Source organism: Sorangium sp. So ce296, assembly GCF_051529605.1.
GTDB classification, from domain to species: Bacteria; Myxococcota_A; Polyangia; order Polyangiales; family Polyangiaceae; genus Sorangium; species Sorangium cellulosum_D.
On record NZ_CP150325.1, the window covers coordinates 57005 to 114675 of the forward strand.

General features: G+C 73.1%; 44 protein-coding genes and 1 pseudogene (2 of these 45 running past the window's edge). 19 read left to right on the forward strand and 26 right to left on the reverse strand.

Annotated elements, in window-relative coordinates; all coding sequences use genetic code 11:
• Positions 1-555 carry the 3' portion of a hypothetical protein gene (locus WME98_RS00230; RefSeq protein WP_437949365.1) on the forward strand. 300 nt of this gene lie to the left of the window's left edge, so 555 of the gene's 855 nt are visible here — the last part of the coding sequence; the start codon falls outside the window, past its left edge; its stop codon occupies positions 553-555.
• A 109-nt stretch (positions 556-664) separates the two neighbouring features.
• Here WME98_RS00230 and WME98_RS00235 read toward each other — a convergent pair whose 3' ends face one another.
• Positions 665-1198: a response regulator gene (locus tag WME98_RS00235; protein WP_061625635.1), complete on the reverse strand. Its 534-nt coding sequence runs from the start codon at positions 1196-1198 to the stop codon at positions 665-667.
• 58 nt (positions 1199-1256) lie between these two features.
• Here WME98_RS00235 and WME98_RS00240 point away from each other — a divergent pair, with 58 nt between their 5' ends.
• Both WME98_RS00240 and WME98_RS00245 read left to right on the forward strand, forming a co-directional pair.
• Complete coding sequence (locus tag WME98_RS00240) at positions 1257-2564, forward strand: sensor histidine kinase (RefSeq protein WP_437949366.1); 1308 nt, start codon at positions 1257-1259, stop codon at positions 2562-2564.
• A 149-nt stretch (positions 2565-2713) separates the two neighbouring features.
• Positions 2714-4756: a membrane dipeptidase gene (locus WME98_RS00245; protein ID WP_437949367.1), complete on the forward strand. Its 2043-nt coding sequence runs from the start codon at positions 2714-2716 to the stop codon at positions 4754-4756.
• A 117-nt stretch (positions 4757-4873) separates the two neighbouring features.
• On the opposite strand, the gene WME98_RS00250 is transcribed toward WME98_RS00245, so the two are convergent.
• Positions 4874-5272 carry a hypothetical protein gene (locus tag WME98_RS00250; RefSeq protein ID WP_437949368.1) on the reverse strand — a complete coding sequence of 133 codons (399 nt, stop codon included), beginning with the start codon at positions 5270-5272 and terminating at the stop codon, positions 4874-4876.
• 695 nt (positions 5273-5967) lie between these two features.
• Here WME98_RS00250 and WME98_RS00255 point away from each other — a divergent pair.
• On the forward strand, positions 5968-6249 hold the full coding sequence (locus WME98_RS00255; RefSeq protein WP_061625631.1) for a pyrimidine/purine nucleoside phosphorylase: 282 nt from the start codon (positions 5968-5970) through the stop codon (positions 6247-6249).
• A gap of 398 nt (positions 6250-6647) precedes the next feature.
• Here WME98_RS00255 and WME98_RS00260 read toward each other — a convergent pair.
• From WME98_RS00260 to WME98_RS00270, 3 genes and pseudogenes are all read right to left on the reverse strand, one after another.
• Positions 6648-6746: pseudogene (locus WME98_RS00260) on the reverse strand (hypothetical protein); the annotation flags it as partial.
• Between the two features lie 32 nt (positions 6747-6778).
• Positions 6779-10642, reverse strand: coding sequence for a serine/threonine-protein kinase (locus WME98_RS00265; protein ID WP_437949369.1), 3864 nt, complete (start codon positions 10640-10642; stop codon positions 6779-6781).
• A gap of 45 nt (positions 10643-10687) precedes the next feature.
• Positions 10688-10831 carry a hypothetical protein gene (locus WME98_RS00270; protein ID WP_437331610.1) on the reverse strand — a complete coding sequence of 48 codons (144 nt, stop codon included), beginning with the start codon at positions 10829-10831 and terminating at the stop codon, positions 10688-10690.
• 367 nt (positions 10832-11198) lie between these two features.
• Here WME98_RS00270 and WME98_RS00275 point away from each other — a divergent pair, with 367 nt between their 5' ends.
• The 5 genes from WME98_RS00275 (at position 11199) to WME98_RS00295 (ending at position 18846) form a co-directional block, all read left to right on the forward strand.
• Complete coding sequence (locus WME98_RS00275) at positions 11199-12089, forward strand: serine/threonine-protein kinase (protein ID WP_437954151.1); 891 nt, start codon at positions 11199-11201, stop codon at positions 12087-12089.
• Positions 12090-13037: 948 nt separating this feature from the next.
• Entirely contained in the window at positions 13038-14186 is a 1149-nt protein-coding gene (locus tag WME98_RS00280) for a CgeB family protein (RefSeq protein WP_061622236.1), read from the forward strand.
• 82 nt (positions 14187-14268) lie between these two features.
• Positions 14269-15432: a 23S rRNA (adenine(2503)-C(2))-methyltransferase RlmN gene (rlmN, locus tag WME98_RS00285; RefSeq protein WP_437949370.1), complete on the forward strand. Its 1164-nt coding sequence runs from the start codon at positions 14269-14271 to the stop codon at positions 15430-15432.
• 109 nt (positions 15433-15541) lie between these two features.
• Positions 15542-16942 (forward strand): acetyl-CoA carboxylase biotin carboxylase subunit, encoded by a 1401-nt coding sequence (locus WME98_RS00290; protein WP_437949371.1) that lies wholly within the window; start codon positions 15542-15544, stop codon positions 16940-16942.
• Positions 16943-17058: 116 nt separating this feature from the next.
• Positions 17059-18846, forward strand: a complete 1788-nt coding sequence (locus WME98_RS00295; RefSeq protein WP_437949372.1) for a phospho-sugar mutase — start codon at positions 17059-17061, stop codon at positions 18844-18846.
• Positions 18847-19025: 179 nt separating this feature from the next.
• Here the strand turns inward: WME98_RS00295 and WME98_RS00300 are convergent, their stop codons facing one another.
• Complete coding sequence (locus WME98_RS00300) at positions 19026-19802, reverse strand: chlorite dismutase family protein (protein ID WP_437331616.1); 777 nt, start codon at positions 19800-19802, stop codon at positions 19026-19028.
• Between the two features lie 551 nt (positions 19803-20353).
• Here WME98_RS00300 and WME98_RS00305 point away from each other — a divergent pair.
• Together WME98_RS00305 and WME98_RS00310 are read left to right on the forward strand one after the other, a co-directional pair.
• Positions 20354-20959, forward strand: a complete 606-nt coding sequence (locus WME98_RS00305; protein ID WP_437331617.1) for a hypothetical protein — start codon at positions 20354-20356, stop codon at positions 20957-20959.
• 304 nt (positions 20960-21263) lie between these two features.
• Complete coding sequence (locus WME98_RS00310) at positions 21264-22010, forward strand: TenA family transcriptional regulator (RefSeq protein ID WP_061621432.1); 747 nt, start codon at positions 21264-21266, stop codon at positions 22008-22010.
• A 557-nt stretch (positions 22011-22567) separates the two neighbouring features.
• Here the strand turns inward: WME98_RS00310 and WME98_RS00315 are convergent.
• The 5 genes from WME98_RS00315 to WME98_RS00335 all read right to left on the reverse strand — a co-directional run bounded on the left by WME98_RS00315 (position 22568) and on the right by WME98_RS00335 (position 28375).
• On the reverse strand, positions 22568-22921 hold the full coding sequence (locus tag WME98_RS00315) for a response regulator transcription factor (RefSeq protein ID WP_020737686.1): 354 nt from the start codon (positions 22919-22921) through the stop codon (positions 22568-22570).
• 274 nt (positions 22922-23195) lie between these two features.
• Positions 23196-24806, reverse strand: coding sequence for a 3-dehydroquinate synthase (gene aroB, locus WME98_RS00320; protein WP_437949373.1), 1611 nt, complete (start codon positions 24804-24806; stop codon positions 23196-23198).
• 5 nt (positions 24807-24811) lie between these two features.
• The gene (aroC, locus tag WME98_RS00325; RefSeq protein WP_020737688.1) at positions 24812-25996 is read right to left on the reverse strand and encodes a chorismate synthase; all 1185 of its coding nucleotides are present in this window, start codon (positions 25994-25996) and stop codon (positions 24812-24814) included.
• A gap of 52 nt (positions 25997-26048) precedes the next feature.
• The gene (gene murI / locus WME98_RS00330; RefSeq protein ID WP_437949374.1) at positions 26049-26981 is read right to left on the reverse strand and encodes a glutamate racemase; all 933 of its coding nucleotides are present in this window, start codon (positions 26979-26981) and stop codon (positions 26049-26051) included.
• Positions 26978-28375 carry a homoserine dehydrogenase gene (locus WME98_RS00335; RefSeq protein WP_020737690.1) on the reverse strand — a complete coding sequence of 466 codons (1398 nt, stop codon included), beginning with the start codon at positions 28373-28375 and terminating at the stop codon, positions 26978-26980. Before WME98_RS00335 ends, murI begins: the two co-directional genes overlap by 4 nt.
• 56 nt (positions 28376-28431) lie before the next feature.
• On the opposite strand from WME98_RS00335, the gene WME98_RS00340 reads away from it, so the two are divergent.
• The 3 genes from WME98_RS00340 (at position 28432) to ribA (ending at position 33552) form a co-directional block, all read left to right on the forward strand.
• The gene (locus tag WME98_RS00340) at positions 28432-30351 is read left to right on the forward strand and encodes a type VI secretion system contractile sheath domain-containing protein (RefSeq protein ID WP_437949375.1); all 1920 of its coding nucleotides are present in this window, start codon (positions 28432-28434) and stop codon (positions 30349-30351) included.
• Positions 30352-31055: 704 nt separating this feature from the next.
• Entirely contained in the window at positions 31056-32504 is a 1449-nt protein-coding gene (locus WME98_RS00345) for an FAD-dependent oxidoreductase (RefSeq protein ID WP_437949376.1), read from the forward strand.
• A gap of 289 nt (positions 32505-32793) precedes the next feature.
• Positions 32794-33552, forward strand: coding sequence for a GTP cyclohydrolase II (ribA, locus tag WME98_RS00350; RefSeq protein ID WP_437949377.1), 759 nt, complete (start codon positions 32794-32796; stop codon positions 33550-33552).
• A gap of 182 nt (positions 33553-33734) precedes the next feature.
• Here the strand turns inward: ribA and WME98_RS00355 are convergent, their stop codons facing one another.
• The 3 genes from WME98_RS00355 to WME98_RS00365 all read right to left on the reverse strand — a co-directional run bounded on the left by WME98_RS00355 (position 33735) and on the right by WME98_RS00365 (position 36127).
• Complete coding sequence (locus WME98_RS00355) at positions 33735-34229, reverse strand: hypothetical protein (RefSeq protein WP_437949378.1); 495 nt, start codon at positions 34227-34229, stop codon at positions 33735-33737.
• Between the two features lie 326 nt (positions 34230-34555).
• Positions 34556-35416 (reverse strand): phosphatase PAP2 family protein, encoded by an 861-nt coding sequence (locus tag WME98_RS00360; RefSeq protein ID WP_437949379.1) that lies wholly within the window; start codon positions 35414-35416, stop codon positions 34556-34558.
• Between the two features lie 27 nt (positions 35417-35443).
• The gene (locus WME98_RS00365; protein WP_236644008.1) at positions 35444-36127 is read right to left on the reverse strand and encodes a TetR/AcrR family transcriptional regulator; all 684 of its coding nucleotides are present in this window, start codon (positions 36125-36127) and stop codon (positions 35444-35446) included.
• A 185-nt stretch (positions 36128-36312) separates the two neighbouring features.
• Between WME98_RS00365 and WME98_RS00370 the strand changes: the two genes are divergently transcribed.
• Entirely contained in the window at positions 36313-37533 is a 1221-nt protein-coding gene (locus tag WME98_RS00370) for an acyl-CoA dehydrogenase family protein (RefSeq protein WP_437949380.1), read from the forward strand.
• Between the two features lie 42 nt (positions 37534-37575).
• On the opposite strand, the gene WME98_RS00375 is transcribed toward WME98_RS00370, so the two are convergent.
• Both WME98_RS00375 and WME98_RS00380 read right to left on the reverse strand, forming a co-directional pair.
• Positions 37576-37995, reverse strand: coding sequence for a phosphotransferase (locus WME98_RS00375; RefSeq protein WP_437949381.1), 420 nt, complete (start codon positions 37993-37995; stop codon positions 37576-37578).
• A gap of 25 nt (positions 37996-38020) precedes the next feature.
• A complete protein-coding gene (locus WME98_RS00380; protein WP_437949382.1) occupies positions 38021-38491 on the reverse strand; it encodes a hypothetical protein in 471 nt (156 codons plus the stop codon).
• A gap of 253 nt (positions 38492-38744) precedes the next feature.
• Between WME98_RS00380 and WME98_RS00385 the strand changes: the two genes are divergently transcribed.
• A complete protein-coding gene (locus tag WME98_RS00385) occupies positions 38745-40298 on the forward strand; it encodes an ATP-binding protein (RefSeq protein WP_437949383.1) in 1554 nt (517 codons plus the stop codon).
• Between the two features lie 51 nt (positions 40299-40349).
• Here the strand turns inward: WME98_RS00385 and WME98_RS00390 are convergent, their stop codons facing one another.
• The 3 genes from WME98_RS00390 to WME98_RS00400 form a co-directional block, all read right to left on the reverse strand.
• The gene (locus tag WME98_RS00390; RefSeq protein ID WP_437949384.1) at positions 40350-40922 is read right to left on the reverse strand and encodes a glutathione S-transferase family protein; all 573 of its coding nucleotides are present in this window, start codon (positions 40920-40922) and stop codon (positions 40350-40352) included.
• 185 nt (positions 40923-41107) lie between these two features.
• Complete coding sequence (locus tag WME98_RS00395) at positions 41108-41779, reverse strand: class I SAM-dependent methyltransferase (protein ID WP_437949385.1); 672 nt, start codon at positions 41777-41779, stop codon at positions 41108-41110.
• 12 nt (positions 41780-41791) lie between these two features.
• Positions 41792-42274, reverse strand: coding sequence for a DUF1348 family protein (locus WME98_RS00400; RefSeq protein WP_437331630.1), 483 nt, complete (start codon positions 42272-42274; stop codon positions 41792-41794).
• A gap of 385 nt (positions 42275-42659) precedes the next feature.
• Between WME98_RS00400 and WME98_RS00405 the strand changes: the two genes are divergently transcribed.
• A complete protein-coding gene (locus WME98_RS00405; RefSeq protein WP_061623078.1) occupies positions 42660-43049 on the forward strand; it encodes a hypothetical protein in 390 nt (129 codons plus the stop codon).
• A 143-nt stretch (positions 43050-43192) separates the two neighbouring features.
• On the opposite strand, the gene ltrA is transcribed toward WME98_RS00405, so the two are convergent.
• The 4 genes from ltrA to WME98_RS00425 form a co-directional block, all read right to left on the reverse strand.
• Positions 43193-44704, reverse strand: coding sequence for a group II intron reverse transcriptase/maturase (gene ltrA / locus WME98_RS00410; protein ID WP_437949386.1), 1512 nt, complete (start codon positions 44702-44704; stop codon positions 43193-43195).
• A 512-nt stretch (positions 44705-45216) separates the two neighbouring features.
• Positions 45217-46743: a dipeptidase gene (locus WME98_RS00415; RefSeq protein ID WP_437949387.1), complete on the reverse strand. Its 1527-nt coding sequence runs from the start codon at positions 46741-46743 to the stop codon at positions 45217-45219.
• 106 nt (positions 46744-46849) lie between these two features.
• The gene (locus WME98_RS00420; RefSeq protein WP_437949388.1) at positions 46850-47920 is read right to left on the reverse strand and encodes an MBL fold metallo-hydrolase; all 1071 of its coding nucleotides are present in this window, start codon (positions 47918-47920) and stop codon (positions 46850-46852) included.
• Entirely contained in the window at positions 47917-48492 is a 576-nt protein-coding gene (locus WME98_RS00425; RefSeq protein ID WP_437949389.1) for a TetR/AcrR family transcriptional regulator, read from the reverse strand. The genes WME98_RS00420 and WME98_RS00425 overlap by 4 nt, the downstream gene beginning before the upstream one ends.
• Before the next feature lie 479 nt (positions 48493-48971).
• On the opposite strand from WME98_RS00425, the gene WME98_RS00430 reads away from it, so the two are divergent.
• Positions 48972-50393 carry a protein kinase domain-containing protein gene (locus WME98_RS00430; RefSeq protein WP_437949390.1) on the forward strand — a complete coding sequence of 474 codons (1422 nt, stop codon included), beginning with the start codon at positions 48972-48974 and terminating at the stop codon, positions 50391-50393.
• A gap of 54 nt (positions 50394-50447) precedes the next feature.
• Here the strand turns inward: WME98_RS00430 and WME98_RS00435 are convergent, their stop codons facing one another.
• The 3 genes from WME98_RS00435 to WME98_RS00445 all read right to left on the reverse strand — a co-directional run bounded on the left by WME98_RS00435 (position 50448) and on the right by WME98_RS00445 (position 57486).
• Entirely contained in the window at positions 50448-51986 is a 1539-nt protein-coding gene (locus WME98_RS00435) for a dockerin (RefSeq protein ID WP_437949391.1), read from the reverse strand.
• Between the two features lie 345 nt (positions 51987-52331).
• Positions 52332-53345, reverse strand: coding sequence for a hypothetical protein (locus WME98_RS00440; RefSeq protein ID WP_437949392.1), 1014 nt, complete (start codon positions 53343-53345; stop codon positions 52332-52334).
• Positions 53346-53415: 70 nt separating this feature from the next.
• Positions 53416-57486: a PAAR-like domain-containing protein gene (locus tag WME98_RS00445; RefSeq protein WP_437949393.1), complete on the reverse strand. Its 4071-nt coding sequence runs from the start codon at positions 57484-57486 to the stop codon at positions 53416-53418.
• A gap of 129 nt (positions 57487-57615) precedes the next feature.
• Between WME98_RS00445 and WME98_RS00450 the strand changes: the two genes are divergently transcribed.
• Positions 57616-57671, forward strand: partial view of a ribbon-helix-helix protein, CopG family gene (locus tag WME98_RS00450; protein WP_437949394.1) — the 5' portion only. It continues 139 nt past the right edge of the window; 56 of the gene's 195 nt are visible here — the first part of the coding sequence; the start codon lies at positions 57616-57618; its stop codon lies beyond the right edge, outside the window.

Below are 57671 nucleotides of genomic sequence, written 5' to 3' on the forward strand. Positions count from 1 at the left end.
GACGCCGCCCGCGCCGCGCAGTGCGATGCCGTCCAGAAGAAGCTCTTTCCCAACGGCCTCGCCATCCTCAACGCCTCGCCGCTCGCCGAGGCGGGCAACACCACCCGCATCGCCCGCCTCCTCGAAGAAGAGCCCGAGATCGCCGACTTCCTGAGGTCGATCCCCGCCCGCGGCAAGGCGTCGCTGCTCGACGTCGTGAAGCGCTGGCTCGCCAAGGGCCGGGAGCTCCAGGCGCTCGAGCGCGCCCGCACGGAGCTCGACGCGACCCAGGCCACCACGCCCATCACCAAGACCACCATCCAGGCTGCCCGCAGCCAGTGGTTCAAGGTCGTGTCGCTCGTGCTCTCCAACCTCGAGGTGTCCCGCGCCCCGGCGCGAGACATCGAGATCATCCGCGGGCCCGTGCTCCGGGCCTCGGATCGCGCCGGCAAGCGCTACCCGAGCGCTACGCCCGAGGGAGCGCCGCCGGAGGACGGGGCGCAAGACCCCGCCGCCGGGCCGAGCGAGGCCGAGCCGGGCGAGGCCGAGATCGGCGGCGCGAGCGAGCTGCGCTGATCGATCGACCTCGGGTCGGATCCCGTCGCGCCGCCCAGCACGAGCGGATGCGCCCCTCCGATCCCGCCGCCCTGAGCCGCATTCGCAGCCCTGAGCCCAGCGCGGCCGGCTACGACCGACGCCGGAGGATGTGCTGGAGGAGCTGGCGGGAAATGCTCAAGAGCTGCGCCGCCTTTCGCCGGCTCCCGCCAGCGCGCGCGAGCGCCTCGTCGACCATGATCTCGCGGACCTGCCCCTCGATCTCCTGGATCGATGCCCGGCCCACCGCCGCGCGCACCTGGGGGCGGAGATCCGGGGGCCGGGTGAGCGCGTCGTCGATGGAGCGCTCCAGCGCCTCCAGGCACAGCGGCTTGGCGAGGAACGAGCGCACGCCCATCTGCGCGAGGCGGAACGACACCGCCGGGCTCGCCGATCCGCTGATGGCCACGATCGTCGGCGCGACCGGGTAGGCCATCGCCCGCTCCACGACGTCGACGGCATTGCCGTCGGGGAGCATCACGTCGGCGATGATCCCTTGAAACTCCCGGCCCGCGAGCGCGGCGTGGGCCTCGGCCACCGACGCGCAGGCGACGACCTCGACGCCGCGCGCCTCGAGGGCGTCGCACAGCGCGCGCCTGAGCCTCACGTCATCCTCGACCACCATCCAGCGGGACATCGTGTGCTAGCGTGCCATCCCGTCGATGGGGGCGCATAGCGCGAAAATGGCGGAGCAGGCGAGCCCCCCGGCGGCGCTGACCAGCGTCCAGCTCGACGCCCTCATCACGCGCGAAGCGCTGCGGGGCGAGCGCACCGCCTCGATCGCGCGGAGCGTCTTCTGCGCGGCCCTCCTCGCGCGGTTCGTCGCCCTCGGCGGCCTGACGCAGCCCGACTTTTACCCGCGCTCCGTCGTCGAGGTGCCGCTGCTCCTCGGCGCGGTGGTCGCCTCGATGTACGTGTGGCGGACGAGCCGGCGAATCGACGCGCCCTCCCACCTGCTCCTCGTCTCGGTCGGCCTCGACGCGCTGCTGTGCTTCGTGGCCCTCCTGCCGAACGTGATCTGGCCGTGGGAGGGCTATCCGGGGATCTTGCAGACCCCCGACATCGCCGCGGTGTTGCTCACGGTGGTCGCGAGCGCATTCCGGCTCGTCCGCCGGGCCGTGCTCCTCGCGGCGGCGGCGAACGCGCTCTCCGCGCTCGCGCTCATCGCGCTCGATTTCGCGCTGAACGGCGACCACCACGGGTACTGGACGACGCCCTCGCTGTTCCTGCTCCTGCTCCTCGCCGCCGTGTGCGCGGCGCTCCTCGTCACGACGCGCACGCTCAGGGTCGTCGAGGCGGGGGCGAGCGCCGCGCTGCGCGCGGAGCGGGCGCAGCGGAACCTGAGCTTCGTCCTGCACGAGCACCACGACGTGAAGACCTCGCTCTCCGCCGCCCTCATCGACACGGATCTCCTGCGGCGCGAGATCGCGCGGGGCGAAGCCGCGAGCGCCGAGCGCATGCTGCGGAAGCTGGAGCAGCTCCGCGACAGCATCGAGGAGGTCGCCTCGGCCATGGGGCACATCCGCGAGCGGACGACGCGCGAGCTCGACGCGCTGCGGGCGACGGCTCCCGCCGAGATCGGCGAGGCGGCGCACGGCGCGCTCCGCGCCGTCCAGCGGCGCTACCAGGCGGTGAAGATCGACGTCACGGGTCGCGCGGAGCGCACCGCGGTCCTGTTCGCGGGGGGGCACGACGCGCTGGAGCGAGTGCTCCTGAACCTCCTCGTCAACGCGTGCGAGGGGACCGGCGAGCGCGGCGCGTCCAGCGTGACGCTGGACGCGCGCCCGCTCGGCGGCGGACGGGTGGCCGTCGAGGTGAAGGACGACGGCCCGGGGTTCCACGACACGCCGAGCCCGAAGCCGGGCGGGTCAGGACAGGGGCTCGGCTTCGTGGTCGGCATGGTGGAGTCGAGCGGTGGGCTCGTCCTGCGCGCCAACCTGCCGCAAGGCGGCGCCAAGGTCACGCTCGAGCTGCTCGAAGCGCCGGTGTGAACGCGAGCGCCGCTCCGGCGCACGGTGCGTATCCAGGGCGGCAAGAAAATTTGCCCTTATCGTGCCGCTGGCCCTCCGGTACTTGCTGGCGCCGAAGTGGATCCTCGCCTGGGCTCCGCCGCTCGCACCCCTCTGGAGGATGATTCGGTATGAAGAGAACCGGCCCGATGACAGGCCCTGCATGGGCGACACCCTGGAGCGCGCTCGCCGCGGTCGCGCTGACGCTCGCGGCCCCCGGCCCGGCGAGCGCGCAGGCGCGGCGCTCGCCGATCTTCGAGTCCGCGCTGAGCGCTCCCGGCCGACCGCTGCGCGGGTTCGTCGATCTCCACACCCACCCGATGGCGCACCTCGGCTTCGGGGGGCACGTGCTCCACGGCGCTCCCGACGTCGGCGTGCTCATGGCGCCGGGGACGATCTACGACCCCAGCGGCCAAGGCATGTCGGGCGCCACGTGCAACGGGTCGATGCGGCGCGCCGCCAGCGTCGCGGAGGCGCTGGGGACCAGCTACAGCACGCACCGAGGCCACGATTTCTTGAAGAACAAGTGCGGGAATCACGTCCGCCAGATCGTGCTCGGGGAGATGGCGAAATCCCACGGCATCCGCTCGTTCCAGGTCGAGCGCCCCCTGGGTTATCCGACGTTCGCGCACTTCCCGGCGCATAACGATATCCTGCACCAGCAGATGTGGGTCGACTGGATCCGGCGCGCGAAGGAGGGTGGCCTCCGGGTGATGGTCGCGCTGGCCGTCAACAGCCGCACGCTCGCCCACGGCGTCGAAGCAAACCCGCCCATCGACGACAGGGAGTCGGGCAATCTCCAGATCGCCGAGCTCGTCCGCTTCGTGGGCAAGCACGACACGTGGATGGAGATCGCGCGTTCATCCAGCGATCTCCGGCGCATCGTGGAGAAGAACAAGCTCGCGGTGATCGTCGGCGTCGAGCTGGACGACATCGGCAACTTCGTGTGGAACAAGGCGGCGCCGACGGAGGCCCAGATCCGCGCGGAGATCAGGCGCCTGCACGGCCTCGGCGTGCGCTACGTGTTCCCGGTCCACCTCACCGACAACCTCTTCGGCGGCACCGCCGCCTACGAGGACGAGGTGGCGCGCGCCAACCGCTTCCAGACGGGGAAATGGTGGGACCTCGAGTGCTCCCGCGGAGAGGGCATCACGAAGCGCATCCAGTCGGAGAACGATCTGTTCAAGCTGATGAAGCTCGGCGACGCCGGCGGTCACATCCCGCTCCCGAGCTGCAAGCCGGCCGAAGGCCACAAGAACCGGCTGGGGCTCTTGCCCATGGGCCGCGTCGCCATCAACGAGATGATGAAGCTCGGGATGGTCATCGACATCGATCACATGTCCCAGCGGGCGGTGGGCGACGTGCTCGAGTTCACCCGCTCGACGCCCGGCGGCGCGTATCCGCTCGTCTCGGGGCACAACGGGCTCCGCGGCTCGAGCGGCAACGAGAACGGCCGGACCGACGCCCAGTACATGGAGATCGCCGCGCGCGGCGGGCTCGCGGGTGTCGGGTTCGGCGACTCCGACGCCCGGAGCTTCCTGCGGAACGCAGCCGCCGTGGCGGCGATCGCGTCGGGCGGCAAGCCGCTCCAGATCACCCTCGGCTCGGACATCAACGGGATGGTCGTCATGCCGCGCTCTCCCGAGTGCCAGGCGCCCCGGGACCAGGTGGTGACGGTGCCGGGCGACGCCTGGAGCCGCCCGCCCGCGCAGCTCCGGTGCACGGGGGACGAGGAGATCGACGTGCGCTCCGCGCGCATCGGCTGCCTCGACATCCAGACCAGCGGCAACCTCACGGACCTCGTCGGCCGCGCCTGCAACGCCAGGACGTCCTGCTCTTACAAGGCGCCGTCTCCCGACGAATACGGCCGCGCCGGCGTCCGGGCCGCGACGCGCATGTTCTGCACGCAGGCCATGGAGGTCGTGTACCGATGCGCCGCTCCGGCCGCCAAGGCGTGCGTCGACTACTCCAGGTTCCCCAGGGCCCGGATGGGGAGCCGCTCGTGGGATTACAACGAGGAGGGGGTCGTCCACATCGGGCTCTTCCCGGACTTCCTCAAGCACGTCGAGGCGCTCCCGGGCGGAGAGCAGCTCATCGACCGGCTCTACAACGGCGCCGAAGGCTTCGCGCAGATGTGGGCCAAGGCCGAGACGGTCGGCCGCTCCGTCCCCTGAGCCGTTCGCGCCCGTCCCGGAGCTCCAGCGACCCGACCGGGGTTGGCCTGTGGGGCGCCCCCGGGTCGGGTCGGATCCCGTTTCGCCGCCAACCCGGGTCGGATCCGGGCCGCGCCGCTACTGGCGCAGCCACGCCACGATGAACTTCGTCGTGTTCGACTCCGGGTCGAACGCGTTGCCCTCGCGGATGCTCGCCGAGAAATTGATGAGCCGGGCCCCGGACTGGGATGCGCTATACCCCACAGCGCCGTTGTGGCCATCGATCTGCACGGTGATCGAACCGGGGACGATGTCCGTCGCGCTGACGAGCTGCGTGAAGCAGCCCCGCGTACCAGGCCAACCGCTGTTGCATTTCACCGTGGAGAGGCCGATCTGGAGCGCCTGCTCCGCCTCTCCCACGGCCTCATCGCTCAGGGCCTCATCGCTCAGGGCCTCGTCGCTCAGGGCTTCATCGCCCTCCTGGGCGACGCAGCCTGCGAGCGCCATCGAAGAGAGGACGGCGATCGCCATCTTCATGAGAAACCTCGTGCCTCGACCCTTCCCGCTCGACCGGGCTCGCCTGTCGTCTCCGGGCCGGGCCACGGCGAGGTTGTCCTGGGATTCGAGGAGTGTGCCTTCTTCGCCCTTGATGTCGTGTGTCACGCGCTGCCTCCATTCATGCTTCCGGTGTCTGTCGCTTCAGCGGAGCGGCCGTGGTGAGCGTCTCGCCGGTGTCGCGCGCTGCCCGCGCGCGGCCCCGAAATCCGATGTGTCGCCGAACCACAGAGGCCAGGCGTCCCCCCGCCAGGGTCAGCTACCGGTAGCGGTCTCTCTCATGCAGGTTGTAGCCAAAGCAGGGCCTGTCACGAGGTGGCATTGTCCATGACGAGCAGCCCTTCGGGCGTCGCTGCGTCGCGGAGCTCGCGGGAGACCGTGCCTTGGCAACGCGGTGGTACCGCAGGGTCAGAGACACGATAAGGGCAAAGTTTCTTGCCCCACCTGGCAAATTTTCTTGCCCCCACCCGCACGCGCGCCGCGCGCCCAAGCGGCGCTCGCGTTCACGCCGTGGCGGCGTTCTGCGCCTGGGAGGCGACGCGATGCTCAGCCTCGCCGCCGGGGCCGCCCGGCGCGCCCAGACGGCCGGCTCCCGGCGGCGGCTCGCGGCCGCGGCCGCGCGGCGACCGGGAGCGTCGAGGCTGGCCTCTCGGCGCGGGACGCGGTAGGAGGGCGCCATGCTCAAGCACAACAGCTACTTCAACGGCAGCGTCCAGAGCGTCGGGTTCGAGCGCCACGGACGCCGGCAGACGGTGGGAGTCATCGACGCTGGCGAGTTCCATTTCTCGACCGAGGCGCCGGAGCGGATGACCGTCGTCGCGGGCGAGCTCGCCGTCCGCTTCGACGGCTCTCAGGAATGGCGCGTGTACCCGGCGGGGACGTCGTTCGAGGTGGCCGGCAAGAGCGGCTTCGACGTCAAGGCCGCGCAGCCCACCGGGTATCTCTGCGAGTTCCTCTGAGCCGGGCGCCCGCCGGCGCCGTGTAGCGCGCCGCTCGTCTTCCCTCTCCCGTCTTCCGTCTCCCCTCTCCCGTCTTCCGTCTCCGGTCCCCCTCTTCGTGCGCGTGCTCGTGCGCGTGCGCGTGCTCGGTTATGCCGCCATCCCTCCACCGGAGACAGGTTCTCGTGAGCATCGCGACGCTTCGATCCAGCAGATCTTGGCGTCTTCCCATCAGCAGACGGCACGAAGCCCGTCACACGACAGACATCCACGAGGACACCGCTGCCATCGCGGTTCCACCGGGCATTGGCGTAGAAGCGTGCTGAGTTGTTCACGGAGCGCCCACTCTCCCCGAGGCAGACGCGAGGGATGACTCCACGAGGCATGGGGACGAACCGGAGCGCGCACGCGCACGCGCACGAAGACGGCAGACGGAAGACGGAAGACGGAAGACGGGAGACGGAAGACGGAAGACGGGAGACGGCAGACGGGAGACGGAAGACGACAGTCGGCGGAGTGGGATCCCGTTCCGGCGCCTTCGAGCGCCGGCCTACGCCCCCAGCCACCTGCGCTCGATCTCCAGCGTGGCCGCGTTGTCCGGCACGTTGCCCAGGAACCTCGCCCGCCACGCCGGATCCCCGATCTTCCTCGCCCGATCGAGCAAGCGCTCCCGCGCCGACGCGATCGCCATCATCGCCTCCCGCCGGTGACCGCACGCCGAGAGCGCCTCGGCGTGCGCGAGCCGCACCAGCGACTCGCCCACCTCGGCGCCCACCGACTCGAGCAGGCAGAACGCCTCGGTCGTCGCCGCGAGCGCGTCCACCGCCTGCCCCGCGTCGAGCAGCGCCCGCCCAAGCACCGCGTACGCGAACGCGCGCAGCGGCGGCGCGCCGTACAGGATCGCCACCGCGGCGCGCGCCTCGCGCTCCGCACCGCCGAGATCGCCCGTCTGGAGCAGGATCCTCGCGAGGCACGTCCGCGCGGCGCCCTCCCGGCGCGCGTCGCCGAGGCCCTGCGACGTCGCGATCGCCTCCTCCGCCGTCCGCCGCGCCTCCTCGACGAGGTCGAGCCGCGCCAGCACCGGGCCGAGGCCGAGGAGCGCCCCGAGCCGCGCGTCCGACAGCCCCATCCGCTCCGCGTCCGCGAGCGACGCGCGCAGCGCCGCCTCGGCGCCCTCGAAATCGCCGAGCTCCGCGTAGCAGGAGCCGAGGTTGTTCCGCGCCCAGCAGGCGTTGCGCCGGTCGCCGGCCTGCTCGAACGCCGCGAGCGCCCCCTCGAAGCCCGCGAAGCTCGAGCCCGGATCGCCGCCCGCCATCGCCCGGTACGCGCGCGCCTCGTGGAGCCGCGCCAGCACCTCGACCTCCAGATCGGTCTCCTCGGCGTCCTGCTCGATCGCGTCGAGCAGCTCGTCCGCGAGCTGATACCGCCCGCCGAAGAGGACGCGCCCGGCGCCCGCGCACAGGCACACGCTGCGCGCCGTCCGCGCCGAGCGCCGCGGCTCCGTGGTCTGCGCGACGCGCAAGAGGCGCTCGACCTGGTCGTGGTTGCCGCGCTTCGAGGCGGCGAGGATCATCTGCGTGAGCGCAGAGAACCACGGCGCCGATCCGGGCGAGAGCCGCTCCAGCGCCTCCATCCCCCGCCGCTCCGCCAGCGCGAACTCGCCGCGCCAGAGGTGCGCCTCGGCCTGGCAGAGCCGCAGCGCCCCCGCCGTCGCCTTCGACGCGCCGCGCGCGATGCCGCGCTCCACCCGCTCGATCACCGCGCCGAGATCGCTGCCGAGCAGCGCCTGCTCGGCGGCGCGCAGGGTCGCCGTCGCCGCCCGCGCCGGCTCGCCGCCGCGCTCGAAGTGCTCGGCCAGCGCCATCGCGTCCGCCGCCCCCGTCCGCTCCAGCCACTCGCCGGCGAGCCGGTGGCCGAGGCGGCGATCGTGATCGGTCAGCATCCCGTACGCCGCCTCGCGCACGAGCGCGTGCCGGAACCGGTACTCGATCACCTCCGGCGCGCCCTCCACCGAGCGCCGGACGATGAGCTCCCGCGCCTCGAGCTCGGTCAGCAGCCGGTCGACCTCCGCGCGGCCCACCAGCGCGGCGACCCCGTTCCGCGAGAAGCTCTCGCCGAAGATCGCCCCGGCGCGCAGCACCCGCCGCGCGCCGACGTCCAGCGCGTCGAGCTCGGCCTGCACCATCGAGAGCACCGTCTCCGGCAGGTCCGCGCCCTTGCCCGCCGCCGCGGCGCGGATCTGCTCCTCGAGGTAGAAGGCGTTGCCGTCCGCGCGCTCGACGAGCGTCGCCACGAGCCCCGGGCTCTCGCGCTCGCCGAGCACCTGGCGCACGAGCCGCTCGCTCGACCGGCGCGAGATCCCCGCGAGGCGGAGCTTGTGCCCGCGCCGCTCGTCCCACAGCTTCGGGAAGAGCTCGTGCACCTCCGGGCGGCCGAGCGCCATCACCATGAACGGCCGGTCCTTCAGGTTCCGGAGCGCGGCGTCGACCATCGTGATCGTGGGCAGGTCGCCCCAGTGCAGGTCCTCGAGCACGAGCAGGACCGGGTGCACCGCGCACTCGGCGCGCAGGAAGTCCTCCCAGGCGAGGCGCAGCTGGTCGCCCATGAGCATCGGGTTCCGCCGCGCCGCCCGGAGCTGGACGTCGTCGTCCGGGAACGGCGCGCCGACGAGCTCGCCGAGGAACGTCGCCACACGCGCCGCGTCGAGCGACGCGTGCCGCTCGACCCGCGCCCGCACCTTGCGCCGCCGCTCCTCGACGGCGTCGGTCTCGGAGAGGCCCATCGCCCGCCGGAGCGCGTGCGCGAGCAGGCCGAACGACGAGCCGGCGCTCATCGGGTCCACCTGCCCGAGCCACACCTCGACCGGCTCGCCGTCCTCCCGGATCGCGCGGACGAGCTCGTGGCGGAGCCGCGATTTGCCGATGCCCGCCGGCCCGGTGACGAGCACGACGCTCGGGGTCGACTCCTCGACGCACCGGGCGAGCTCGTCCCGGATGAGCGACAGCTCGCGCTCGCGCCCGACGCACGACGTGGCCTTGCCGAGCAGGAGCGGCACCTCGTCCGGCCCCTCGCGCGCGCCGTGGAGCCACTGGCCGGCCTCGTCCGCGGTGATCTCGAAGCGCGCCCCGAGCAGCCCCGCCGTCACCTCGTCGATGCGGATCGCCGCCGCGCGGGACGGGGCGCGGCGCTCGGGGAGCAGCTGGACGACGCGATCGATGAGGTCGCCGATCGGCATGCGCGAGGCGATCTCGGCCCTGCCCGTGACGACGGCGACCGGCGCGCCGCCGAGCAGCGCCTGCACGGCGAGCGCGCAGCGGGCCGCCCGGGCCGCGAGGTCGGTCGTCGCGCCGGCGCCGGAGAGCACGACGAGCGGCAGCCGCGCCTCGACGAGCTCGAGCTGGCCCCGGTAGCGCGCCGCCGTGGCCGAGAGCGCCTGCGCGCGCGCCTGCTCGTCGACCTCGGGGAGCGCCGCCTCGGCGGCGGCCGGGGCGCGGCCGTCGCGCGCGAGCACGAGGCACATCACCTTGCGCTCGCCGGTCGTGAGCTCCGGCGGGCGGATGGAGCTGGCCGGCGGGCGGACCGAGATCGCCGCGGGATCCATGAGCGCGGCGAGCTCGGCGGCGACCGCGTTGCCGTCGCTCGGCCGCCCCTCGGGCGACTTCGACAGCATGCGCGTGACGAGCTCGTCGAGCGCCTCGGGCACGTCCTCGCGGAGCCACCGGAGCGACGGCGGCTCCTCGAGGAGCACCTTGACGAGCACCGCGAGCCCGCGCGCGCCGCGGAACGGGGCGCGCCCCGAGATGCACTTGTAGAGCACGCAGCCGAGCGCGAAGACGTCGGCGCGCGCGTCGACCTGGGCCTCGCCGCGGGCCTGCTCCGGCGCCATGTAGCCGGGGGTGCCGAGGATGGCGCCGGGCATGGTGAGCTGCTGATCGATGCCGGACATCCGGACCACGCCGAAGTCGATGAGCGTGATGCGGTCGATCGCGCCGCCGACGAGGAGCAGGTTGCTCGGCTTCAGATCGCGGTGGACGACGCCGAGCCGGTGCACGGACCCGAGGGTGGTCGCGACGCGCCGGGCGAGCTTGAGGCTCTCGTCCAGCGTGAACGCCTGCCGGGCGAGGCGCTGCGAGAGGGTCTCGCCGGTGAGCCACTCCATGGCGAGGTAGGGGTGGCCGAGGTCGGTGACGCCGTGGGCGATGTACCGCACCACCCCCGGCACCCGCAGCGTGGCGAGCGCCTGCGCCTCGCGCGAGAGGCGGCTCGAGTCCTGGGTGGCGGCGTTCTGGAGGACCTTGAGGGCGACCGTCTCGCCGGTCGTGAGGTCGTACGCGCGGAAGACGTGGCCCATGCCGCCGGCGCCCGCGAGCTCCACGATCTCGAACCGGCCGTCGATGACGTTTCCCGCTCGCATTGCCCCTGCCGCCCCTCCCCGCGGACCGTCCGTCCTGTGTGGGAGCTACGCGAAGTTCACGAGAATGGCCAGCGGTTCGGGGGTGGTGGCCAGTCGCCGGAGCCGCGCGCCGCGAGGCCCCGGCTCCTCGATGCAATCACCGCCGATTACCGCGCTCCAGCGCGCATCGTCGCCAGAGAGCGCGGCCACGGGCAACTCTACGGCGTAACTCCACGGCGCAGCGACGCGCCCGCGCGCCCCCTGCCCAGGCGCCCGGCCGCGCCCCGCCCCGCCGCGCCCTGCTGCGACGGCATGCCCGGCCGGCGGCGCTCGCCTCCCCCCTCGCCCACACCACGATACTTTTTCGTCCAGGCGACCTCGAGCGCACCGGCCGGGCGACGAGGCCGCGCGATGCGGCGTGGCAGGTGTAGGCGCGGCCTCCTTTTCACCCCGCGACGCGCGCGGCGCTTCCTCTGTCGCGCCCGCGTGATAAATGAGCTTGTCTGGGGACTGGGGGGAGGCGACCGGAACGCGCTGGACCCCCTTTGTCAAGCGAAGGAGGCCGCTCTTGTCAATCGTGCCCGGAACCGTACTGCTCCAGCGCTACCGCGTGGTGCGTCATCTCCGCCGCGAAGGCCTCGGTGAAGTGTTCAGCGCCGAGGACGCGAGCGCTGGCCGCCGCGTCGCGGTGAAGGTGCTCGGCGAGCCTCCGGTGCGGCTGGACCCGGGGGGCGTGCTCAGCGCGCCGGAGCGCATGCCCCTGGAGGAGGCCCAGGCGCGCTTCCGGCGCGAGGCGGCGGCGTGCCAGCGGCTGCGGGGCCCGCACACGCTGCCGTCGATCGACGGCGGCAAGGACCCGGAGCACGGCCCCCTCCTCGTCTTCGAGCTGCGGGAGGGCGAGCTCCTCAGCGACCGCCTCGCCCGGCTGGGGCCGATCCCGTTCGCCGCCCTACACCCGCTGGTCGAGCAGCTCTGGCTGGCGATCGCCGAGCTGCACGAGATTGGCATCATCCACCGCGACATCAGCTCCACGAACGTGCTCCTCGACCGGGGCCCGGACGGCGAGCGGCTGACGCTGATCGATCTCGGCTCGTGCAAGCTCCCGCCCGCGTTCGACGACGAGGTGGTGAGCTTGCCGGGCCGGTGTCTCGGCGATTTCAGGTTCGCGCCGCCGGAGCAGCTCGCGAAGGGCAAGACGGTGGATCACCGGGCCGACCTCTATGCGGCCATGACGGTGGTCTTTCAGGCGCTCACGGGCGAGCTCCCCTACGCCGCGCGCAACCTGATGATGCTCGCCGACCTGAAGACGAGGACGCCGCCGCGCCGCCTCGGCAACCTCATGCCGCCGCCGGTCGACAAGCATGTCGAGGTGTTCGTGAACCGGGGTCTCGCCCACAGCCCAGACCGCCGCTTCGCCAACATCGCCGAGGTGCTCGACGGCTGGCGGGGGCTGCGCCCCGCCAGCTGAACGTCGCGGCGGCATCCGCGCCGCGCCCCGCCGCTCCAGGCTGGACGACCCCGCAGGCGATCGCGCCGCGCTCCGCGGCAACGCCCTCTCCGAGCAGGAAGGCGGCCCGCGGCGCCGTGCGCCTCCCGCCTTCCCGCTCCCCTGACGAATTCTCCGCGCGCCCCTCCGCGCCTCACGGCACCGGCTGAGCCCGCCGCTCCGACGGCGCGCCCGATCGGACGGCGCCCCCCCTGCGCGCCCGCGCTCCGCCGCGCCTTCATCGAGACCGGCAGCGCAGAGGTCCGTCGCCCTGCGGCCCGCGGCGGCGCGCTCATCGGGCCGCGCCGGCTCCGGCGACGTCTCACGCGCTGCCGCGGCGTTCCCGTGCGGGAGCGCCCGCCATCGCTCCGTTCGACCAGCAGCCGCGCCTGACCATTACGATAGCGGTCCCGGTTTTCTCATCATCTCTTCGAATCTGCTCTTCGCCGCACAGGCCGGTTGCCTCGCCGCGGCCGCGGCCGCGGCCACGGCCACGCGAACCTCGCTCGCCGCGGGTGCTTTGCGCGATCGAGCCGCTTTATCCCTCAGCACGTTACGATTCTGCGCCGTTCATCGTCTCGAGATCAGTCCGGGCCTTATCGCCTGAGGTCCTGACGGGGAATACGCCTCTTCGGACGAGAAACCGCATCTCACAGGATTGCAGAGCGTGAGCACGCATGTTAATCCGGGGTTCGCTCGCTCGTCGCCGCGCCCGCTCGCGCGGCGCCAGGGCAACCGGATCGACGTGCAGCTCTCGTTACCGAACCGGGCGGCGCGGCCCAGCCTCGTCCAGCCCGGCGTGTCCGCCTGCCTGGCTGCGCCCGTGAGGCCGGTTCCGGCCTCACGGGCGTCGCTGCGGTGTGTCTCGAGACCGGCCACTCCGGGCCGGCACGTCGTCTGGGATCTCTCAACCCTCGCCGCCACCACGTTATGACGACACCTACCTACCGCTATGTCTTCCTGGGACTCTCCATCACGTCTTCGTGGGGCAACGGCCACGCCACGACGTACAGAGCGCTCCTCCGGGCGCTCGCGGCGCGCGGCCACCACGTGCTCTTTCTGGAGCGGAACCTCTCCATCTACGATCAGCACCGCGACCTGCCCAACCCGCCTTACGGCGCGATCGAGCAGTACTCGAGCATTACCGAGCTCCGCGATCGATTCTCACGCGCGGTGCGCGAAGCCGATCTCGTGGTGGTCGGCTCCTTCGTCCCGGAAGGGGCGACCGTCGGGGCGTGGATCACGGAGGAGGCCCGCGGCAAGGCCGCGTTCTACGATCTCGACACACCGGTCACGCTGGGCCGGCTCGCGCACGGGGACCACGCGTACCTCACGCCGGCGCTGATCCCGCGGTACGACCTCTACCTGTCGGCGACGGGCGGCCCGACGCTGGAGCGGCTGGAGCGCAGCCACGGCGCGGTGCGCGCGCGGGCGCTCTACTGCGCGGCCGACACCGACGTGTATTACCCGCAGCCGACGCCGATGCGCTGGGATCTCGGCTACCTCGGCACGTACAGCGACGACCGGCAGGCGGCGGTCGAGCGGCTCCTGCTGGAGCCCGCGCGGCGGATGCGCCGCGGGCGCTTCGCGGTGGCGGGCGCGCAGTACCCGGCGTCGCTCGCGTGGCCCGAGAACGTCACCCGGACGGAGCACCTGCCGCCGGACGATCACCGCATCTTCTACAACGCCCAGCGCTTCACGCTGAACCTGACCCGCCGGGCGATGGTCGAGTCCGGGTGGTCGCCGAGCGCGCGCCTGTTCGAGGCGGCCGCGTGCGGGACCCCGGTCCTGAGCGACACCTGGCCCGGGATCGAGACGTTCTTCCAGCCCGGCGAGGAGATCCTCCTCGTCCGCACGCCGGAGGACGTGCTCCGGAAGCTCCGGGAGATGAAGGAGGACAAGCGCCTCACCGTGGGCCAGCGGGCGCGGCAGCGCGTGTTCGCCGAGCACACGGCGATGCACCGGGCCGAGGCGCTCGAGCGCTACACCCGCGAGGCGCTCGAGGCGGCGAGCCGGACGCGGGCGCGCCGCGACCGCGACGGGCAGCTCGCGGCGGCGCACGCCGAGACGCAGAGCTGACCTGAGACCGGCGCGGGCGCCCGCCCTCGGCGCTCGCGCCCGTGCCCTTGCCGCTCGGGGCGGCGCGCAGTACGCCACGGAGGTGCGCTCCACCCCGCTTCACCCCGTCGCCCGCCTGCCCGAGGAGTGGTCGGCCTCGCTGGCCGCCCGCGGAGAGCGGTCGTTCACGGCGAAGCAGGTCTTCCACTGGATCCACCGCCGCGGCGTCCTCGACCCGGCGGCGATGACGAACCTCCCGGCGCGGCTGCGCGAGCACCTCGCCGCGGAGGGGCTCGGCGAGGTGCTGACGCCCGAGCGGGTCCACCGCTCCGAGGACGGCACGCGCAAGCTGCTCCTGCGCCTGCGCGACGGCGCGACGATCGAGACGGTCCTGCTCCCGTCGGTGTCGGGGCCCGGCTCGCAGGCGCAGCTCGACGCCGACGCGGCGGCGGCGGCCGACGACGAGGACGACGACGATGCGGAGGCCGGCGCGGCGCCGCGCGTCCGCGTCACCCAGTGCATCTCCACGCAGGTCGGCTGCGCGATGGGGTGCGGGTTCTGCGCGAGCGGCGTGGCGGGGCTCAAGCGCCACCTCGGCGCCGAGGAGATCGCGGGCCAGGTGCTGCTCGGGCGCGCGATGCTCGAGGAGGGCGAGGACCTCCGCAACGTCGTCTACATGGGCATGGGCGAGCCGCTCCACAACTACGAGAACACCGCGCGCTCGCTGCGCCTGCTCACGCACCCGGAGGGGATCAACCTCTCGACGCGGCGGGTCACGGTGTCGACGTCGGGCCTGGTCCCGGAGATCGCGCGGCTCGGCGCGGAGTTCGGCGGGCAGATCGCGCTGGCGATCTCGCTGCACGCCGCGGACGACGAGACCCGCTCGGCGCTGATGCCCATCAACCGCAAGTACCCGCTCGACGAGCTGCTCGCGGCGCTGCGCGCCTACCCGCTGCCGCGGCGCCGGCGCATCACCATCGAGTACACGCTCGTCGCCGGGCAGAACGACGACCCGGCCGAGGCGCGCCGGCTGGCGAAGCTCCTGCGCGGGCTCCCGGTGAAGATCAACCTCATCCCGATGAACCCGATCGAGGCCTCCTCGCTGGGCCCGCCGGCCCAGGAGCGCGTGGCCGCGTTCCAGGAGGTGCTCACCCAGGCGGGGTACTCGTGCTTCGTGCGCCGCCGGCGCGGCGACGACGTCTCGGCGGCCTGCGGCCAGCTCGTGCTGCTCGGGGCCAAGCCGAAGGTGCGGCGCGCGCTCGGCTGAGGGCGCTCGCCAGGCGCCGCCGTACGACGCCGTCGGGCGGCGCACGGGGGGCGCATCGCCCGCCGCGAGCGCCTTGACGCCCCGCCGCGCGGGGGCGTAGCTGTCGGCCGTGTTGAAGAAGATCCTCGTCGCCAACCGTGGAGAGATCGCCTGCCGCGTCCTCCGGACCTGCAAACGGCTCGGGATCGCGACGGTCGCCGTGTACTCGGACGCGGACGCGGGCGCGCCGCACGTCGCCATGGCCGACGAGGCGGTGCGCATCGGGCCGCCGCCGGTCAAGGACAGCTACCTGGTCGTCCACGCGATCGTCGAGGCGGCCCGCGCGACGGGCGCCGACGGCATCCACCCCGGCTACGGGCTGCTCAGCGAGAACGAGGCGTTCGCCGCGGCGGTCCTCGAGGCCGGCGTCACGTTCATCGGCCCGCCGCCCGCGGTGCTCCACGTCTTCGGCGACAAGATCCTCGCGCGCGAGCAGGCGCGCGGCGCCGACGTGTTCCCGCCGCCGGGCACGGGCGGCCCGGTCGACCCGGCCGATCTCGAGTCCGCCCAGCGCGCCGCCGAGAGCATCGGCTTCCCGCTGCTGGTCAAGGCCGCGGGCGGCGGCGGCGGCATCGGCATGCAGGTCGTCGCCGAGCCGGGCAAGCTCGCCCGCGCCCTCACCGCGTGCTCGGATCGCGGCCGCTCCGCGTTCGGCGACCCGCGCGTGTACATGGAGCGGTACATCGAGCGCCCGCGCCACATCGAGGTGCAGGTGCTCTGCGACGGGAAGGGCGGCGCGGTCGCGCTCGGCGAGCGCGAGTGCAGCGCGCAGCGCCGGCACCAGAAGATCGTCGAGGAGACGCCGTCGCCCGCCGCCTTCTTCGAGGGGGAGGCGGGCGAGGCCCGGCGGCGGTCGCTCCACGAGAGCGCCCTCCGGGTCGTGACCAGCGCCGGTTACGTCGGCGCCGGCACCGTCGAGTTCGTCGCGGCGGAGAGCGGCGAGCTCTTCTTCCTCGAGGTCAACGCGCGGCTCCAGGTCGAGCACTGCGTCACCGAGATGTGCACCGGGCTCGACCTCGTCGAGCACCAGATCCGCATCGCCTCGGGCGAGCCGCTCGCGCCGGAGGTCCGGGACCACGCGTACCGCGGCCACGCGATCGAGGCGCGGCTCTACGCCGAGGATCCGGCGAAGAAGTTCGCGCCCCAGCCCGGCCGCATCGCCGCGCTCCGCTGGCCGGCCGCGGGCGACGACCTCCGGATCGAGACCGGCGTCGCCGAGGGGCTCGAGGTGACGCCGTTCTACGATCCGCTGCTCGCCAAGATCGTCGCCCACGGGCCGACGCGCGGCGACGCGATCGCCCGCCTCGACCGGGCGCTCGCCGAGACGACGATCGAGCTCGCCGGCCCGTCGGGCCCCGCCGCGACGAACCTCGCGTTCCTCCGCCAGATCCTGGCGGACGCCGACTTCCGCGGCGGGCAGTACGACACGCGCTTCGCCGAGGCGCTCGCCGCCGGCAAGAAGGCCGGATAGCGCCGGCCCGGGCGGACCAGGCGCGCGCGGTGGGAGGGGCGGGCAGGCGAGGCGCCGCGCGCCGAATCGCGCGCGCCTGGTGCACACCTCGGCCGGCTTGAATTAAAGATGATGTCGTGAGCCACGACTTCGTCCTCGAGCCCGCCGAGCGCTGGCTTGCCCACGACCCCGATCCGGAGACCCAGAGCGAGCTGCGCCAGCTCATCGCCGCGGCCAGGGCGGGCGAGGAAGGCGTCCGCGCCGAGCTCGCCGAGCGCTTCGCCGGCCCCCTGGAGTTCGGCACCGCCGGCATCCGGGGCGTCCTCGGCGCCGGCGAGAGCCGGATGAACCGCGCCGTCATCCTGCGGACGACCGCCGGGCTCGCCCGGTATCTCCTCGCCACGCTCGGCGACAGGGCGCGGAGCGCCGGCGTGGTCGTCGGCTACGACGCCCGCCGGAGGAGCCGCGAATTCGCCGAGGACACCGCCTGCGCCCTCGCCGCCGCGGGCATCCCGAGCCACCTCTCGCCCGTCCCCTGCCCCACCCCGATCGCCGCGTTCGCGGTCGGCCACCTCGGCGCGGCCGCCGGCGTGATGGTGACCGCGAGCCACAACCCGCCCGAGTACAACGGCTACAAGGTCTACTGGGACAACGCCGCACAGATCATCCCACCGCACGACACCGGCATCGCGACGGCGATCGACGCCGCGCCGCCGGCGGATCAGGTCCCGCGCATGCCCCTCGACGAGGCACGGCAGAAGGGCCTCGTGCGCGACTTCCCCGAGGAGCTCGAGGAGCGCTACCTCCGCGCGATCCTCGGCGCCTCGGCGCGGGGCGACGGCGATCGCGGCCTGCGCATCGTCTACACGCCGCTGCACGGGGTGGGCGACCGCCTCGTGCGCGAGGCGCTCGAGCGGGCGGGCTTCACGCGCGTGACGAGCGTGCCCGAGCAGGCCGAGCCGGACGGCGCGTTCCCCACGGTCGCGTTCCCGAACCCCGAGGAGAAGGGCGCCATGGACCTGGCGTTCGCCCTCGCGAGGCGGGAGGGCGCCGATCTCGTCCTCGCCAACGATCCGGACGTCGACCGGCTCGCCGTGGCGGTGCGGCGCCCGGACGGCGAGCTCGTGCAGCTGACGGGCAACCAGGTCGGCGTGCTGCTCGGCCATTACCTGCTCACCGAGGGGGGCGCCGGCGCCGGCGCCGGCGCCGCGAACGAGCGCCGCCTTGTGCTCGCCTCGTGCGTCTCGACCCCGTTGCTCGGCGTGATCGCCGCGTCGCTCGGGGTGCACTACGAGGAGACGCTGACCGGGTTCAAGTGGATCGCCAACCGGGCGATGGACATCGAGCGCTCGACCGGCGCCCGCTTCGTGTTCGGCTTCGAGGAGGCGCTCGGCTACACGATCGGCTCGACGGTGCGCGACAAGGACGGCATCAGCGCCGCGGTGGCGCTCGCCGAGCTCGCGGCGGCGCGCAAGGCCGAGGGCAGGACGCTGCTCGACGAGCTCGAGGCGATCCACCGCAAGCACGGCCTCTACGTGAGCGGGCAGCGCTCCTACACGCTGCGCGGCGTCGACGGGGTCGAGAAGATCGCCGCGATCATGGCCGCGCTCCGGAAGAGCCCGCCGGCCGAGATCGGCGGCGTCCCCGTGGCGGCGTGGCGCGATTTCGAGGCGCGCACGCGCACCTCGAGCGACGGCCAGACCGAGCCGCTCGTCCTGCCGCCGAGCAACGTGCTCGTGTACGAGCTCGACGGCGGCAGCCGGATCATCGCGCGCCCGAGCGGCACCGAGCCGAAGATCAAGTTCTACTTCGACGTGCGCGAGGAGGTCGCCGCCGGCGAGCCGCTGGCGGACGCCGAGGCCCGCGCCGCGGCGCGGCTCGACGCGCTGGCGAGGGCGTTCTCGGCCCTCGCCGGCGTCGGCTGACGGTTCCCGTCAGCCGCCTGGGTTTGCGGACTGACGGTTCCCGTCAGCCGCCTGGGTTTGCGGACTGACGGGAACCGTCAGCCGCCTGGGTTTGCGGACTGACGGGAACCGTCAGCCGCCTGGGTTTGCGGACTGACGGGAACCGTCAGCCGCCTGGGTTTGCGGACGGACGGCCCCCGTCAGCCGCCGGGGCTGCGGAAGGCGGCGCGGCCGACGAAGAACGGGCCCATCTGGCTGATGAACTCCGAGGTCTGCCGGGTCTTCCGCATCGCCTGCACGATGTGCGAGAGCGGGTGGAGCTCCTTGCCGACGAGCCCGATCACGAACTCGTTGTCGCGGGCGTCGAGGCCGTGGCACGCGAGGCGGATGTCGTGCGCGAGGTCCTGCGCGCCGTAGGCGCGGCCGATGGTGCCGTGCTCGCGCAGGATGCTCCCCTGCTCGCGCCCGTCGAGCTTGGCGAAGGTGCCGCTGCGGCGCAGCGGGTACCACACCGCCCACGGCCAGGCGGGGTTGAGGACGGTCTCGGACGGGCGCCGGAGCAGCCAGTAGTCGAGGTCCTGCTCGTAGCCGGTCGAGTACGTGCGCCCGAGCATCGTGAAATCGGGGCGGAGCTCCAGCGCGCGGAGCTCGCCGCGGTTGAGCGCCGGCCGGACGGTCTGGACGAAGACGGCCGGGTCCTCGGCCCACGTGAGCACCGCGATCCCGCGCGGATCGCCGAGGTCCTCGTAGACGACGGCGCCCACGCGCTGGGAGGACAGCGCCTGGCCGACCGCCGCGGTCAGCTCCGCCGGATCGGCGGCGCTGGGGCAGCGAAACACGAGCAGCTGCATGAACAGGCGGCGGTCGATGACCTGGGGCCGGCCGTCGCGCGGCGCCCCCCGCTCGGCGACGTCGATGTGCGGCAGCTCGGGCTCCGCGTGGCCGGCGGCGGGCCGGCCTGTCGTGGATTCGCTCATGCGCGTAGGGGTACCGAGGTTCGCGGAGGACGGCAACTGCGAGGCGCATCACCTCGGCCGCGGCGCGCGGGGGCATCCGCGGCGGGCCGCCCGCCGCCCGGCCCGCGCCGCCGTCGCGCCGCCGTCGCGCCGCCGTCGCTCGTCCCCGGGTCGCGGCCCGCTCGTCCGGGCGCGCTCCGCAGCGCCGCGGCGCCCACCGGAGGGCGCGCCGGCGCCCGCCGCCGCACGAAGTCGCGTAATGCGCGTTACACCTCTATTCGCCTACGGATCCCGACGGGGCCTCCCTGAGGTATGGCGTGTCGGGTCAAAAGGAGAGCTGGACAACGGCGTGATCTTGCCCTCCGCCGCGGCGGCCCGTGTCGCGCGCCTGCTCCCGCGTAATCATCTCTTGCCATCGCGCCCGACTCACGCTCCCCTGCAATGAACAACCACGACTCCTGGAGTTGCCCCGACGATGTGCTCCCGGGACGAGCTTCCCGCCCGAGAATGCACGCGCCGCGCCCGCGATGGGGCTCGGCGTCGCCGGGGCTTCCCGCCGTAGGTTCGCCGCGATGAAGACGTACGATACGAAGAGCAAATCCTCGATCCCCCCCGGCAAATGCAAAGGGACGTTGCTGGTCAACCTCCGGTCGTTCGTCACGACGAACCGCGACGCGGGGGCCTGGGAGCGGCTGGTGACCTCGCTGCCCAAGTCAGACCGGGACGTACTGAATCAGCCGCTGCTGGCGAGCAGCTGGTACCCGATCGGCGTCTGGAACCGGGCCCTGCGAACGCACGTGCGGACAGCGAACGACCAGGCCGCCGAGATCAAGCGGTTTGCCCGCTACGTCGCGGACCGCGACCTCAATACGGTGTTGAAGTTCGCGCTCTCGATCGCGATGCCCGACACGATCGTCGCCCGCACTGGAATGTTCTGGTCGCGCTACTTCGACGCCGGCAAGGTCTTCCCGCGGATGGTGAAGCCGCGGGAGTGGGTGCTGACCATCACGGGCCCCACCGGGGACGACGAGGGGCCCTCGGCGATGAACTGCGGAGACGGCGTCTGCGGCTGGGTCGAGCAGGCGCTGCTCTTGTGCGGCGCGTCCACCCCGAAGGTGACGCACCAGCGGTGCCGGTTCCGCGGGGCGACCGAGTGCCTCTCCGAGGTGATCTGGTGAACGACCTGCGGGGGCCCGGCCCTCGCTTCGAGCTTCGTCCTGCCGGCGCCCTCGTTTGCCTATTGACTTCCTCCTCCGCCCCGATCCAGACTGGTGCAGGCGGGACACATATGTACACGAAGCCTCTCATGGTGAGGTCATCGTGCTGGCTCGTTCGTCCAGTGAGCCTGAGCGTCAGCATCGTGCCCGCGCCGCGACTTGTCTCCTGACGGCCGCGGGCCGGTCAGCCTGCGGGGATGTGGTGGGGTGGAGACCGGCGGGCAGTCACGAGGGAGATTGACCCAGCAACCCTCCAGGTAATTTCATGCTCTCACCTCGCTCGCAGCGGCACAAGGAAGTCAAGGACAGCCTCAAGGCGACGCCGCATCCGGTCTGGGTCGAGGACATGCTCGAGTCCCTGGCCGATCAGTGGAAGGCGGCGGTGTACACGCCGCCGATTGCGCGGACGTTGACGGAGCCTGTCGACCACGAGACCTGGAGCGTGTTGATCCGGGAGTTCTTCTGTGTGGTCGAGGCGTTCCCGAAGTACATGGGGCTCAGCCTGGCGAAGACGACCTACGGCCAGACGCCGCGCGATTTCCTGGTGCGCGACTGGCTCATCGGCAACATCCGGGTCGAGGCGCTGCACGTGCGCTGGTACCTCGACTGGGCGGCGGGGCACGGCATCAGCGCCTCGGACATCACGAGCCACCGTCCGACGCCGGAGGTCGCGTCGCTCTTCGAGTGGCTCTGGTCGGTGTCCTACCGCGGCTCGCTCGCGGAGGCGGTCGGCGCGGTCAACTATGCGATCGAGGGGATCACGGGCGAGTGGTCGCGCGTGGTGTTGCCGGCCTTCACGAAGCTCTACGGCGAGGGGAGCAAGTCGCTGACGTGGCTCGCTGCGCATGCGAACTACGACGACGCGCACCCGCGCGAGGCGCTTGAGATCGTGAAGCTCGCGACGACGTCGGCCGAGGAGATCCGCCGGGTGCATTCGAGCATCGCGCGCTCGCTCGAGCTGTTCGAGCGCGCGCTCAAGTCCTGCAGCGTCCCGCTCCGCGGCGGCAGCTGACGCCGCCCCCGCCCCCCACCGCCCTCGCGGCAGGCGCCCCATCACCGCGCCCGCCCCATCACCGCGCCCGCCTCGCCAGCGCCCAGCACCGGCGCCCGACCTGCGGTGACAGGGATAAGAATTCTCCTGACAACCCATCAGGAAACAAGGTATTCGCCGACGCATCCAGCCGTGTAACGGCCACAGAAACCGTCGAGATCCCTGGTTCACGGCGCTCCGCGCCTCAACAGAAACCGCTCGGCTCACCCCGAGAAACGTCCCAGACGCCGAAAGCCTCAAGCGATCTTCTTCACCATTCTTCTCGCGCCTTTACACTCGCCCGCCGCTGGAGCGCCCTCCCCCCGCCCCCGCGCCCCCGCGCTCCCACACGCGCCCGCGGTCTCCCCTCCCCCGGCTCCTTGAACCCCAGCGCCGCGGTCATCCGCAGGACCCAGAGCGGCGGTCACCCGCACAGGAGACGGGCCCAGATCGGCGTTTTCGGCGCACAGGCGTACTCCTGTACGCCGAGCACCGAAAACGTCGAGATGGGCCCGTATCCGCAGCGGGTGACCGCCGCTCTAGCGGCCGTAGACGGCTTTGCGGACCTTCTTCTTGAGGTCGTCGAGCACGAAGGGCTTCGTGATGTAGTGGCGCGCGCCGGCCTGGATGCCGGCGATGACGTCCATCGGATCCGACTTGGCCGTCAGGAAGATGACCGGCACCCGGCGCATCGAATCGTTCTCGCGGAGCCGCTTCGTCATGCTCACCCCGTCGAGCTTCGGCATCATGATGTCGACGATCACCAGATCCGGCAGCGGCTCCTGCTGGGCCAGCGCGAGACCGTCGACCCCGTTCGTCGCGATCACGGTGTCGAACTCGTCGCTGAGGAACCGGGCGATCATCGTCGCCGTGTCCTCCTCGTCCTCCACCACCAAGACTCTCTTTTTCGTCGAGGGCACCATTGGCGCCGGGAAAGATAGCGCGAAGCGGACGACGGGGGCCGTGTGCCGGGATTTTTTTCGAGGAAATTCAACGCTGAGCGATTTTCTTCATCGTCAGCGCAACCCCCGCGGCGCGCGGCGACGCGGGCGCGCGGCGCCGCACCGCCCGGCCCGGAGCTGGGCAGTCCCGGGCGCACCGCGCGGCGCCGCGAGCGCCGGCGGCGCCACCAGCGCTCTCGTCGAGCCCGCCGCGAAGCGACCCGGGTCAGGCCGCGCCGGCCGCCGCGCGCTCGAGGAGCGACGAGAGGCGGTCGAGCGGCATCGGCTCCACGAACGTGCTGCCGATGTCGCGCATCAGCACCGTCCGGACCGACGAGCCGCGGCGCTTCTTGTCGAGCGACAGGAAGCGCAGGGAGGCGGAGACCGGCTCGTCCTCGAGCCGCGTGGGCAGCCCGAGCCGGGCGAGCAGGCGGACCACCCGGTCGGCCGCCGCGCGGTCGGTCACGCCGAGCGAGCAGCCGACGCGGAGCATCGCCACCATGCCGAGCGACACCGCCTCGCCGTGCGCCAGCCGGACGAACCCACCCTCCGCCTCGAGCGCGTGCCCGAGCGTGTGGCCGAAGTTCAGGAGGGCGCGGTCGCCCGACTCGCGCTCGTCGCGGGCGACGATGGCCGCCTTCACGGCGATCGAGCGGCGGATGAGCTCGGCGAGCAGGCCGGGGTCGCGCGCGAGGACGCGGTCGGCCTCGCGCTCGAGCAGCGCGTGCAGCTCCGGATCGGCGATGCAGGCCGACTTCACCACCTCGGCGAGCCCGCTCCGGAAGGCGCGGTCGGTCTCGGTCGCGAGCGCCGCCGGGCTCGCGACGACCGCGGACGGCTGGTGGAAGGTGCCGACGGCGTTCTTCGCGGGGCCGAGGTCGACCCCGGTCTTGCCGCCGACCGAGGCGTCGACCATCGAGAGGAGCGTGGTCGGCGCCGCGACCCAGCGGACGCCGCGCAGGAGCGTGGACGCGGTGAAGCCGCCGATGTCGGTCACCACGCCCCCGCCGTGCGCGAGCACCACCGCGTCGCGATCGGCGCCCGCGTCGAGCATCGCGGTGAGCGCCGCCTCGACGGCCGCGAGCCGCTTGTGCTCCTCGCCGGGCGTGAGCACGGTGACCGCCGCGGCCGGCTTCGCGTGCGCCGCGAGCGCGTCGAGCAGCGGCGCGCCCCAGAGGCAGCTCACGTTCTCGTCCGTGACGACGAAGACCGACGACGGCGAGAGCGCGGCGACGGCGTCGGCCGCGGACGCCGCCCCGTCGGCGGCGATGCGCACCGCGTAGCTCTTGTCGCCGAGCGGCACGAAGAGCGGGCGATCCTCGTAGGCGCGGAGGACGCGCGCGGCGACGTCCTCCGGGGAGACGCCGTCCGTCACGACGCGCGCGTGGGCCTCGGCATAGACGGAGGCGCGCGCGGCGAGGAGCTCGCGGATGCGCGCCTCCCGATCCGGCGCGCCGTCGAGCAGCGGGCGGCCGCCGCTCGGCGTGCGCGCGGCGATCGTGCGCGGGGTCGCGCTGAGCGCGACGACGCAGCCGCGCTCGAGCGCCTCGAGGCGGAGCGCGGGATCGACAAGCGCGCCACCGCCGAGGGCGATGACGCGCGGGCCGCGCGTGGCGAGGAGCCGGCGCAGGGTCGCTGCCTCGAGCGCGCGGAAGCCGGCCTCCCCGCGGGTGGCGAAGAGCGACGGGACGCCCTCGCCGGCCTCGGCCGCGATGGCGTCGTCGAGGTCGATGAACGGGAGGCCCGCGCGCGCGGCGACGATGCGGCCCACGGTGGACTTGCCCGTCCCCATGAAGCCGGTGAGCAGGAGCGGAGGAGCGTCGGGGGGGAGTGCCATGGCGTTCAGTACGAGCGGACCTGCTGGAGGTAGGTGTCGACGTTGCGCGAGAGCTCGGTGAGGCTGTCGCTGCCGAATTTCTCGAGCAGGGCGGCGGCGAGCGTGATCGCCACCATCGCCTCGCCGACGACCGAGGCGGCCGCGACGGCGCAGACGTCGCTCCGCTCGAAGGCGGCGTCGAACTGCTCCTTGGTGCGCACGTCGACCGAGGGGAGCGCGCGCTTCAGCGTGGCGATCGGCTTCATGGCGGCGCGGCAGATGAGCGGCATGCCGTTCGTGATGCCGCCCTCGAGGCCGCCCGCGCGGTTCGACGGGCGGGTGAACGCGTGTGCCCCCTGGTCGTACGCGATCGGGTCGTGCACCTCGGAGCCCGAGATGCGCGCGGCCTCGAAGCCGATGCCGATCTCGACGCCCTTGATCGCCTGGATGCTCATCAGCGCCTGCGCGAGCCGGCCGTCGAGCTTGCGGTCCCACTGCACGTGGCTGCCGAGCCCGGGCGGCAGGCCGGTGGCGATCACCTCGAAGACGCCGCCGAGCGTGTCGCCGCGGTGCGCGGCCTCGCGGATGGCGTCGCGCATCGCCTGCGCCGCCTCGGCGTCGACGCACGCGAGGTCCGAGGCGCGGGCGCGCTCGCGGAGCTCGGCGAGCGGGAGATCGCCCGCGCCCGAGGCCGCGGAGATCGTCGACCGCACGGCGCCGATCGAGAGGACGTGGGCGAACACCTCGACGCCGACCGACCGGAGGAGCTTGCGGCAGACGCCGCCCACCGCGACCCGCGCCGCGGTCTCGCGCGCGCTCGCCCGCTCGAGCACGTCCCGCAGATCCTTCCGGGCGTACTTCAGGCCGCCGGCGAGGTCCGCGTGGCCCGGCCGCGGGCGGGTCAGCGCCTCGGGCGGCTCGGGGAACGGCTCCGGGCCCATCCGCCCCGCCCAGCTCGCGTGATCGCGGTTCTCGATCACCATGGCGATGGGGCCGCCGAGCGTCTCGCCGCCGCGCACGCCGGCGACGAGGCGGACGCGATCGGTCTCGATCTTCATCCGCCCGCCGCGCCCGTAGCCGCGCTGCCGCCGCGCCAGATCCTCGTCGATGTCCTCCGCGAGGAGCGGCATGCCCGCCGGAATACCCTCGACGGTCGCCACGAGCTCCGGCCCGTGCGACTCGCCGGCCGAAAGCCACCTGAGCTGCGTCATCGTGTGGAAAACCTCCTCTGCGCCCGGGACCCCGGGCCAAGCTTGCTGCGTATTACAGGTCGATCTGCTCCACGTCGACGCCCTGGGTGGCGGAACGCCCCGCGCCGCCCTTTTCTGCTCCGGGGGGAGCAGCGGAGAGGGTCGCGGGGACGGCAGCGGGGGCGGCCGGAGGCCGGCCGGCGCCGTCCGCGACGACCGGCTCGCCCAGGAACCGGCTCGCCACCGCGGCGAAGCTCTTCGGCAGATCGGTGACGAGCAGCCCGAGGCCGCCCGGCGCGGTCCGGGACGTCGCGAGCCCCCGCTCGACGAGGAACGACGCCACGTCCTCCGCCGTCGCGGACGCGCTGTCGACGATCGGGAGGGGGCCGCCGGCCAGCGACGCCGCCTCGGCCTCGATCGCCGCGCGGAGGAGCGGGAAGTGCGTGCACCCGAGCACGACCGAGCGGGCGCCCGCGCCGATGAGCGGCTCCAGGTAGCGCCGCGCGACGAGCCGCGGGACCTCGCCCTCGACCCAGCCCTCCTCCGCCAGCGAGACGAGCAGCGGGGCCGCCTGGCCGGCGACCTCCGTGCGGGTGCTGAGCGACGCCACGGCGCGGGGGTAGGCGCCCGACGCGATCGTCCCGGCCGTCCCGAGCACGCCGATCGTGGCGCCGCGCGAGGCGGCGACCGCGGCGCGCGCGCCGGGCAGGATGACCCCGAGGACGGGCAGATCGAGCTCGACCCGGAGCATGTCGATCGCGACGGCGCTCACCGTGTTGCACGCGACGACGATCGCCTTGACGCCGCGCGCGATGAGCACGCGCGCGCAGCCGAGCGCGTAGCGGACCACCGTCTCGGGGGACCGGGTGCCGTACGGGACGCGCGCCGTGTCGCCGAGGTAGACGATGTCCTCCGCGGGGCACCGCTCGCGGAGCGCGCGCACGACCGTGAGGCCGCCGAGGCCCGAGTCGAACACGCCGAGCGGCGCGTCGCGGTGGGACGTCACGGCTCCTCGATGCGGAAGAGGTGCACCGGCTCGCGGAGGAACTCCTCGCGCGCGACGGCGTCGAGCGCGCTCCGCACCAGCCCCTCCTGCGCGTCGTGCGTGATGAGCACCACGTCGACCGCGGGCTCGCGCGCCGCCGCGCCCGAGCTCCGCTTGGTCGGCCCCTGCTGCACGATCTGCTCGATGCTGACGCCGGCGTCGCCGAGCGCGCCCGCGATCCGCCCCATGACGCCCGGGCGGTCCTCGACCGCGAAGCGCAGGTAGTACCGCGAGACGATCTCGCTGAGCGGGCGGACCCGGCGGGGCTTGATCGACATGCCGCGGCCCTGCATGCCGGCGACGCCCGAGGCGATCGAGCGCGCGACGTCGAGGACGTCGGAGACGACGCTGACCGCGGTCGGCAGATCGCCGGCGCCGCGGCCGTAGACGAGCGACGGGCCGACGGCGCGCCCCTCGAGGAGCACGGCGTTGAGCACGCCGGAGACGTTGGCGAGCACGCTCTGCTTCGGGATCAGCGTCGGGTGCACGCGCAGCTCGATGGCGTCGCCGAGGTCGCGGCCGATCGCGAGGTGCTTGATCGTGTAGCCGAACCGATCGGCGTAGAGGTGGTCGGCCTCCTCGATGGTGCGGATCCCGGACGTGTGCACCTGGGCGGCGTCGACCTGCGCCCCGAAGGCGAGCATCGCCAGCACGATCAGCTTGTGCGCGGCGTCGTGGCCGTCGACGTCGAGCGACGGATCGGGCTTCTCGGCGTAGCCGAGGTCCTGCGCCTCGCGCAGCGCGGCGTCGAACGACGCGCCGGTGTCGCGCATGCGCGTGAGGATGTAGTTGCAGGTGCCGTTCACGATCGCGGTGACGCGCTCGACCCAGTCGCTCGCGAACGCGTCCCGGAGCGTGCGGATGATCGGGATGCCGCCGCCGACCGCGCCCTCGAACGCGAGGTCGACCTGGCGCGCCGCGGCCCGCGCGAGGAGCGCGGGGCCGTGGGCGGCGAGCAGGAGCTTGTTCGCGGTGACCACGCCCTTGCCGCGATCGATGGCGCGCTCGATGAGCTCGCGCGCGGGCGTCTCGCCGCCCATCACCTCGACGACGAGGTCGATCGAGGGGTCGTCGACCACCTCCGCGGGGTTCGTGGAGAGCAAGCCGCGATCCAGGGCCGAGACGCGCTCCTTCTCGAGGTCGCGCACGACCACGCGCTTCACCACGAGGGGCACGCCAGCGCGCTCCGCCAGGTAGCCGGAGTTCTCGGCGAGGAGGCGGAGGACGCCGCCGCCGACCGTCCCGCAGCCGAGGAGGCCGATCTGGATCGGCGCGCCGCCGCGCAGGCGCCTGCGATCGCTGGCGGCGTGGGGTTCAGGGTTCAAGTTCAAGGGCGAGCCGCCTTCCGTCTTCATGCGCGCGGAGCTTAGCGCTTCTCGCGCCGAGAGGTGACGCCTATGCTGCGAGGGCCATGGCGGAAACGATCAAGGGCGTTCTTGGCGACGAGTTCAGGTTCCACGTGGGCGAGGACGGGGGCGCCGTGGAGCGGGGGCCGCTGCTCCCGCTGCGCGTGCTCGTGGTCGCCGATCTCACCCCGCGCGATCCGCACAACGCCGGGGCGAGCCCGCCCGCGGGCGCGGCCCGCGTCGACGCGGGCCGGTTCGACAACCTCTTCGCGGCGCTCCGGCCGCGGATCGCGATCGAGGTGCCGAGCGTGCTCGCGGGCGGCCGGCCGGCGCGCGTCGACCTGTCGCCCACCGGCCTGAAGAGCTTCCGGCCCGACGCGCTCTGCGCCGAGGTGCCGCTCCTGCGCTCGCTCCTCGACGGCCGGCGCGTCCTCGATCGGCTGCGCGACGGCTCGGCCACGCTCGAGCAGGCGCGCGCCGAGCTCGATCGGCTCTGGGGCGGCTCCCCGCTCGTGCGCGACATCCTCGGCCTGCTCCCGGCCGCGGGCGCGGGCGCGCCGCCGGGCCGCCCCGCGGCGGAGCGGCCCGCGGCGCCCGCGCCGGCCTCCGACGTGGACGCGCTGCTCTCGATGGTCGACCTCGGCGGCGGCGGCGGGGACGCCGGCGCGGCGCCCGCGGCGCCGGGCGGCCCCGACGCGAGGCCCGCGGAGGGGGGGCGGTTCGCGGAGCTCATCGCGACCGTGGCGGCGAGCGCCCGCCCGCGCGCGGGGCAGCCCGCGCGCCCCGCCGAGGCGATCGCGCAGCTCGAGCGCGCGATCGGCGCGCAGCTCGGCGCGATCGTGCAGCACCCGGAGGTGCGGCGCCTCGAGGAGGCGTGGCGGGGGCTGAGCCTGCTCGTGGACCGCGTGAAGGCGGCGGAGGGCGTCCGGGTCGAGGTCGTCAGCGCGCGGCCGGACGAGGCGGCCAGCGCGCTCGCGCGGGTGCTCGCGCAGACGGCGAGCACCGAGCCGCCGGCGTCGGTCGCGATCGTGGACGTCGCGATCGACGGCAGCGCCGCCGCGCTCGCGCGCCTCGAGGAGATCGCGCGCGTCGCCGAGGCGCACGCGCTCCCCGCCGTGGTGAACGGCGACCCGCGGCTGCTCGGGGTCGAGGGCCTCGGCGGCGTCGAGCGGCTCGACAACAAGGCCGCGCTGTTCGGCGCGCCGCACCGGGCGCCGTGGCGCGCGGCGGCGGCGCGGCCGTGCATGCGGTGGGTCGCGATCGCCATGAACCGCGTGCTCGGCCGCATGCCCTACGACAAGTCGACCTCGCGCATCCGGGAGGCGGCGATCGTCGAGCAGCCGGGCGACGAGGGCGGCCGCGTCTGGATCTCGCCGGCGTACGCCGTCGGCGCGCTGATCGCGGCGAGCTTCCGCGAGACGGCGTGGCCGTGCCGCATCGCGGGCGCGAAGGGCGGCGGGGTGCTCGGGGACCTGCCGGTGCACGAGGTGAAGGGCGCGTACGAGGGCGACGAGGGCGTCGCGATCCCGACCGAGGCGTTCGTGTCGACGGACACCCAGCGCGATCTCTCGAAGAGCGGCGTGCTCCTGCTCGCGTCGGCCCCGAACAGCGACGCGGTGTACGTCCTCACCGCGCCGACCGCCTATGTCCCTCCGGAGAAGCGCACGTACGACGGCTCCACGGCCGAGCCCGAGGCGCGCCTCGAGCGCGTCTCGCTCGTCGACCAGCTGTTCGTCGCGCGCGTGGTGCAATTCCTGCGCGCGCTCGCCGCGAAGCTGCCCGCGGACAGCGACCCCGCCGAGGTCCAGCCGGTCGTCGAGGGGGCGCTGTGGACGCTGTTCGAGAACGCCCCGCCGGCGAGCATCGAGCTCGCGGTGAAGGCCGGCCGCGGCCAGGGCGGGGCCGAGGTCTCGGTGACGGTGCGGCCGCGCCGCTTCCTCGGCGTCGCGCTCGACGAGGTGTCGCTCGAGATGCCCCTCGGCTGAGGCAGGATTGACGCCGCCCGGCCGGCGGGTGAAGAATCGCCGCATGCGGCTCCGCGTCGCGATCCTCATCTCCGTCCTGAGCACCCTCTTGATGACGTGCCAGCGGCCGCCGGCCCCGCAGGCGCCGGCGGCCGAGTGCGGCTGTCGCAAGAAGTAACTCGCGAAGGACGACTCCGCGGCTCCCGGCGGAGAATCTGCCCCTGTCGCCGCGAGGCGAGCGCTCCTCGGGCGGAGCATGCCTGTCGTGCCGCGGATGAGCCCGGGAGGCCCCGAGATCGCTCCATCCGCCTCGGAGGAGCTTCAAAGAACGAACCCTGCGCGGCGCACTCACACGCACCGCAGGATTGCCACCCGCCGTCCGGCGGCGTTTCCTCGGCGCGATCTCTCCGAGGCGGTCGGCCGGAGCTTCTCCTCCGGTGACGACGAAGCGCACGGAATCCTCGCCCCTCTCGTCTCGACGGAGCGCATCGGATTGCGGTGTTGCGCATTCGCCCGGCGGCGCGGTCGCCCCGTTGCTCAGTCGCTCGGTGACGCGGCGGCGCGCAGTCGCCCCGCTGCTCAGTCGCTCGGTGACGCGGCGACGCGCGGTTGCGCGGGAACTGCCCAGCTCGCGCGGCGCGCGCCGATCGACGCGCCGGCGGGCGGGGGTTGCGTCCGCCCTGCCTTCGTCGCGAACGGCCCGCGGATTGCAATCACCGCGGCGCATGAAGCCTCGAACCCAGCAGAATACCCGCTCCAATCACCCGTTCGCCGGCCGCAGGGCCGTGGTGATCGGTGGGAGCATCGCGGGCCTGGTCGCAGCCCGCGTGCTCGCCGACCATTTCGACGAGGTGGACGTCATCGAGCGCGACGGCATCCCCGACGACCTCCGCGAGGCCCGCAAGGGCGCGCCGCAGGCCCGCCACCTCCACGGCCTGCTCGCCCGGGGAGAGCGCATCCTGAACGACCTCTTCCCCGGCTTCACCGAGGACCTGATCCGGGACGGGGCCGTCGCGTACGACTTCGGGGTCGGCCTCGCCTGGCACCACCTCGGCGCGTGGAAGCCGCGCTTCGAGACCGGCGTGCTGACGGTGAGCATGACCCGGCCGCTGCTCGAGGCGCACGTGCGCCGCCGCACCTTCGCGCTGCCCGGGGTGCGGCGCCTCGACCAGCGCGAGGTGGTCGAGCTCTCGGCCTCCCCCGATCGCTCCCGGATCACCGGCGTCGTGGTCCGGCGGCGCGGCGCGCCGGGCGGCGTCGAGGAGCTGCCGGCGGACCTCGTGGTGGACGCCAGCGGCCGCGGCTCGCGCGCGCCGGCGTGGCTCGAGGCGCTCGGCTACGGGCGGCCCGACGAGTCGGCCATCCAGGTCCGGGTGGGCTACGCCGGCCGGCAGTACCGGCCGCGGGATCCGGCCGAGCTCCCGTGGACGGCGCTGTACGTCCTCGGCTCGCCGTCCGACAGCCGGCGCTTCGGCTGCATCGCGCCGGTCGAGGGCGGGCGCTGGATCGTGGTGCTCGCGGGCCTGTTCGGCGATCACCCGCCCGCCGATCCCGACGGCTTCCTGGAGTTCGCGCGGGGCCTGCCGAACGACGCGGTCTACCGGGCGCTGCTCGCGGCCGAGCCGCTGACCGACGTCGCCACGTACAAATTCCCGGCGCACCTCCGGCGGCATTACGAGCGCATGGCGCGGCTGCCCGAGGGGTTCGCCGTGCTGGGCGACGCGCTCGCGAGCTTCAACCCCGTTTATGGGCAGGGGATGACGTCGGCCTGCCTCCAGGCGCTCGCGCTCGACGCCGCGCTCGCGGAGCAGCGCGGCCGCGCGGGCCCGGGCGCGATCGCGGGGCTCGCGCGCCGCTACCACGCGGCCGCGGCGAAGGCGGTCGATCTGCCGTGGCAGATGTCCACCGGCGAGGACCTCGCCTACCCCGAGACCGAGGGCCGGCGGCCGCTGCTCCAGCCGATCCTGCGCTGGTACACCGGCATGCTGCACCGCGCGGCGCAGGTCGATCGCGAGGTCTACGTGCGGTTCGTGCGGGCGATGCACATGCTCGACGGGCCCGAGGCGCTCCTGGATCCGGGCCTGCTCCTGCGCGTGCTGCGCGCGGGGAGGTCGGCCTCCGCGCCCGCGGTGGCCGCGGCCGCCCCGGCCCACCGGCAGCCCGCCGGCGCCTGAGCGGCCCCGGCCGCCGCCCGGCCCGGGCCGCGTGGCGGCGGGAGCCTCCACCGGCGTGAAGGCCGGCGCCGCCAGGCGACCGGCGTGAGGGCCGGCGCCCCCAGGCGCGAGCGAGCCTCTCGCGGCGCCGGAACGCGACACCCGACCCCCGCAGCACCTCTGAACGAGCGCCTCCCCACGGCCCCGCGCGGTCGCGAGGCGTTGCCTGCCCGGCGAGTTCTGGTAAGAGTTGCGCGCCTTTACCCCATCACCGCTCGGCGCGCGAGGCGGCCCCTCGCGGAGGCAGGACATGACCGAACCGATGAATCCGCTGCTGGAGCTCGTCACCCGCGATCGAGAGCACGACTGCGATGGGTATGGCCAGGCGAGCGTCTGCGTGCGGGTCGTGGGCGTCGCCGAGCTGCCGACGCGCGCCGGGCATTTCCGCATCGTCGCGTTCTGGAACAACCGCGACGCCAAGGAGCACATCGCGATGGTGCACGGCGACGTCGTCGGCGCCTCGAACGTGCCGACACGGCTGCACTCCGAGTGCCTCACCGGCGACGTCATGGGCTCGCTGCGCTGCGACTGCCGCGATCAGCTCCTCGAAGGGCTGAAGAAGATCAAGAGCATGGATCGGGGCATCCTGCTCTATCTGCGCCAGGAGGGCCGCGGCATCGGGCTCATCAACAAGATCCGCGCGTATGCGCTGCAGGACCAGGGGCTCGACACGGTCGAGGCGAACCTGGCCCTCGGCTTCCGCGATGACGAGCGCGACTACGCCGTCGCGGCGCACATGCTGCACAGCCTGAACGTGAGATCGGTCGAGCTCATCACGAACAACCCGAACAAGGTCCAGCAGCTCAAGCAATACGGGGTGTCCGTGGCCGGGCGCATCCCGCACGTGATCCCGCCGAACGATCACAACCGCTTTTATCTGGAGACCAAGGCGAAGCGGTCGGGCCATTTCATCGACATGTGGGGCAAGGCGCACCTGACCGAGCAGAGCGATCCGGTGGTGGTCGACGGGATGTCGCCGCCCGACTCCGAGCCGACGCCCGCGAGCTGAGCGCCCGCGGGCGAGGGCCCGGGCCGAGCCTCGTTGGCGCCCGCAGGCCGTTGCCCCGGAGTGATTCACATGAAGGCGGGAAGACAGGAAGATCATTGATCTTTCCTTCCCGCCTTCCCGCCTTCATGTTCAACTCCGGCCACCCCCCTTCGCGGGGCGCCGCGCGGCGCCCCGCGATCGTGTCAGGGCGCGTCGATCAGGCGGCGCACCCGGCCCGCGTGGGGGCTCGACGGGAACTGCGCGAGGAACGCCTCGGCGCGGGCGCGCGCGCCGCCCGCGCGCCCGCTGCGCAGCAGCGCGTCGATCGCGACGAGCTCCCGCTCCGCCGCGAGCCGGCCGTCCGGGAACTCGGCCCGGTGCTCGTCGAGCAGGGCGAGCGGCGCCTCCGGCGACCGCGCGAGCGCCGCCCTGACCTCGGCGAGCCGCCCGGCCTCCCGGAGCAGCTCGTCGCGCTCCAGCAGGGCCGCTCGCGGCGCTGCCGGCCGAGGCGCGGCCCCGCGCTGGCCCGCGCCCCTCGGGGCCAGCTGCCCGGGCGCGGCGGCCCGGGGCGACGGCTCGTCGCCCGGCACGGGCGCTCCGAGCGCTTGCTCGCTGCAGCCTGCGAGGAGGACGGGGAACGCGGCGGCGAGGCCTCCCGCGATCCATCGATGGCGTGACGAATGGTGAACGACGTGCATGTCGCCGGACTCCTTCATCGGCCGAGCTGGCGGATCTCCGCGGACACGGGCGCGCTCGATCGCGCATGCCCATTCCCGGCCGCAGCTCGCCGTCGCCGATGCCGCGGTGGCGGCACGACGTGGTCGACGTGTTCGGTTCGCGCTCCAGCAACTCCGGCTCGAGCGCCAGCATCCATGGCTGACGGGCGTAGTGTAAAATTGAAGTTGGGATTGTCAACTCTGCTTACATCGATGTCGGCGAGCAGCGCGATCCCTTGTCGATGGCGTCGATCGGCCCATTGAGCTCCTCTGGCTCAAAACGTGACCCAAACGTGCCCGAGACGTGCTCAAAACGTGCCAGCGACGCCCGCGCCGACGCCGCCTCTCGCGGGTGCGAGCGAGAGGCGGAAACCGTGCGTGTCAGGGCCGGCAACGCCTCGGCGCGGCCCGTGAAACAGAACCGGAATCAGCACGCCGGCGGCGGAGCCGAACACGGCGCCGGTGAGCACGTCGGAGAAATAATGGCGGTCGCCGGCGATGCGCAGGTAGCCGGAGAGCGCGGCGATCGCCATTCCGTTCGCCCAGACCCACGGCGCCGCGCGGTAGCCGCGCATCGACGCCACGGTGCCGCTCGCGGCGGCGAGGGCGAACGTGGCGGTGGCGTGGCCGGAGAAGAACGACAGATTGTCGTCGTTCGGGAGGGGGCCCGAGAGGCCCTCGCCGGGGCGGAGCACATCCGGGTTGTCGAAATGGGAATAGGGCCGCTCGCGGCCGACGATGTACTTCGTGACCTGGTTCAGGTTCATCGCCACCACCGTCGCTTCGGTGACGATCACGAGGTCGGCGGCGGTGTTCTCGGAGCGCCCGTCGTACCACGCGGCGAGCGCGGTGAGGCCCAGCGCGGCGGCGGGCGCGACGGCGAGGACCGCCACATTGCTGAGGTCATGGGCGGTGTTCGGGTTGCCCCTCCACACCAGCGCGTCGCGGACCGACGTGTCGAGCGCGTTCGCCGCGCACCAGCGGCACGGCTCGGGGGCAAGGCCCTTCTTCGCGAGCTCGGAGGCGACCCACGCGGCGCCGCCGACGACGGCGATGGGCAGATCGACCTCCGGCCGGTACGCGAGCTCGGGAGGCGGCTCGGCAGCAGCGGCGGCGGCGGGTGACAGGGCGACGAGGAGGGCGGGCAGAGCGATCGCGGCGGTGCGCACGAGGGGCGGGAACGTACCCCGGGCGGGTCAGGCGCGCGACGGCCCCGGCGCGGCGAGCAGCAACCCGTCGAGCAGGCGCGCGTGGGCGTCGTCGACCACGCGCCGGAGCTCCGCCGGACCGGCCTTGGACAGCGCCCCCGACGCCGCGAGGGTCGCGAGGCCGTGGTGCATCGCCCAGATCGGGACCGCCAGCGCCATCGGATCGCCCGGCGGGAACGCCCCGGCGCGCTGCGCCTCCTCGATGAACCCGAGGAGCAGGCCGAGGCTCCGCGACGTGGCCGCCGCGACCCGCGGGTCCTCGGCGTCCACCTCGCTGGAGTACATCACGTGGAAGGGCGCCGGGTGCTCCAGCGCGAAGCGGACATAGGCGTAGCCGGCGGCCAGGAAGCGCGCCCGGAGCGCGCCCCCGGCCTGCTCGAGGGCGGCCGAGATCTGCGCGGCGAGCTCCGTGCTCGCCTGCACGGCGAGCTCCGTCATCAGGGCGCGCTTGTCCGCGAAGTGGCGGTACGGCGCGGCGTGCGAGACGCCGATCCGCCGCGCGACCTCGCGCAGCGTGAAGCGCGCGTTCCCCTGCTCCTCGATGAGCGCGAGCGCCTCCTCCAGCACCGCGCGCCGGAGGTCGCCGTGGTGGTAGGGCCGCTCGACGGAGCGCGACGCAGGTGCAGGGGGGGTGCGCGCGCGCGGACGGCGGCGCCTTGCGGGGGGAGCCACAGCGCAGGGGCACGATACCACGAAGGCCGGCCCCGGAGGGCCGGCGAGGCGGCCCCGAAGAAAATGTAGACGGCGGAAACTTTCCGGATGTTGTCAGTGTCATCATCGGGCGCGCGGGCGGCCCGGAGGGGCCGGCGCGCGGCACGTCCCGTCCATCGCACCCCGTCCAGGAAAGGAGCCCCCGTATGTCCGAGCCCCGTCGATCCCCCGAGCGCGAACGCCTCCTCGCCGCCGTGGAGCGCGTCCGCGGCGTCGCCGTCGCCCACGCCGAGGCGTCCGAGCGGCTGCGCACGCTCGCGCCCGCGGTCGTCGACGCGCTGCAGTCGAGCGGCCTCTTCGCGGCGGCGGCGCCGCGCGCGGTCGGCGGCGCGGAGAGCGATCCGCTGACGCAGCTGGAGGTCTTCGAGGCGATGGCGCGCGCGGACACGTCGGCGGGGTGGTCGCTGATGATCAGCGCGCTGCTCGCCGCCCTCGCCGGGGGCAGCTTGCCCGACGAGGGGGCGCGGCAGGTGTTCGCGGGGCCGTTCCCCACCTTCGCGGGGCTGCAGGTCCCGAGCGGGCTCGCGCGGCGGGTCTCCGGGGGGTACGTCCTCGAGGGGCGCTGGGCGTTCGGCAGCGGCGTGCGGCACGCGCGCTGGGTGTTCACCAGCGCGATCGTGCCGCCGGAAGGCGGGGCGCCGCCGGCGGGGCCGCCCGAGATGCTCAGCCTCGCGGTCCCGATCGAGCAGGTGGCGATCGAGGACACGTGGGATGTCGCCGGCTTGCGCGGCACCGGGAGCGACCATTACCGGATCGAGGGCGCGTTCGTGCCCGAGGCGCTGACGTGCGCCTTCCCGGGCGCCCCGCGGCGGCGCGGCGGCGCGCTGTACGCGATCCCCCTCCTCGCCCTGCTCGCGGCCGGCCACGTCGGCTTCGCGCTCGGCGTCGGGCGGCGCGCGCTCGACGAGATCGCCGCGGTGGCCCCGCGGCGGATCAAGGCGTGGCCGCAGCTCGCGCTGGGCAGCCACGCGGCCTTCCACATGGACCTCGGGCGCGCGGAGGCGAAGCTCGCCGCGGCGCGCGCGTACGCGTTCGACGCGCTCGGGCGGATGTGGGACCGGGCGCGCTCGGGCGAGGGGCTCGCGATCGAGGACTGGGCGGAGATCCGGCTCGTCCAGACGTACGTGACCGAGGTCGCCGCGGAGATCGCGGGCTTCGCCTACCGCGCCGGCGGCGGGAGCGCGCTGTACGCGGCGAGCCCGCTGCAGCGCTGCTTCCGCGACATGCACGCGGCGACGCAGCACATCGCAGCGACCGACGACGCGTACGAGTTCGCGGGGCGCGCGCGGCTCGGGATCGCCGAGCTGCACCCGCTGCTCGCCCCGCGGGAGGCGGCGGGCGGGGATCGGGAGCGACGGGGCGGCTAGATCCGCCCACCAGGAGTCCGGTCAGGGAGCCGGAGAGAGAGTTCAACGCAAAGGCGCAAAGGCGCAAAGGCGCAAAAAAACAGATGTTATCTGTATTTGCGTCTTTGCGCTCTTGGCGCCTTTGCGTTGAAGCGGCGCCCCGGGCGCCTTCACGTAGGCGCGCGCGCAGACGGCCTCGCCGGGCTCGCCGAGCAGCGCCGCATAGCGGCCGTCGGCCGCCCGGATCGGCGGCGCGGCAGGGACGCCCCGCGCCGTCAGGAACTCCAGCCATTCGCACTCGGCCTCGACCGCATCCGGCGACCGGTGCCCGGGATCGCCGAGCTTCAGGACGAGCGCGCCGCCCGGGTACCGCGCCTCGAAGACCTGGCTCTCGAAGCCTCCGAGGAACCGGCAGCTCGCCGGATCGGCCCCGTACGGCGCGAGCGCGCGCGCGAGGACCGCGGGATCGACGCGAGCCGTCACGTCCGCCCCCGGGGCGGCCACGCGGTCAGCGCTGGCCGCCTTGCGGCGGGCACGCGACCCGCTGGGGCGGCGGCGGGTTGCACATGATGACCACGGGAGGGCCTCCGTCGCGAGAGGGCCGAGGACGCGGGCAGGGGCTGGGGAAGAACTGCCTGCACGAGCCGTCCGGGAATCGGACCACCCTTCCCCCTTCCGCGGGCTGCGGAAGGGGCTCCTCCTCACCCTGCGCCGCCATCGCCCCGGCGTCCTGGGGAGCCCCGATCGCGGCCGCGCCTTGCGCCGCCGCGGCTCCGGCATCCTGGAACGCCTCGGCGGCGGCCGCATCCTCCGCGCCGAGCGCGCCCGTCGGCGGGAGTTCCGGGCGCGGCGGATTGGACAGCTCCTCCGGCGGAGGGGGCGGCGGCTGCATCGAAGCGCAAGCGGCCGCCCCGCCGGCGACCGTGACGAGGAACGAAGACGCGAGCGCGCGGCGGCGCCGGCGCGACGGGGGCTTCATGGCGCGCATCGTAGATCCACGGACCAACCCACGTCAGTAGATCCATGGACCAACCCACGTCACCCGAACGACGACCGCCGCGGCGCGCTCCACGCCGGACGTGCGCGTCGATGCCGGCGACGACGCGATGAGCTCCCGGCGACGCGGGGGGAAGCGCTGCGCAGCTCGACGGGATGAGCCCGGAGATCGCGAGTTGCCCTCGGCGGCGCCCGGTCGGTTGACGGCGGCGGCGGCCCCGGTCCAAGGTCCCGGCATGCGCTTCTTCAACACCGCCGGGCCGTGCAAGCCGGAGTGGCACTACATGCTGCCAGCGGCCGAGCGGCTGCCCCAGGCGCGGCGGCTGATCGAGCGGGGAGCGTACTTCGTCGTGCACGCGCCGCGGCAGATGGGCAAAACCACGACGCTGCGCGCGCTCGCCGACGAGCTCACCGCCGAGGGACGCTACGCTGCGCTGTACTTCACCTGCGAGGAAGGGCAGCCGGCCGGCGACGACGTGGAGCAAGCGCAGCTCGCGCTCCTGAACGCCATCCGGCTGCGCGCGGCGCGCGCCCTCGCCCCGGAGTTCCAGCCGCCGCAGCCCTGGCCCGAGGCGCCGGTGCTGTCGCTGCTCGGCACGGGCCTCGCCGCGTGGGCCCAGGCGTGCCCGCTGCCGCTCGTCCTGTTCTTCGACGAGATCGACGCGCTGGAGGGCGAGAGCCTGCGATCGGTGCTCCGCCAGCTCCGCGCCGGCTACGCCGAACGGCCCCGGGACTTCCCCTGGTCCGTGGCGCTCTGCGGGCTGCGCGACGTGCGGGACTACAAGGTGGCGAGCGGCGGCGACCCGGCTCGACTCGGCACGTCGAGCCCCTTCAACATCAAGGTGGAGTCGCTGACGCTGGAGGAGTTCACGCGCGAGCAGATCGCGGCGCTGTATGCTCAGCACACGGTCGACACGGGACAGGAGTTCCTGCCGGAGGCGATCGACCGGGCGTTCGCGCTGACGCAGGGGCAGCCCTGGCTCGTGAACGCGCTCGCGCAGCAGGTCGTCGACGTGCTCGTCGAGGACCGGGCCCAGCCGATCACCTCGGCCCTGGTGGACCGGGCCCGGGACCTCCTGATCGAACGGCAGGATACGCATCTGGACAGCCTGGTGGATCGCCTGCGCGAGCCACGCATCCGGGCGCTCATCGAGCCGATGCTCGCCGGCACCAAGCTGCCCGAGGTGCGCGCAGACGACGTGCGTTTCGCCGTCGACCTCGGGCTGGTCCGGATGACCCAGGAGGGCGGGCTCGACGTGGCCAACCCGATCTACCGCGAGATCATCGTGCGCGAGCTGGCCTTCCCGGTCCGCGCCGGGCTGCCCGCGATCACGCCCACGTGGCTGACCGCGGAGGGGAAGCTCTCCGCTGAGCGGCTCCTGGAGGCCTTCGTCGCGTTCTGGCGGCAGCACGGCGAGCCGCTGATGGGCGCCGCCCCCTACCATGAGGTCGCGCCACACCTGGCGCTGATGGCCTTCCTGCACCGGGTGGTGAACGGCGGCGGGTCGATCGAACGGGAGTACGCGATCGGCAGAGGCCGGATGGACCTGTGCGTGCGCTACGGAGGGGAGATCCTGGGGATCGAGCTCAAGGTATGGCGAGATGATCGGCCTGATCCGCTGAAGGAAGGGCTGGAGCAGCTCGACGGCTATCTGGCAGGGCTCGGGCTCGATCGGGGATGGCTGGTGATCTTCGACCAGCGGAGCGGGCAACCTCCGGTCGCGGAGAGAACGCGGCGCGAAGAGGCGAAGACCCGCTTCGGGAAGACGGTGGCCGTGATCCGGGCGTGAGGCGCCGCGCTGCGAGGGCGGCGGCCGCGAGGACGGCGACGGGCGGGCGGCCTACTTGAAGATCTTCATGTGCGGACGCGCCATCAAGCGGTCCACGTAGGCCTCCAGCTTGGGCCGACCCGGCGGCCCGCCCCACAGGCGCTTCCAGATGAACATCGAGCCGATCATCACGTCGGCCGCGGTGAACCAGTCGCCGAACAGGTACGGACCGTCCCCGAGCTCGCCCTCGACGACGTCCATGGCCGTCTCGAAATTCGTCCACCCCCGCTGCGGCGTCGTCTCGACCTTCATCAGAAGATCGCCCATCGCCGGCTCGAGCTGCGAGGTCGAGTAGACCATCAGCGACAGATAACGCCCCCGCTGCGGCGAGCCGATGGGGGGCGCCAGCCGGGCCTCCGGGAACTTGTCCGCCAGATACAGACAGATCGCCGCGTTCTCGAAGAGCTTGGCGTCGCCGTCCACCAGCGCAGGCAGCTTGCCAGCCGGGTTGATCTTCAAGAACTCCGGCGCCTTGTGCTCCCGCTTCTCGAAGTCGATGGGCACGAGGTCGTACGTGGCGCCGCACTCGTCCAGCATCCACCTGGTGATCGCCGCGCGGCTCCGCGGGTTGTAATAGAGCTTCATCGCAATCTCCCTCGAGTGGTCTGATGAAACACGGCGAGCATGCCAGAACCTCAGGATGCATTCCAGCGCTCAACGACGGTATTTCAGATCACACCGCCAGCGGTTCGCGCTCTTCCTCGCTTCGCATGGCAAACCCCGACGCGAGCTCGCAATGCAGTGAGCGCGAGCCCGAGGGTTGAGTTCGCTCAGGACGGAGAGGTTGCCCGGAGCCGGAGGTGAACGGACAGGAGCCGAGGCGGGTCGTTCCTGGCGGCCTCTGCGTCGCGCCACTCGCCCAGGTGGACGAGCTCGTACCCGGACGACAGGCCCGCATTCACGTACTCGGAGACGTCGTGCAGGAACGCGGGCACGCGCTCGGGCTCGCCCGTCTCCCGGTTGACGAAGTTGGCCTGACCTCCGCGCAGCTGCCGCATGGGGTGCAGCTCGCACAGGAAGAGCTCGCCGCCAGGCCGCAGGGCGCGCGCGGCCTCGGCGAAGATCGCGTCGACATGCTCGATGTGCTCCAGCACGAGCATGGCAATCACCACGTCGGACGAGCCGGAAGCGGACGGCCAGGGAGAGCGGATGTCGTGCTGCGCGAACCGGACGCGCGGGGAGCCCACGCGCGCCCTCGCCTGCCGCAGCATCCCTTCGGAGAAATCCAGCGCGAGGACGCTCCCCGCGCGCTCGGCGAGCCACTGCGTGTTGAGCCCGGTGCCGCAGCCGATCTCGATCACGTCGCGGCCGGCGAGCGCCAGGCCCCGCTCCCGGAGGACGGCAGCCGAGAGCTCGCGGGTCCGGTTGGGGTCGTTGTCGTACGTCGCGGACCAGCGATCGTAGGCCGTGGCGATCTCGGGCTTGTTCGGAGAGGTGGACATCGGCGGCCCTCCCTACAACCCGAGCTCGGTCAGCCCCGGATGATCGTCCGGACGGCGCCCGAGCGGCCAGTGGAACTTCCGGTCCTCCGCCGCGATGCGCACGTCATTGATGCTCGCCTCGCGCCGCCGCATCAACCCATGTGCGTCGAACTCCCATTGCTCGTTGCCATGGGACCGGTACCAAGTGCCGCTGTCGTCGTGCCATTCGTAGGCGAAGCGCACCGCGATCCGGTCGCCCGTGAACGCCCAGACCTCCTTGATCAGGCGATAGTCCAGCTCCCGCTGCCACTTGCGGTGCAGGAACGCCTCGATCGCCTCCCTGCCCTGGAAGAACTCGGCCCGGTTCCGCCAGCGGCTATCGACGGTGTACGCCAGGGCCACGCGCGCGGGCTCCCGGCTGTTCCAGGCGTCCTCGGCCAGCCGCGCTTTCCGGGCGGCGGTCTCGGCGGTGAAGGGCGGCAACGGCGGACGCGACGCGGCGGGATCCTGGCTCACGGCGCAAACCATCGTCGAATCTCCCGTCCCGGGCAACCCCTTTTCGCGCTCGGGGGCTCTCCCGCTCTCCTCCTCCAGCCCACACGCGCGGCCGCCGCTCGGGCTCGCTGCCCCGGGCAATCGTCGCCGCGGGCCCGGCGCGGGCGCCCTGGGAGCCGCGGCGGGGCTTGACGCTCGCGCGGTCGAGGAGAACTCGTTAGAGTTGCTCTGCGCCTGGAGGCGCCCGCACGCTCGATGGAACGATGACCCTCCCGAATGCACCTCGGCGACACGACCTCGGCGCGGGCCGCCGGCCTCGCGGCCGCAGCGAGCCCGCTCGTCCGGAGGTGGCCGGCCCGAGCGGCGCGGCGCCGGCGGCGGGCCCTCGCGCCCGGGGCGCGGGGCCGTGAGCTCCGATCCGCCGGGCGCCGACTACCTCGACGCGATCTTCGCGGCGATCCGCGGGGGCGCGGCCCAGCTCACGGCGATGAAGGCGTGGCTCGGCAGCGCCCAGCGCGCCGCGTCCTCGTCCTCGTGGCGCTTTCAGTTCCTCGCCGCCGCGCGCGCGGCGCACCGGCGAGCCGGCGCCTACCTCGACGAGACCGAGGAGCGGCTGCGCCGGCTCGGCCCCGACGATCAGGTCCCGGCCCCGCTCGACCAGCTCCCGAGGAACGTCGCCGCGATGCGCGCGGATCTCCGCGCCGAGGAGCAGCACCTGCATCGCCTCGAGACGGAGGCCACCGCCCGGCACGAGCCGAGCAGCTCTGGAGCGCGAGGGAAGCAGAGCGCCTCCTGATACCGCGGGTCGGAAAACCCGCCAGGAGTCTGCCCCGCGCGAGGAGAGAGATCTCAACGCAAAGGCGCCAGGGCCACAAAGGCGCAAAAAAATAACATTGTTGTTTTGCGCCTTTGGTCCCGGTAGGGACGGCCCGTGCTGACCTACCTTCGGTCAACCCGGACCGCCCCCCGGACAGAGCCCGGCGAGCGGATTTCCCGCACCGGGCTCCCACCTCGGGTCGACGGACTGGCTCGCGGTAGAGCCGGCCAGGGATGATGGATGCGGGGCTGCGGGAGAGGGAACCGCTGCTCGAACCCCCTTCGTTGCTGCCGGGACCAGTGCGCGCGCTGGCTCCTCCGCTGAAGCTGGCGGTGCCAGCTTGCGCGCACGCGCTCCCGAAACTGCTGCAGCGCCGGGTAGTTGGTGGGCACCCCGTAGTACCGGAAGTGCCCTTCGAGCACGCTGGAGAGCCATGCGTGCTGGGCTCGCACGGGCTCATGCCGACGCTCGCGCATCTCTTCGCGCAGGCTCGCCAGCTTCGCGTTCCGTTTCTTCCGCGAGGTACGACGCTTCAGCTGGAACTCGCCTCGCCGACTCACGCCGGCGATGTGCGTGAACCCCAGGAAGTCGAACGTCTCGGGGCGTGTGCGCCCGTCGCGCTCGGCGTCCTGCCGGGCGAATCTCCCGAACCGAATCACCCGGGTCTTCTCCGGGTGCAGCTCCAGGCCGAACTTCGCGAGACGAGAGGCCAGGGCCTCCCGCATCGCGCGCGCGTCCTGCTCGTACTGGAAGGTCACCGCGAAATCGTCGGCGTAGCGCACGATGTACACCTCACCGCGCGCATGCCGCTTCCTCCACTGGTTGGCCCACAGATCGAACGCGTAGTGAAGGTAGACGTTCGCAAGCAGCGGGCTGATGACCCCTCCCTGCGGCGTCCCTTCCTTCACCTCGCGCAGCTCGCCTTCCTCCATGACGCCCGCGTGCAGCCACTTCATCAGCAGCCGCACCATGCGCCTGTCCCCGATCCGGTGCTCGAGGAACTTCTGCATCCACCCGTGATCGATGGTGTCGTAGAACGATCGGATGTCTGCATCGAGCACCCAGCTCGTCTTCCGGCTGATGGCCTCAGCGAGCGCGTTCAGGGCGTCGTGCGGCCCCCGGCCGGGCCGGAAGCCATACGAGAACCCCACGAACGCCTGCTCGTAGATCGGCTCCAGCACCATCCGCACCGCCTGCTGGACGAGCTTGTCCTCCAGCGCTGGGATGCCGAGCGGTCGCGTACGCCCATCGCCCTTCGGGATGTGCACGCGCCGCACCGGCTGCGGGTGGTAGCTGCCGCGATGGACGCGATCTTGAAGGTCGAGCAGCCGAGCGTCGAGGTGCTCGCCGTACTCTTCCCATGTGACCCCGTCCACGCCGGGCGCCGCCCGCTTGCGCAGGCGCTCGTACGCCTCCTTCAGCACCGGCGCCTTGATCGCGCTCAGCAGGTTGTCGAACCGCTCCCCTTTCTTCTCCTTCGCTCGCTGTCCGATCCGCACCACTTGCGTGGGCGCGCCTTGCCGGTCCTGAGCCCGGGGCGCGTTTCGTGCTGCGGATTTCCCCTCGGCCGTGGGCCGTCCCTCCACCGACTCGACGGGCGTTACCCGCGTCTTCGTCAGCTTCTCCGGTACCATGCCCCCGTCCGACTCCTCGAAGTACGGCACCACGGAGTGCGGCGTTGTGCCTTCCCGTGGCTGTCCGCTGCCCACCACCGGCGACGCGGCTCCTTCGAGGTCTCCCGGTTCCCGTGCATGAGGCGTGTGTGCGCGTGCCGAACTCTTCGACCCCGGAGGGGATGGGCGGCCCAGGTCCACTTTGTTCGGGTCTCCACCGTGGCCTTCCACGAAAGACGAGCGTGTCGGCCCCCTCGAAATTTCAACGTTTCGGGGCTCTATCGCCCGGCCCGCGCACTCGTCCCCCTACGCTTCGCCTCGCAGGTCGCCCCACGCTGCGCAAGGGTTGGCCTTCCCGGGGGTGGACTCCTCCCGGGGCAGGACTTGCTCGATTTGCTGGTGCTGCTCCTCGTTGCTCACCTGCTCCCTCATGCCGGTCTTGACCGGCGCATCCGCCTTGGCGTTGAACTCTCGCTCCGGATCCCTGGCCCGACAACTGGCTCGAGCGGCAGCGGCACGGGCCCTGAACGCGCTCAACGCGCCATGATGAGGTCCATGCCTCCTGGGGGGGCCGGCGGGCTCGGCGGCTTCGCGGCCTTCGGGCCCAGGGCGGGCGCCGGGGGCGGCGGGCCAGGAGGCGGCAAGAGCGGCCTCGGATCCACCACGCCCGCCGGCTCCGCCGCCGGCAGCTCCGCCGCGGTGAGCTGCCGCGTGCTGCCGTCGCCGGAGAGCGAGGTCTCGGTCGAGGCCGCATAGGCCTCGGCCTGCTCGAAGATCCGCAGGAAGTTGCCGCCCAGGAGCTTGAGGATGTCCTCGTCCGAATAGCCCCGCCGGACGAGCTCCAGCGTCATCGTCGAGCGCCCGTCGATGCCGGCGAGCCCGCCCGGGAGCGCGCCATCGACGTCGAAATCCGAGCCGAGCGCCACGTGGTCGATCCCGGCGATCTTCACCAGATCGTCGATGTGGTCGGCGATCCGCGCGCTCGACGGCAGCTGGATCGGCGCTTCCTGGGCCCTGAGCTTCTCGATCTCGCCGCGGGCGCTCGCCGCGTCGCCCGGGGCGCGCTCGCTCAGCTCCTTGAGGCGCGCCCCGTGCTTCCGCAGAAACCGCCCTGCCTGCTCCGCATACGCCTCGTCGAGGAAGAGGGCCCAGAAGTTTACCATGGCGACACCGCCGTTCGTCGCGAGCGCGCGCAGCAGGTCGTCGCCGAGGCGTCGGCGGTGGTGGGCCTCTGCGCGGACCGAGGAAGAAGCGAGGATCGGCGCCTTCGCCACGCGCAGGGCGGCCCGGAACGTGGCCTCGGACGCGTGCGAGACGTCGACGAGCATGCCAATCCGCTGCATTTCGCGCACCACCTCCTCGCCGAAGGGCGAGAGGCCGCGGTGGCGCGCGTTCGCGGGCTCGAGGGCGGCGCCCGCGGAGTCCGCCCAGTCGTTCGTGCTGAGGTGCGTGAGGGCCATGTAGCGGACGCCGAGGCGATGAAACGAGCGCAGCGCAGACAGGGAGTTCTCGATGGCGTGTCCCCCCTCGATGCCCATGAGCGCGGCGACCCGGCCCTCGCGCTTCGCGCGCCGCACGTCCCGAGCGCTCCTGGCGAGCACCAGATCGGCGCCGTGGCGCTCGATCTGCCGGTGGATCCCGTCGATGAGATCGAGCGCGCGGCGCGCGGCGCCGCCGCGCAGGCCGGCCTGCTGCCCCGAGAGCGCGCCGACGTGGATCGGAAAGAGCTCGCCGGCGACGCCGGCCGCCTTGAGCCTTTCGAGATCGGCGCGCGCGGCCTCGCGGCTCAGGTTGGTGGCATCGAACGCGCCGCCGACGACCGGAGACGGGATCCCGTTGTGGCCGTCGACGAGGATCGCCGCCGCGCGCAGGCGCGCCGCCCTCTGCTCCGGGCTCTCCGGGGCCGCGGGGCTCTCCGCGGCGCCGGGCACCGCCGCGGCCCCGGGCGCGGGCTCCTCGGCGGCGGGGGCGTCGGACAGGGGCATCGCCGGCGGCGCAGGAGGAGCACAGGCCGCGAGCGCCGCGGCGGCGAGGAGCGCGAGGCGAGACAACGTGCGCACGGCCTCATCGTATCATGCGCACGCGCGTCGCACGGACGGCGAGCGGCAGAGCCCGCTCGCCGCCCGGCGAGCCGCGACGCGGCGCCGCGGGCGCGCCGAAGCTGGATCAGCGCGGGAGGGGCATCCACGCGCCGTCGGTCGGAACGTGGATGTGCGCGGGCAGGCGCTTCGTCGCGGCGCGCTGAACGAACGCCGTGACCGGCTCGCGGTAATGGCCAAAGGTGGTGTGGTGGATCGGGATCACGTGGCGCGGGCGGAGGAGCGCGGCGGCGGCGACGGCCTCCTCGGCGTCCATCGTGCGGAGGCCGCGCGCGCCGTCGACGCCGACCGCGCCGAGGTGCGGCAGCCACAGGTCGATGGGCGCGAACCGGGCCGCCACCGCGCGCATGGGCTCGGTGAAGACCGAATCGCCGGTCCAGTAGATCGAATAAGGCGTCGCGCCCTCCCAGCGCAGCACATACCCATTGCCCTTCCCGAGCGTCGCGTCGAGCGCCGCATCGTGGGAATGGTTCGCCGGGACGGCGAGGATCCGGAGGCGGCCGGCGCGGGTCGGGATGACCGTCTCGCCGTCCCAGTCGAGCGGCGTCAGCCTGGTGAACCCCGCGGCGCGCGCGGCGTCGGCCGCGTCGGGCGGGAGGACGAAGGTGACGTCCTTCGGGAGGGTCTCCCTCGCGACCGCGTCGAAGTGGTCGGCGTGGTTGTGGCTGAGGAGGATGACGTCGAGTCGCCCGAGCGGCTCGGCGGGAGGATCCGTGTAGCGGGCGACCGGCGCGTTCTCGACGCCGGTCGACGGGTGCTTCGGGAGGACGAACACGGCAGGCCCGCGCGGCCCGAGGACGGGATCGGTGAGGAGCCGGAGCCCGTCGCGCTCGAGGATCGCCGTCGGACCGCCGCGCCACTGGAGGCGGCCGCTCGATGCGTCGGCGGCGGCCGCCGGCTCGGCGCCGGCCGATGCGGCGGCCGGCGGGGCGCTGGCGTCGGCGCGGTTCGCCGGCGCGCACGCGGTCAGCAAGAGCGCGAGCAGCGGCGCGGCGAGGGCGGCCCCGCGCGCCGGCGGCGTCCGCGGGGGGCGCGCCGACCGCTGGCCGGTGCGGGGCTCCGCGCCGGCGCGGCGAGGGCTCGAGGGCTGCTCGGCATGCCGAACCGACATGCTCGGGACACACGGGATCTGGTTCATCGTCGTCGCCTCCTTGGCCGCGCGGTGGCGAGGAGCACCTCGGCGAGGGAACGCGCGCGCGCGGCCGCGCCCGGTCCCCCCTCGCGGACGGCAGTGACCGTCGCGCCGTCGATCAGAAGCAGGAGCTGCGGCGCCAGCGCGGCGGCGTCCGGCGCGCCGGCCTCGCGCAGGAGCCCCTCGAGATAGTCGATGAGACGCTGCTTGTGGCGCTGCGACGCCTCGTGGGCGGGGTGGCTCCGGCTCGCGACCTCGACCATCGTGTTGAGGAACGCGCACCCGCGGAAGTCGTTCGCGGCGAACCGCTCGGAGAGCGCGTCGAAGACCGCGAGCGGCCGATCCAGCGGGTCGCTCGCGAGGGCCTCGACGCGCCCGGCCAGCCACGCGCGGAAGCGCGCGTCGCGGGCGTCGAGCACCGCCACGAGCAGCTCGTCCTTGGTCCGGAAGTGGCGATAAAAGGTGGCCTTGGCGACGCCCGCCTCGGCGATCAAGCGATCGACGCCGACGGCGCGGTAGCCCTCCGCGTAAAAGAGGCGCTCCGCGACCTCGAGGATGTGGCTCCGGGCGTCGCTCACGCCCGCATTTAAGACAGACAGGTCTGTCTTGTCAAGGGCGCATGATGGTCGAGAGGATTCGGGCAGCGTTCGCAGAGAAGCTCCAGGACCGCACAGGGGAACCCCCCCGGCGCCGACGCGCGGGCCCGCGCGGAGCGCCAGAGCGACGCAGGGCCACGCGCCTCTCGTCTGAACACATGGCCGCGCGCGAGGCCTCGATATGTCTCAGGCGCAGCCGGTCATCGGGCGGGCAGCGGCGCACTTCACGCGCGGTTCCGCGCAGCGACACGAACGTTCAAGCAAAAGCAGCTCGCGCACACGGGAACGCGGCTCGCGCGCGCCGATAAACTGAACAACTTGACTATCGGTCTTGCCGTCCTAACCTGAGCTCGTTCACCATCATCAAACGCGGCGCGTGACCCGCAGAGGGGTGGCTCGTGAACTCCGGACATCTGGTTACGCCCAAGCTTCGGCTCGTGAGGCCGCTCGGACAAGGAGGGATGGGGAGCGTCTGGGTAGCCGACCACCTCTCCCTCGGGTCGCAGGTCGCCGTGAAGTTCATGGCCCCGGAGATCGCGCAGAGCGCCGCGTTCGCCGAGCGCTTCCGGCGCGAGGCGATGACGGCGGCGCAGCTCAAGAGCCCCCATGTCGCCCAGGTGTTCGATCGGGGTGTGACGGAGGCGGGGGTGCCGTACATCGTCATGGAGCTGCTCGAGGGCGAAGATCTGAAGAGCCGTATTCATCGCCTCGGCCCCATGTCGCTGCACGAGCTCGCGTGCATCGTGAGGCAGGTCGCCAGGGCGCTGGGGCGCGCGCACCAGCTCGGCATCGTCCACCGCGACATCAAGCCGGAGAACATCTTCCTCACCGATCTCGAGGGCGAGGGCGAGCTCTTCGTCAAGGTGCTGGACTTCGGCGTGGCCAAGCAGCCGGTGAGCTGCGATCAGGACATGACGTCGACGGGGAGCTCGTTCGGAACGCCTCTTTACATGAGCCCGGAGCAGCTCCTCAGCGCCAAGCACGTCGACTTTCGCGCGGATCTGTGGGCGCTCGGCGTCGTCGGGTACTACGCCATCACCGGCCGGGTGCCGTTCGCAGGAGAGACGCTGGGCGCGCTCTCCGTGGCCATTCACGCCGGCGTGTTCACCCTCCCCAGCGTCATGAGACGGGAGGTGCCGCACGCCTTCGACGCCTGGGTCACGAGGGCGCTGCAGCGCGATCCGGCGGCGCGGTTCGGGTCGGCCAGAGAGATGGCCGGCGCGCTCGATCAGGCGCTCTTCGGTCTCGCGCTCGCTCCGACGCTCGCGGCCGGCGGGCTCGCCGCGCCGATGCAGTGGCCGCAGCCGTTCCCGCCGGCAGCATGGGCGGCGCAGACGCAGGTCCCCGACAGCGCGGGGCCGCCGCACAGCGGTGGCCAGGCGCGGACGTTCCGCGAGCTCGTCCTGCCGCGCCCGCGTGCCGGACGAGGCCGCGCCGGGTTCCGGCTCGCGGCAGGCGCCGCGCTCGCGGGGGCTGCGGCGCTCGGGCTCACCGTCTTCTTCAAGCAGGGTGACCTCCAGGCGCAGGGATCGCCCGCCGCCGAACGCTCGGCCTCGCTCGACGCGCCCGGGCACCAGGCCACGCCGCCCGAGCCGCCGCTGCCTGCCCAGGCCGCGCCGTCCGAGCCGCCGCTGCGTGCCCAGGCCGCGCCGTCCGAGCCGCCGCTGCCTACCCAGGTCACGCCGCTCGCGCGACGCGCAGAGGAGCCCCAGCCAGCACCGACCAGCGCTCCGCCCTCGACGCCGCCCTCGCGCCCGACCGCCTCTCTCGCGCCGTCCCCTGCCCTGCCTGCGCCCGTGACGGCCAGGCGAGCCGCTCCGCCGAAGCCAGGGCCTGCCGCGACGACCAGCGCGCGAGCCGCCGTGGACAGGATCGGCTTCTGAGCGGCTCGCCTTGGCGCGGCGGCGCGCTTCTTCAGGAGACGCGGATCTCGACCTTCAGGGGACGCTCATCTCGAACGCCACGCTGTAGTTCGGCTGGGCCTTGCCCGTGACCGAGCCGACGAACGGGTCCGAGTCGCGCAGCTGACCCCAGCGCGTCGTGCCGCCCGGCATCGCGTTCGCTTCGCCGTCGGTCGTCGCCGCGTAGCCGACCATCACGCCGGAAGCGGGGAGGTTCCGCGCCGTGATTTTGACCGCGTCGCCGTCGATCTCGACGCCGCTGATCTCGATCCGGGTGTTGCCGCTCCAGAGCTCGAAGCCGCGGCCTTGCGCCCACTCGGTGAGCGCCGTCTGGTGGGGAGACGGCAGCGCCGTGTCCCACACGAGGGGCGGCACCGGGACGTGGAAGCGCACGGTGACGACGTTACCGTTGCGCTCGACCCGCGTCGGCTGGAGCGGCTGCCAGTCCTTCCCGAGGACGACCTTCTCGAAGTAGACCTGGCCGTATTTCTCGCCGAGCTGCTGGTACCCGTTCGCGTTGAGATGGATGTGATCGTTCGCGTACGGATACTGGTACTTCGGACCCGAGCAGAGGATGTCTCCCGGGTGGCTCACGCCCACGTGCCACTGCGCCAGGGTCGACGTCGACCGCGAGCCCACCTCGAGGTGCACCGAGTGCTGCTGGGATACGAGCATCGGGATGCTCCGCGTCTGCCCGGTGAGCGGCGGGATATCCTGGTTGTAGTCGGACCACAGCTTGACCAGATCGTCCTCGTAGGTCGGGCTGCCGGCGTCGGACTCGCCGTGCGTGATGATGATCGCGCCGACGCCGAACGTCTTGCCGGCCTTGCTGGCGAGCTTCGCGATCGCCTCGGCCTCGAACAGCGTCGCCGCGTAGGCGCGGCCCATGGTCGTGTCGCCGCTGACCACCTCGGTGGCGCCCTTCCGGAGGACGGTCATCGGCTGCCCGCTCTCGCCGACGACCGTGTGCACCGTGACGTGGTCGCCGATCATCGCGGCCTTCGCCAGCGTCGAGATCTGATCGGCCATCGCCGTGTGCGGCGTCTCGCCGTAGAGGTTCTTCGGGTAGGCGCTGGGGTACGTCGTCGCGAACGGGCGGATGGGCTCGACGAGCGGCACCAGGGAGAGGGCGCTGCTCTCCGGATCGAACGGGGGCACGCTCGCGTTCCCGAGGGACAGCTTGAGGTTGCCGAAGCGCTGCCGCGTCCCGAGGGGCGGGTTCGCCTCCGCGCCGACCGACAGGCTCTGTCCCGTGCCGACGATGCCGGTCCAGTCCCAGGCCGGCGCCGGCGTCGCGCCGCCGCCCGAGCCGCCGGTGCCCGCCGCGTCGCCCCCGGTGCCCGCCGCGTCGCCCCCGGTGCCCGCGCCGCCCCCGCCGTCCGCCGCGCCGCCGGAGCCGGTCGAGGCGCTGGCGCCGCCGGCGCCGCTCCCGCTGCTCGTCGCGCTCTGGCCGCCGGAGCCGCCGTCGCCCCCCGTGCCGGAGGAGGACCCGCTCGATGAATCGCACCCGAGCCCCATCAGGAGAAGAGCGAGGATACCTGATGCGCCAAGGCCCAAGAACAAAGGTTTTCGCATGAATGGCTCCTTGTCGCCCACGAGCTGGTCCGCGCGGCCCCGCGTCCGGGAGGGTGGATCACCGGTCTCCGCGATCGAGGCGCCCAGTGATGCTGCGGGGGCGATACGCGCTGGCGCCGGGCACGGCTGTCCGGGGCCGCGGCGTTGGGCGCGAGCTGTGGTGCGTTGTAGGAGCGTAGGAGAACAAAACCGGTTCAGTTTGTCAAGCGCTCTGGCGCCGGGTGGTCGTCGAGAGGCTCATCGCCGGGCTGTCGGCGACGAAGGGCACGATGCCGCCGGCCTCGTGACAGCGCCTCGCCAGGCTCGCGCCGTGCCGCCGCCGCGGCGCCCCGGCGGCCGGCGCCGTCACGCCGCGCCGGACGGCGGCGGCCCGAACCCCGGCGGCGGCCCGAACCCCGGCGGCGACCCGAACCCCGGCGGCGCCCCGAACCCCGTAGGCGACCCCCACCCCGGCGGCGGCGGCGGCACCGGGCCGAGCACCTCCATCCAGGCCGTGCTCTCCACCCACGCCGCCAGGTAGGGCGCGCTCGCCCCGCGCCGCTGGAGCAGCACCAGGAACGGCGCCGTTACCCAGAACGACCGAGGCGGCGGCCCGTACGAACCCAGGATCGCTTCCGCCGTCGCTCCGGCGCCCCCCTCGTTCAGGTGGAACTGCACCCGCTGCTTCGCCTCGTCGAAGCGCACCCCGCTCAGCTCCTCGCCGATCAAGGGCCGCCCCTCGAGCTCCCTGAAGCGCTCCTCCAGATCGAGCCTCAGCCTCGGAATCACGAGCGGCTCGTCCTCGGCCAGCTGCCGTGCATCGCCGCGGAGCCGGTCGAGCCTGCCCAGCGCCCCGGCCACCGTCGCCGCCAGCGTCTCCGCCGGCGCCATCTGCGCGACGACCACGCGGCTGTCCGGATCGTCCGCGACGAGCTCGATCACGAAATCCCCCGGTGCCACCCAGTCGTGCACGACGACCTGCGACCTGCGCGCCGGGTCCGCGCCGGACGGGTTGCCGTCCAGCCCGAAGGCGCGGACCCGCGAGTCCTTGAACGTCCCTTCCCGCACCGCGAACTTCGTCTCGAACTTCAGGACCTTGCTCAGGTAGCCATAGGCCACCAGCGCGTCGGCAGGCACCTCCTCCGGCAGGTACTGCGGCTTCGCGTCAGGGAACTTCGAGAAGAGCTCGGCCCGCAGGGCCTCCACGACGCCCTCCCCGCCGAACCCGGCGCCCGACACGCTCCACGCCGGGTCCACCACCTCGGCCTCGAGCGTCGTCGCGTTCAGCGCGTCGGCCAGCGCCGGCTGGGGATCCATGCGGATCGGGCCGAACCTCGCCCGCAGCCGATCCCAGGCGAGCGCGAACGCGGCGCAGAACACGAGATCATCTTGGGACGATGAGAGCGGCGTGGATAGGCTAGCGCAAACGGTCGGCATTGATACCTCGAGATCAGGGGCGGCGGGTGAAGGGCTGCATCGAGCCGCCCGGGCCGGCGATCGTGACGCCCGGGATCGTGGGGTGGTCGTCCATAATGTCGCCGACGCAGGCCACCGTGGTCGCGCCGGTCGCGTCCGCCACCGACTGGGCCGTCGATCCCCCCGGCCGGCCGGGGGGATCGGTGCCGCCGTGGCAGACCGTCATGTGGATCCTGCTGCCCGTGAAGCCGGAGTTCCGGATGCTGCTTGCGAGCTGGTGGCCGGTCATCGTCGATCCCGTGAACCTGCCGCTCGGATTCGCGTAAAGGATCATCCCCGGCGCTCCGTGCCCGTAGATGTATAGATCGCTCTCGCCGGCAAGCGCCCTCGGATTTCCGAGCTGGTGATAGTGCACGATGTGATGTCCCGTGGCGCGCGCGCGCGCGTTCGCGCCGTTCACGCATTTCGGGTCGTCGCTCAAGAGCAGGATGACGAGGCCGAGCGGATCGACCCACAGCGTGACGTTGGGCACGAACGCCAGCTCGAACATCGAGGCGTCGATCCAGAGCGGGTCCGGCGTGGTGAAGGTGCCGAGCTCCTGGGCGTAGTACCTGGCGCGGTGGTAGGTGAGCCCCGTGAGCTCGTCATGGCGCTGCCCGGCGAACCGGATCGCCGTGAACGGCCCCTCCTGCCGGGTGACCCCGCCGAACGCGCCCAGATCCTGGCCTGTCGCGGCGCCGGTCGGGTCGACCATCAGCCAGGGCGTCGCGGTCGCGTCGGTGACGACGCTCCTCCACGCGCCCGCGGCGCTGCCCTCCAGCAGCGGGGTGATCTCGTCGTCGGCGAACACCCGCCGCACCGACGCCCCGCCGCTGCTCACCTCCTCGACCTGGGTCTGGTCGTCCCAGCCGAACCACGTGCTCACCCCGTCGCTCCGCACCTCGCCGAGCCGCCGGTTGAACGCGTCGACGTGGTACTGGACGACGAGCCCGTCGCTCCGCGTCGCGCGCGCGAGCGCGTCGAGCCCATCGTACTCGTAGGCCCAGCCCGCGGAGCCCTCGGGCTCGCGCGACGCGAGCCGCCCCTGCGCGTCCCAGGTGAAGGCGACGCCGGCCGCGCGGAGCAGGCGACCGCCCGGCCCCACGCGATCCTCGCCGGAGCGCAGCGGGGTGCCGTTCGGATCGTACCGGATCTGCTCCTGGGCCCCGAGGCCGTTCACCGAGAGCGGCCGTCCGAACACGTCGAGCTCGTACGCGCGCACGCCCGAGACGCTGTCGATGATCTGCTCGATCGGGCCGGTCTTGCTCCAGACGTAGCGGCGCGCGCGCACGGGCTTCCCCGCGGCATCCTCCAGCGCCGTGGCGACCGGGCGCCCCTCTGCGTCGCGCTCCGTGCGGATCGCGTACCCGCCCTCGCGGACGCGCGCCGTCTCCTTTCCGAGCGCGTCGACCTCGCGCAGGATCCGCTCGACGCCGGCCGCCGACTCGACCGTGATGGACTCGACATCGCTGCTCGGCCCGCGGCCCATCTGGACCTGCCAGCCCGTCGAGTAGCGCTTCGCGGTGGCCCAGCCCTTCGCGTTGAACGCCCGCTCCACCCGGTACTGCCAGCCCCCGACCCGCTGCTCCTCGCGCACGATGCGCCCCGCCGCGTCGCGCTCGAGGAGCACCTCGGTCGCGCCGCGCGTGCCGCGGCGGACGAAGCCGCGGTCGTCGTAGTCGAGCGTGGTCACGACGCCGCCGTCCTCCCGCCGGATCACGTCGCCGCAGGCGTCATAGGCGATCTTCCGGACCGTGGTCCCGGCCACCTCGGCGCGCACGATGCGACCGCGCGCGTCGTGCTCGTAGGTCGTCTCCACGCCCGAGAACGTCCTCGTCCGGATCACGCGGCCGCAGGCGTCCCGCTCGATGGTGAGCGACTCGCCGGCCGGGTTCCTGACCCAGGCGAGCCGCCCCCGCGCGTCGTAGCCGAACCGGTACCGGGCGCCGTCCGCCTGCACCTCCTCCACCACGAGGTGCCCGACGTAGCGCGCCGACGACACGCCGCCGCCCGGATGGCGCGTCGACACGGGGCGGCGCGCGTCGTTGAACGCCCGCTCGGTGACCACGCCGCCCGGCGCCCGGACGCGCACCGGCAGGCCGCGGCTGTCGTAATCGAGCTCGTACACGGCGCCGCCGGGCATCTCGACGCGGACCAGCTGACCGAAGAGGTCGTAGGTGTACCGCGCCGTCCCGCCGCCGGGCAGCGTCCGCGCGGCGAGGTTCCCGTGCGCGTCGTGCTCGAGGGACTCGACCGTGCCGTCGGGCGCGACGATGGCGATCACCTGCCCGCGCCGATCGTGCTCGTACCGCGTCTTCGCCCCGAGCGGGTCGGCGCGCTCGAGCACCTGCCCGTGATCGCCGACCGTGAAGGCATAGCGAGCGCCCGCCGGATCGCGCACCTCGACGATGGCGCCGTCCTCGCGGCGCTTCAGGCTGAACGAGCGGCCCATCGCGTCGGTGAACGACGCGAGCCGGCCCCTCGCGTCGTAGGTGCTCCGCTCGGTCCCGTCCGACGTGGTCGAGCGGACGACCTGGCCGACGGCGTTGTACGCCAGGTCCTTTTGCTGGCCTGCCGGGTCCTGATATCGCTCCACGAGGCCGAGCGCGTTTCCCTTGTAGCGAAACCTGTAGCCGAGGCCGTCGATGACGGTGGTCTCGTGAGGCCCGGGCCCGTACTCGAAGCGCATGTGGAAGAGGCCCTTGGGCCGCGCCGCCATCGAGGCTTCCGGCGCGCCGATCTCCTGGAGGACGTCCGCGCCCTCGAGGTCGCCCCAGGTCTCCACGCAGCGCCGCTCCCCCGAGACGTCGGCGTACACGAAGTGATACCGGAGGCCGCCCGGCTGCTGCTCCAGGACGAGATAATGCTCGTCGTCGTACGCGTACCGCGTCTCCACGCCGCCGGCGTCGATGGCGCGGACGAGGTCTCCGTTCGTGTCGAGCTCGTACGTCACGAGGCGCTTCGTGTGCTCCACGCCGTCCGCGCCCGTCGCGGCGACCCACCAGCTCTTGAGCTGGCCCTCTCGGACGAGCCACGCGCGGCGCCCGACCGAGTCGACGATCTGGACGACCTCGCGCTCGTCCCAGGTGACCTCCGCGAGGTTGCCGGCCCGGTCGCGCAGCTCGGCGAGGCGGAAGGCGCCGGGCGCGGGCCCGCGCCGGAGGACGCGGAGGATGCCGTCGTCGAGATCCACGACGAGCGCGTCGCCGTCCCAGAACACGCGCCGTCCGAAGGGGAGCAGCACCTCGACGTCGCTCGGCGGGACGGCGAGGGTCGTGGGCCGGAGGGTCTCGTCGATGAGGGTGAGCCGGTCGTCCCGGATCTCGGCCTGCCACCCGAGGGCGTGGGACCAGCCGCGGCCGATGCCGCACTCCCGCAGGACCGAGGAGGTGCGGTAGGTGCGGATCCAGCGGACCGGCAGCGGCCCCGGCAGGAGGAAATCGGTCTCCGGCGGCGTGAACATGGCGCCGGTCACGATGTCGACCGGGTGCCCCGCTGCGGCCTGGCCGTCGGCGCCCGGCGCTGCGGGCGGCCTGGGCGGCCCCGCGCCCTGGTTGCTCCCGCCGCCGCCGCCGCCGGCGTTGCTGCCGCCCTGCGGCCCGCCGCCGCCCGGCCCGCCGGCGCCGCCGCCGCCGCCGCCCCCTCCCCCGCCGCCGCCGCCCGCGCCGCTCGCGCTCGCGCCGGCGCCGACGGTGATCGACTTGTTCATCTGCCCCATGCTGCCGGTGATGCCGGCCATGCCGAGCTCGATGAGCACATTGGGCGCGCCGAGCCAGGGGAAGCAAGGGCCGCCGGTGTTGAGGCTGACGACCTCCTTCAGCGTGCCGGGCTCGTTGCCGTGACAGGCCTTCATGCAGCCGCCCACGGTGAGGATTTTGGCGCCCTCGATCTTGGTGCGCATGCACGGATCGATGATCCCCTCCGCGACGGTGCCCATCGTGGGATACGGGATCGGCAGCGGGCTCGGGGCGGCCGGCGTGAGACACACGCTCACGGCCATTCCGGTCATCTGGTGACCCGATTTCTCCGTGATGGTGTCCATGTGGAGCGCGGTGACCTTGCCCATGGCCGCGCGAGGATCGCACGCGGGGACCGGCCCTTCAAGGGAACGCGAAACAGCACCATTTCGACGTGACGCGACGGCGCGAGACGTCGCCGCATTCGCGTCGCGCCCCCGGATCGCCTTGACGTTAGCATGCTAGCATCCTATCATGGTCTGCACATGGCGGACGACGTGAAGCAGTTCAACGT

Excerpts from the sequence above, each read along its gene's own strand:
- WME98_RS00420 (WP_437949388.1), bottom strand. The coding sequence starts at position 47,920 with ATGAACCAGATCCCGTGTGTCCCGAGCATGTCGGTTCGGCATGCCGAG.
- WME98_RS00300 (WP_437331616.1), bottom strand. The coding sequence starts at position 19,802 with ATGAGCGAATCCACGACAGGCCGGCCCGCCGCCGGCCACGCGGAGCCC.
- WME98_RS00430 (WP_437949390.1), top strand. The coding sequence starts at position 48,972 with ATGGGGAGCGTCTGGGTAGCCGACCACCTCTCCCTCGGGTCGCAGGTC.
- aroC (WP_020737688.1), bottom strand. The coding sequence starts at position 25,996 with ATGACGCAGCTCAGGTGGCTTTCGGCCGGCGAGTCGCACGGGCCGGAG.
- WME98_RS00355 (WP_437949378.1), bottom strand. The coding sequence starts at position 34,229 with ATGCACGTCGTTCACCATTCGTCACGCCATCGATGGATCGCGGGAGGC.
- WME98_RS00385 (WP_437949383.1), top strand. The coding sequence starts at position 38,745 with ATGCGCTTCTTCAACACCGCCGGGCCGTGCAAGCCGGAGTGGCACTAC.
- WME98_RS00245 (WP_437949367.1), top strand. The coding sequence starts at position 2,714 with ATGAAGAGAACCGGCCCGATGACAGGCCCTGCATGGGCGACACCCTGG.
- WME98_RS00250 (WP_437949368.1), bottom strand. The coding sequence starts at position 5,272 with ATGAAGATGGCGATCGCCGTCCTCTCTTCGATGGCGCTCGCAGGCTGC.
- WME98_RS00380 (WP_437949382.1), bottom strand. The coding sequence starts at position 38,491 with ATGAAGCCCCCGTCGCGCCGGCGCCGCCGCGCGCTCGCGTCTTCGTTC.
- aroB (WP_437949373.1), bottom strand. The coding sequence starts at position 24,806 with ATGGCACTCCCCCCCGACGCTCCTCCGCTCCTGCTCACCGGCTTCATG.
- WME98_RS00240 (WP_437949366.1), top strand. The coding sequence starts at position 1,257 with ATGGCGGAGCAGGCGAGCCCCCCGGCGGCGCTGACCAGCGTCCAGCTC.
- WME98_RS00370 (WP_437949380.1), top strand. The coding sequence starts at position 36,313 with ATGTCCGAGCCCCGTCGATCCCCCGAGCGCGAACGCCTCCTCGCCGCC.
- ribA (WP_437949377.1), top strand. The coding sequence starts at position 32,794 with ATGACCGAACCGATGAATCCGCTGCTGGAGCTCGTCACCCGCGATCGA.
- WME98_RS00305 (WP_437331617.1), top strand. The coding sequence starts at position 20,354 with ATGAAGACGTACGATACGAAGAGCAAATCCTCGATCCCCCCCGGCAAA.
- WME98_RS00310 (WP_061621432.1), top strand. The coding sequence starts at position 21,264 with ATGCTCTCACCTCGCTCGCAGCGGCACAAGGAAGTCAAGGACAGCCTC.
- WME98_RS00280 (WP_061622236.1), top strand. The coding sequence starts at position 13,038 with ATGACGACACCTACCTACCGCTATGTCTTCCTGGGACTCTCCATCACG.
- WME98_RS00255 (WP_061625631.1), top strand. The coding sequence starts at position 5,968 with ATGCTCAAGCACAACAGCTACTTCAACGGCAGCGTCCAGAGCGTCGGG.
- WME98_RS00395 (WP_437949385.1), bottom strand. The coding sequence starts at position 41,779 with ATGTCCACCTCTCCGAACAAGCCCGAGATCGCCACGGCCTACGATCGC.
- WME98_RS00390 (WP_437949384.1), bottom strand. The coding sequence starts at position 40,922 with ATGAAGCTCTATTACAACCCGCGGAGCCGCGCGGCGATCACCAGGTGG.
- WME98_RS00435 (WP_437949391.1), bottom strand. The coding sequence starts at position 51,986 with ATGCGAAAACCTTTGTTCTTGGGCCTTGGCGCATCAGGTATCCTCGCT.
- WME98_RS00345 (WP_437949376.1), top strand. The coding sequence starts at position 31,056 with ATGAAGCCTCGAACCCAGCAGAATACCCGCTCCAATCACCCGTTCGCC.
- WME98_RS00340 (WP_437949375.1), top strand. The coding sequence starts at position 28,432 with ATGGCGGAAACGATCAAGGGCGTTCTTGGCGACGAGTTCAGGTTCCAC.
- ltrA (WP_437949386.1), bottom strand. The coding sequence starts at position 44,704 with ATGGTACCGGAGAAGCTGACGAAGACGCGGGTAACGCCCGTCGAGTCG.
- WME98_RS00445 (WP_437949393.1), bottom strand. The coding sequence starts at position 57,486 with ATGGGCAAGGTCACCGCGCTCCACATGGACACCATCACGGAGAAATCG.
- WME98_RS00235 (WP_061625635.1), bottom strand. The coding sequence starts at position 1,198 with ATGGTGGTCGAGGATGACGTGAGGCTCAGGCGCGCGCTGTGCGACGCC.
- WME98_RS00335 (WP_020737690.1), bottom strand. The coding sequence starts at position 28,375 with ATGAAGACGGAAGGCGGCTCGCCCTTGAACTTGAACCCTGAACCCCAC.
- WME98_RS00265 (WP_437949369.1), bottom strand. The coding sequence starts at position 10,642 with ATGCGAGCGGGAAACGTCATCGACGGCCGGTTCGAGATCGTGGAGCTC.